This is a genomic window from Kineococcus esterisolvens (assembly GCF_050871405.1).
Taxonomy (GTDB): Bacteria; Actinomycetota; Actinomycetes; order Actinomycetales; family Kineococcaceae; genus Kineococcus.
In genome coordinates this window covers 1-57,671 of the sequence record NZ_JBJLRI010000008.1, presented here as the reverse complement: position 1 = coordinate 57,671, position 57,671 = coordinate 1, and the positions used below count along the sequence as shown (strand labels likewise).

Annotated in this window: 50 protein-coding genes, 2 pseudogenes and 1 riboswitch (1 of these 53 running past the window's edge); of the genes and pseudogenes, 15 read left to right on the top strand and 37 right to left on the bottom strand. The window is 75.9% G+C overall.

Features of this window, described 5'->3' with window-relative positions; genetic code table 11:
• Positions 1-217 carry the start of a CDP-glycerol glycerophosphotransferase family protein gene (locus tag ACRYR8_RS04980; RefSeq protein ID WP_432482973.1) on the bottom strand. It extends 872 nt beyond the left edge of the window, so the window shows 217 of its 1,089 coding nt (coding positions 1-217); it begins with the start codon at positions 215-217; its stop codon lies beyond the left edge, outside the window.
• Positions 218-398: 181 nt separating this feature from the next.
• On the bottom strand, positions 399-1,613 hold the full coding sequence (locus tag ACRYR8_RS04975; RefSeq protein ID WP_432482972.1) for an NADP-dependent isocitrate dehydrogenase: 1,215 nt from the start codon (positions 1,611-1,613) through the stop codon (positions 399-401).
• 143 nt (positions 1,614-1,756) lie between these two features.
• Here ACRYR8_RS04975 and ACRYR8_RS04970 point away from each other — a divergent pair, with 143 nt between their 5' ends.
• Genes ACRYR8_RS04970 through ACRYR8_RS04955 form a run of 4 tightly spaced genes read left to right on the top strand, consistent with a single transcriptional unit; the run spans position 1,757 to position 8,602 of the window.
• On the top strand, positions 1,757-3,403 hold the full coding sequence (locus ACRYR8_RS04970) for an acyl-CoA carboxylase subunit beta (protein WP_432482971.1): 1,647 nt from the start codon (positions 1,757-1,759) through the stop codon (positions 3,401-3,403).
• Positions 3,400-3,672 (top strand): acyl-CoA carboxylase subunit epsilon, encoded by a 273-nt coding sequence (locus ACRYR8_RS04965; protein ID WP_432482970.1) that lies wholly within the window; start codon positions 3,400-3,402, stop codon positions 3,670-3,672. Before ACRYR8_RS04970 ends, ACRYR8_RS04965 begins: the two co-directional genes overlap by 4 nt.
• Positions 3,669-4,943 (top strand): metallophosphoesterase family protein, encoded by a 1,275-nt coding sequence (locus ACRYR8_RS04960; RefSeq protein ID WP_432482969.1) that lies wholly within the window; start codon positions 3,669-3,671, stop codon positions 4,941-4,943. The genes ACRYR8_RS04965 and ACRYR8_RS04960 overlap by 4 nt, the downstream gene beginning before the upstream one ends.
• The gene (locus ACRYR8_RS04955) at positions 4,943-8,602 is read left to right on the top strand and encodes an AAA family ATPase (RefSeq protein WP_432482968.1); all 3,660 of its coding nucleotides are present in this window, start codon (positions 4,943-4,945) and stop codon (positions 8,600-8,602) included. The genes ACRYR8_RS04960 and ACRYR8_RS04955 overlap by 1 nt, the downstream gene beginning before the upstream one ends.
• Before the next feature lie 24 nt (positions 8,603-8,626).
• Here the strand turns inward: ACRYR8_RS04955 and ACRYR8_RS04950 are convergent, their stop codons facing one another.
• From ACRYR8_RS04950 to ACRYR8_RS04935, 4 genes and pseudogenes are all read right to left on the bottom strand, one after another.
• Positions 8,627-9,184, bottom strand: a complete 558-nt coding sequence (locus ACRYR8_RS04950) for a Gfo/Idh/MocA family protein (protein ID WP_432482967.1) — start codon at positions 9,182-9,184, stop codon at positions 8,627-8,629.
• A gap of 137 nt (positions 9,185-9,321) precedes the next feature.
• Positions 9,322-9,597 (bottom strand): annotated as a pseudogene (locus ACRYR8_RS04945) (Gfo/Idh/MocA family protein); the annotation flags it as partial.
• Between the two features lie 68 nt (positions 9,598-9,665).
• Positions 9,666-10,664 carry a Gfo/Idh/MocA family protein gene (locus ACRYR8_RS04940; protein WP_432482966.1) on the bottom strand — a complete coding sequence of 333 codons (999 nt, stop codon included), beginning with the start codon at positions 10,662-10,664 and terminating at the stop codon, positions 9,666-9,668.
• The gene (locus tag ACRYR8_RS04935; RefSeq protein ID WP_432482965.1) at positions 10,661-11,851 is read right to left on the bottom strand and encodes a phytanoyl-CoA dioxygenase family protein; all 1,191 of its coding nucleotides are present in this window, start codon (positions 11,849-11,851) and stop codon (positions 10,661-10,663) included. The genes ACRYR8_RS04940 and ACRYR8_RS04935 overlap by 4 nt, the downstream gene beginning before the upstream one ends.
• Positions 11,852-11,983: 132 nt before the next feature.
• Here ACRYR8_RS04935 and ACRYR8_RS04930 point away from each other — a divergent pair, with 132 nt between their 5' ends.
• Positions 11,984-13,012, top strand: coding sequence for a LacI family DNA-binding transcriptional regulator (locus ACRYR8_RS04930; RefSeq protein WP_432482964.1), 1,029 nt, complete (start codon positions 11,984-11,986; stop codon positions 13,010-13,012).
• A 21-nt stretch (positions 13,013-13,033) separates the two neighbouring features.
• Here the strand turns inward: ACRYR8_RS04930 and idi are convergent, their stop codons facing one another.
• The 10 genes from idi to sucC all read right to left on the bottom strand — a co-directional run bounded on the left by idi (position 13,034) and on the right by sucC (position 22,158).
• Complete coding sequence (idi, locus tag ACRYR8_RS04925) at positions 13,034-13,591, bottom strand: isopentenyl-diphosphate Delta-isomerase (RefSeq protein WP_432482963.1); 558 nt, start codon at positions 13,589-13,591, stop codon at positions 13,034-13,036.
• Positions 13,592-13,655: 64 nt separating this feature from the next.
• Complete coding sequence (sfnG, locus tag ACRYR8_RS04920) at positions 13,656-14,795, bottom strand: dimethylsulfone monooxygenase SfnG (RefSeq protein WP_432482962.1); 1,140 nt, start codon at positions 14,793-14,795, stop codon at positions 13,656-13,658.
• Positions 14,796-14,806: 11 nt separating this feature from the next.
• Positions 14,807-14,905: riboswitch (SAM riboswitch) on the bottom strand.
• Positions 14,906-14,981: 76 nt separating this feature from the next.
• Positions 14,982-15,296: an AzlD domain-containing protein gene (locus ACRYR8_RS04915; RefSeq protein ID WP_432482961.1), complete on the bottom strand. Its 315-nt coding sequence runs from the start codon at positions 15,294-15,296 to the stop codon at positions 14,982-14,984.
• Complete coding sequence (locus ACRYR8_RS04910) at positions 15,293-16,000, bottom strand: AzlC family ABC transporter permease (protein WP_432482960.1); 708 nt, start codon at positions 15,998-16,000, stop codon at positions 15,293-15,295. Before ACRYR8_RS04910 ends, ACRYR8_RS04915 begins: the two co-directional genes overlap by 4 nt.
• Positions 16,001-16,032: 32 nt before the next feature.
• On the bottom strand, positions 16,033-16,317 hold the full coding sequence (locus tag ACRYR8_RS04905) for a DUF3017 domain-containing protein (RefSeq protein ID WP_432482959.1): 285 nt from the start codon (positions 16,315-16,317) through the stop codon (positions 16,033-16,035).
• Positions 16,318-16,359: 42 nt separating this feature from the next.
• Positions 16,360-17,937 (bottom strand): bifunctional phosphoribosylaminoimidazolecarboxamide formyltransferase/IMP cyclohydrolase, encoded by a 1,578-nt coding sequence (gene purH / locus ACRYR8_RS04900; RefSeq protein WP_432482958.1) that lies wholly within the window; start codon positions 17,935-17,937, stop codon positions 16,360-16,362.
• A 41-nt stretch (positions 17,938-17,978) separates the two neighbouring features.
• Positions 17,979-18,554 carry a phosphoribosylglycinamide formyltransferase gene (gene purN, locus ACRYR8_RS04895; RefSeq protein WP_432482957.1) on the bottom strand — a complete coding sequence of 192 codons (576 nt, stop codon included), beginning with the start codon at positions 18,552-18,554 and terminating at the stop codon, positions 17,979-17,981.
• A 74-nt stretch (positions 18,555-18,628) separates the two neighbouring features.
• Entirely contained in the window at positions 18,629-19,951 is a 1,323-nt protein-coding gene (locus ACRYR8_RS04890) for a cell division protein PerM (protein ID WP_432482956.1), read from the bottom strand.
• A gap of 122 nt (positions 19,952-20,073) precedes the next feature.
• Positions 20,074-20,979 carry a succinate--CoA ligase subunit alpha gene (gene sucD / locus ACRYR8_RS04885; RefSeq protein ID WP_432482955.1) on the bottom strand — a complete coding sequence of 302 codons (906 nt, stop codon included), beginning with the start codon at positions 20,977-20,979 and terminating at the stop codon, positions 20,074-20,076.
• Positions 20,980-20,982: 3 nt separating this feature from the next.
• A complete protein-coding gene (gene sucC / locus ACRYR8_RS04880) occupies positions 20,983-22,158 on the bottom strand; it encodes an ADP-forming succinate--CoA ligase subunit beta (RefSeq protein ID WP_432482954.1) in 1,176 nt (391 codons plus the stop codon).
• Between the two features lie 204 nt (positions 22,159-22,362).
• On the opposite strand from sucC, the gene ACRYR8_RS04875 reads away from it, so the two are divergent.
• Positions 22,363-22,983, top strand: a complete 621-nt coding sequence (locus tag ACRYR8_RS04875; protein WP_432482953.1) for an L-threonylcarbamoyladenylate synthase — start codon at positions 22,363-22,365, stop codon at positions 22,981-22,983.
• A 55-nt stretch (positions 22,984-23,038) separates the two neighbouring features.
• Here the strand turns inward: ACRYR8_RS04875 and ACRYR8_RS04870 are convergent, their stop codons facing one another.
• Both ACRYR8_RS04870 and ACRYR8_RS04865 read right to left on the bottom strand, forming a co-directional pair.
• Positions 23,039-23,191 carry an MFS transporter small subunit gene (locus tag ACRYR8_RS04870; RefSeq protein ID WP_432482952.1) on the bottom strand — a complete coding sequence of 51 codons (153 nt, stop codon included), beginning with the start codon at positions 23,189-23,191 and terminating at the stop codon, positions 23,039-23,041.
• The gene (locus tag ACRYR8_RS04865; RefSeq protein WP_432482951.1) at positions 23,188-24,606 is read right to left on the bottom strand and encodes an OFA family MFS transporter; all 1,419 of its coding nucleotides are present in this window, start codon (positions 24,604-24,606) and stop codon (positions 23,188-23,190) included. The genes ACRYR8_RS04870 and ACRYR8_RS04865 overlap by 4 nt, the downstream gene beginning before the upstream one ends.
• Positions 24,607-24,844: 238 nt before the next feature.
• Between ACRYR8_RS04865 and ACRYR8_RS04860 the strand changes: the two genes are divergently transcribed.
• Positions 24,845-25,687 carry an SDR family oxidoreductase gene (locus ACRYR8_RS04860; protein ID WP_432482950.1) on the top strand — a complete coding sequence of 281 codons (843 nt, stop codon included), beginning with the start codon at positions 24,845-24,847 and terminating at the stop codon, positions 25,685-25,687.
• 14 nt (positions 25,688-25,701) lie between these two features.
• Entirely contained in the window at positions 25,702-26,700 is a 999-nt protein-coding gene (locus ACRYR8_RS04855; protein WP_432482949.1) for a class I mannose-6-phosphate isomerase, read from the top strand.
• A gap of 15 nt (positions 26,701-26,715) precedes the next feature.
• On the opposite strand, the gene ACRYR8_RS04850 is transcribed toward ACRYR8_RS04855, so the two are convergent.
• Both ACRYR8_RS04850 and ACRYR8_RS04845 read right to left on the bottom strand, forming a co-directional pair.
• Positions 26,716-27,423 carry a response regulator gene (locus ACRYR8_RS04850; protein ID WP_432482948.1) on the bottom strand — a complete coding sequence of 236 codons (708 nt, stop codon included), beginning with the start codon at positions 27,421-27,423 and terminating at the stop codon, positions 26,716-26,718.
• A complete protein-coding gene (locus ACRYR8_RS04845; protein WP_432482947.1) occupies positions 27,411-28,655 on the bottom strand; it encodes a sensor histidine kinase in 1,245 nt (414 codons plus the stop codon). The genes ACRYR8_RS04850 and ACRYR8_RS04845 overlap by 13 nt, the downstream gene beginning before the upstream one ends.
• A 140-nt stretch (positions 28,656-28,795) precedes the next feature.
• On the opposite strand from ACRYR8_RS04845, the gene ACRYR8_RS04840 reads away from it, so the two are divergent.
• On the top strand, positions 28,796-29,707 hold the full coding sequence (locus ACRYR8_RS04840; RefSeq protein WP_432482946.1) for a CPBP family intramembrane glutamic endopeptidase: 912 nt from the start codon (positions 28,796-28,798) through the stop codon (positions 29,705-29,707).
• Between the two features lie 12 nt (positions 29,708-29,719).
• Here the strand turns inward: ACRYR8_RS04840 and ACRYR8_RS04835 are convergent, their stop codons facing one another.
• From ACRYR8_RS04835 to pcrA, 4 genes are all read right to left on the bottom strand, one after another.
• Positions 29,720-31,654 carry a diguanylate cyclase domain-containing protein gene (locus ACRYR8_RS04835; protein WP_432482945.1) on the bottom strand — a complete coding sequence of 645 codons (1,935 nt, stop codon included), beginning with the start codon at positions 31,652-31,654 and terminating at the stop codon, positions 29,720-29,722.
• A 139-nt stretch (positions 31,655-31,793) separates the two neighbouring features.
• Positions 31,794-32,072, bottom strand: a complete 279-nt coding sequence (locus tag ACRYR8_RS04830; protein ID WP_432482944.1) for a hypothetical protein — start codon at positions 32,070-32,072, stop codon at positions 31,794-31,796.
• A gap of 128 nt (positions 32,073-32,200) precedes the next feature.
• Complete coding sequence (locus ACRYR8_RS04825) at positions 32,201-33,586, bottom strand: DUF2252 domain-containing protein (RefSeq protein WP_432482943.1); 1,386 nt, start codon at positions 33,584-33,586, stop codon at positions 32,201-32,203.
• 118 nt (positions 33,587-33,704) lie between these two features.
• A complete protein-coding gene (gene pcrA, locus ACRYR8_RS04820; RefSeq protein WP_432482942.1) occupies positions 33,705-36,059 on the bottom strand; it encodes a DNA helicase PcrA in 2,355 nt (784 codons plus the stop codon).
• Between the two features lie 111 nt (positions 36,060-36,170).
• Here pcrA and ACRYR8_RS04815 point away from each other — a divergent pair, with 111 nt between their 5' ends.
• Positions 36,171-36,755, top strand: coding sequence for a TetR/AcrR family transcriptional regulator (locus tag ACRYR8_RS04815; protein WP_432482941.1), 585 nt, complete (start codon positions 36,171-36,173; stop codon positions 36,753-36,755).
• 20 nt (positions 36,756-36,775) lie between these two features.
• Entirely contained in the window at positions 36,776-38,959 is a 2,184-nt protein-coding gene (locus ACRYR8_RS04810; RefSeq protein ID WP_432482940.1) for an MMPL family transporter, read from the top strand.
• 229 nt (positions 38,960-39,188) lie between these two features.
• On the opposite strand, the gene ACRYR8_RS04805 is transcribed toward ACRYR8_RS04810, so the two are convergent.
• The 4 genes from ACRYR8_RS04805 to ACRYR8_RS04790 all read right to left on the bottom strand — a co-directional run bounded on the left by ACRYR8_RS04805 (position 39,189) and on the right by ACRYR8_RS04790 (position 43,622).
• Positions 39,189-41,261, bottom strand: coding sequence for a bifunctional metallophosphatase/5'-nucleotidase (locus ACRYR8_RS04805; RefSeq protein WP_432482939.1), 2,073 nt, complete (start codon positions 41,259-41,261; stop codon positions 39,189-39,191).
• Between the two features lie 109 nt (positions 41,262-41,370).
• Positions 41,371-42,330 (bottom strand): NUDIX hydrolase, encoded by a 960-nt coding sequence (locus ACRYR8_RS04800; RefSeq protein ID WP_432482938.1) that lies wholly within the window; start codon positions 42,328-42,330, stop codon positions 41,371-41,373.
• A 6-nt stretch (positions 42,331-42,336) separates the two neighbouring features.
• Positions 42,337-42,702: a DUF3817 domain-containing protein gene (locus ACRYR8_RS04795; RefSeq protein WP_432482937.1), complete on the bottom strand. Its 366-nt coding sequence runs from the start codon at positions 42,700-42,702 to the stop codon at positions 42,337-42,339.
• A complete protein-coding gene (locus ACRYR8_RS04790; RefSeq protein ID WP_432482936.1) occupies positions 42,699-43,622 on the bottom strand; it encodes an SURF1 family protein in 924 nt (307 codons plus the stop codon). Before ACRYR8_RS04790 ends, ACRYR8_RS04795 begins: the two co-directional genes overlap by 4 nt.
• 128 nt (positions 43,623-43,750) lie before the next feature.
• On the opposite strand from ACRYR8_RS04790, the gene ACRYR8_RS04785 reads away from it, so the two are divergent.
• Entirely contained in the window at positions 43,751-45,124 is a 1,374-nt protein-coding gene (locus ACRYR8_RS04785; protein ID WP_432482935.1) for an aminotransferase-like domain-containing protein, read from the top strand.
• Positions 45,125-45,139: 15 nt separating this feature from the next.
• Here the strand turns inward: ACRYR8_RS04785 and ACRYR8_RS04780 are convergent, their stop codons facing one another.
• The 6 genes from ACRYR8_RS04780 to guaA all read right to left on the bottom strand — a co-directional run bounded on the left by ACRYR8_RS04780 (position 45,140) and on the right by guaA (position 50,191).
• Positions 45,140-45,640: a GNAT family N-acetyltransferase gene (locus tag ACRYR8_RS04780; protein WP_432482934.1), complete on the bottom strand. Its 501-nt coding sequence runs from the start codon at positions 45,638-45,640 to the stop codon at positions 45,140-45,142.
• A 201-nt stretch (positions 45,641-45,841) separates the two neighbouring features.
• A complete protein-coding gene (locus ACRYR8_RS04775; protein ID WP_432482933.1) occupies positions 45,842-46,105 on the bottom strand; it encodes a hypothetical protein in 264 nt (87 codons plus the stop codon).
• Positions 46,106-46,229: 124 nt separating this feature from the next.
• Complete coding sequence (locus tag ACRYR8_RS04770) at positions 46,230-47,207, bottom strand: bile acid:sodium symporter family protein (protein ID WP_432482932.1); 978 nt, start codon at positions 47,205-47,207, stop codon at positions 46,230-46,232.
• 53 nt (positions 47,208-47,260) lie between these two features.
• Complete coding sequence (locus ACRYR8_RS04765; RefSeq protein WP_432482931.1) at positions 47,261-47,782, bottom strand: FBP domain-containing protein; 522 nt, start codon at positions 47,780-47,782, stop codon at positions 47,261-47,263.
• An 80-nt stretch (positions 47,783-47,862) separates the two neighbouring features.
• The gene (locus ACRYR8_RS04760) at positions 47,863-48,450 is read right to left on the bottom strand and encodes a TetR/AcrR family transcriptional regulator (protein ID WP_432482930.1); all 588 of its coding nucleotides are present in this window, start codon (positions 48,448-48,450) and stop codon (positions 47,863-47,865) included.
• A gap of 163 nt (positions 48,451-48,613) precedes the next feature.
• Entirely contained in the window at positions 48,614-50,191 is a 1,578-nt protein-coding gene (gene guaA, locus ACRYR8_RS04755; RefSeq protein ID WP_432483005.1) for a glutamine-hydrolyzing GMP synthase, read from the bottom strand.
• Positions 50,192-50,388: 197 nt separating this feature from the next.
• Here guaA and ACRYR8_RS04750 point away from each other — a divergent pair, with 197 nt between their 5' ends.
• Positions 50,389-52,890: an alpha-amylase family glycosyl hydrolase gene (locus ACRYR8_RS04750; protein WP_432482929.1), complete on the top strand. Its 2,502-nt coding sequence runs from the start codon at positions 50,389-50,391 to the stop codon at positions 52,888-52,890.
• A gap of 116 nt (positions 52,891-53,006) precedes the next feature.
• Here the strand turns inward: ACRYR8_RS04750 and ACRYR8_RS04745 are convergent, their stop codons facing one another.
• The 3 genes and pseudogenes from ACRYR8_RS04745 to ACRYR8_RS04735 form a co-directional block, all read right to left on the bottom strand.
• Positions 53,007-53,510, bottom strand: coding sequence for an MFS transporter (locus ACRYR8_RS04745; RefSeq protein WP_432483004.1), 504 nt, complete (start codon positions 53,508-53,510; stop codon positions 53,007-53,009).
• A 54-nt stretch (positions 53,511-53,564) separates the two neighbouring features.
• Positions 53,565-54,843: pseudogene (locus ACRYR8_RS04740) on the bottom strand (DDE-type integrase/transposase/recombinase).
• A gap of 42 nt (positions 54,844-54,885) precedes the next feature.
• Positions 54,886-56,136, bottom strand: a complete 1,251-nt coding sequence (locus ACRYR8_RS04735; RefSeq protein ID WP_432483003.1) for a beta-ketoacyl-[acyl-carrier-protein] synthase family protein — start codon at positions 56,134-56,136, stop codon at positions 54,886-54,888.
• 39 nt (positions 56,137-56,175) lie between these two features.
• Here ACRYR8_RS04735 and ACRYR8_RS04730 point away from each other — a divergent pair, with 39 nt between their 5' ends.
• The gene (locus tag ACRYR8_RS04730) at positions 56,176-56,784 is read left to right on the top strand and encodes a TetR/AcrR family transcriptional regulator C-terminal domain-containing protein (protein WP_432482928.1); all 609 of its coding nucleotides are present in this window, start codon (positions 56,176-56,178) and stop codon (positions 56,782-56,784) included.
• 169 nt (positions 56,785-56,953) lie between these two features.
• On the top strand, positions 56,954-57,671 hold a 718-nt coding region (locus ACRYR8_RS04725), incomplete at its 3' end, for an IS30 family transposase (RefSeq protein ID WP_432483002.1).

Below are 57,671 nucleotides of genomic sequence, written 5' to 3'. Positions count from 1 at the left end.
TGTCGGCGATCACGAGGTCCGCCGACTCCAGGGCGGCGGTGGCCTCGGGGGTGCGCAGGGCCGCGGTGGCGGTGCCGGCGGGGAAGGCGGCGGCGTGGCCGGGCCCGGCCAGCCAGACGTGCTCGGCGTCGACGTCGCCGCGGGTCAGCAGTCGCTGGTGCAGGGCCCGCGGGTTGTCGGAGTACCGCCCTCCGAAGCTGTAGTAGACGATCTTCACGGTGTTCCTGTCGTTCGGGCCGGGACGGGCTCGTGATCGGCCCGGCCTCGGCGCAGGCGCCCATGATGCCCGTTCGGACCCCCTGCCGGGCCCGCTCCGGGCACGCCGGGCCCCCGTTCGGGCGCGCCGGAGCCCCCGCGCACGTCGCGCGCGGGGGCTCCGGCGGCGGCTGCCGGGCGGCTCAGGCCAGGCGGGCGCCGAGGTTCTCGTCGAGCGTGGCGAGGAACTCCTCGGTGGTCTGCCACTGCTGGTCCGGGCCGACCAGCAGGGCGAGGTCCTTGGTCATCTTCCCGCTCTCGACGGACTTGATGACGACGTCCTCGAGGGTCTCGGCGAAGCCGGTGACCTCGGGGGTGGAGTCGAGCTTGCCGCGGTGCGCCAGGCCCCGGGTCCACGCGTAGATCGACGCGATGGGGTTGGTCGAGGTGGGCTTGCCCTGCTGGTGCTGGCGGTAGTGGCGGGTCACGGTGCCGTGCGCGGCCTCGGCCTCGACCACGGAGCCGTCCGGGGTGGACAGCACGGAGGTCATCAGGCCCAGGGAGCCGAAGCCCTGCGCGACGGTGTCGGACTGCACGTCGCCGTCGTAGTTCTTGCAGGCCCAGACGTAGCCGCCCTCCCACTTCAGGGACGCGGCGACCATGTCGTCGATGAGGCGGTGCTCGTAGGTGATGCCCGCCTCGGCGAACTTCTCCTTGAACTCGGTCTCGTAGACCTCGGCGAAGATGTCCTTGAAGCGGCCGTCGTAGGCCTTCAGGATCGTGTTCTTCGTGGACAGGTAGACCGGGTACTTCCGCGCCAGGCCGTAGTTCATCGAGGCGCGGGCGAAGTCGTAGATGGAGCTGTCGAGGTTGTACATCGACAGGGACACGCCGGCGCCGGGGGCCTGGAAGACCTCGTGCTCGATCGGCTCGGAGCCGTCCTTCGGGGTGAAGGTCACCGTCAGGGTGCCCTCGCCGGGGAACTTGAAGTCGGTGGCGCGGTACTGGTCGCCGAAGGCGTGGCGGCCGACGATGATCGGCTTGGTCCAGCCCGGGACCAGGCGCGGCACGTTGGAGATGATGATCGGCTCGCGGAAGATGACGCCGCCGAGGATGTTGCGGATGGTGCCGTTGGGCGAGCGCCACATCTTCTTGAGGCCGAACTCCTCCACCCGCGCCTCGTCGGGGGTGATGGTGGCGCACTTCACGCCGACCCCGGCCTTCTGGATGGCGTGGGCGGCGTCGATCGTGACCTGGTCGTCGGTCGCGTCGCGGTTCTCCATGCCGAGGTCGTAGTACTGCAGGTCGACGTCGAGGTAGGGGTGGATCAGCCGGTCCTTGATGAACTGCCAGATGATCCGGGTCATCTCGTCGCCGTCGAGCTCCACGACGGGTCCCTGCACCTTGATCTTGGCCACGTGCTGTCTCCTCCTGACCGTGGGCCGGCCCGCTGCGGGACGGCTTCGTCTCGACGTCAAGCTACCGGGCACCACCCCCCGCAGCGCCAGCGCCCGTCGCGCGGTTCGGGGCGAGGGCCGCCGGGCGCGTACGCTGCCGCCCCGTGACTGGTCTCGACGCGCCCGCGCACGACCCCGCCCCCACGGGCCCGGCCGAGCAGGCTGGTCCCGACCCGCGCAGCACCGCCGGCAAGCTGGCCGAGCTGCACCGCCGCGCCGAGGTGGCGGTGGCCGCCGCGGACGAGCGGGCCGCGGCCAAGCAGCACCCGCGCGGCAAGAAGACCGCCCGCGAGCGCATCGCGGCGCTGGTGGACGAGGGCTCCTTCGTCGAGCTGGGCGGCATGGCGCGCTCGAGCGCCACGGCCTTCGGCATGGCGAGCAAGCACGTCGACGGCGACGGCGTGGTCACCGGCCACGCCACGGTGGACGGCCGCCCGGTGGCCGTGTACGCGCAGGACTTCACCGCCTTCGGCGGCTCCCTGGGCGAGGTGCACGGCGCGAAGATCGCCCACCTGCAGGAGTGGGCGGCCACCACCGGGTGCCCCGTGATCGGCATCAACGACGGCGGCGGCGCCCGCATCCAGGAGGGCGTGGCCTCCCTGGTGCAGTACGCGCGCATCTTCCGCCGCAACGTGCACGCCTCCGGGGTGGTCCCGCAGATCTCGCTGATCGCCGGGCCCTGCGCGGGCGGGGCGGTGTACTCCCCCGCCCTGACCGACTTCACCGTCATGGTCGACGGCACCAGCCACATGTTCGTCACCGGCCCGGACGTCATCCGCACCGTCACCGGCGAGGACGTCGGCTTCGAGGAGCTGGGCGGCGGTCGCACCCACAGCACCCGCTCGGGGGTGGCGCACCACCTGGCCGAGGACGAGGACGAGGCGCTGGGGTACGTGCGCGACCTGCTGTCCTTCCTGCCCAGCAACAACCTGTCCGAGCCGCCGGTGCTGCCGGCGGAGGACGTGCGCGGCCTCGAGCCCGACGAGCTGGACCTGTCGCTGGACGCGATCGTGCCGGACTCGGCCAACCAGCCGTACGACATGGGCGCGGTGATCGCCGCCGTCGTGGACGACGCCGAGTTCCTGCAGGTCCACGAGCTGTTCGCGCCCAACGTGCTGTGCGGCTTCGGCCGGGTGGAGGGCCGCACGGTGGGGATCGTGGCCAACCAGCCCGCGCAGCTGGCCGGGACGCTGGACATCGACGCCTCGGAGAAGGCCGCGCGCTTCGTGCGCACCTGCGACGCGTTCAACGTGCCGGTGCTGACGCTGGTGGACGTGCCCGGCTTCCTGCCCGGCGTGGGCCAGGAGCACGGCGGGATCATCCGCCGCGGCGCGAAGCTGCTGCACGCCTACGCCGAGGCGACCGTGCCGCTGGTGACGGTGATCACCCGCAAGGCCTACGGGGGCGCCTACATCGTCATGGGGTCCAAGGAGATGGGCGCCGACGTGTGCCTGGCCTGGCCGACCGCGCAGATCGCGGTCATGGGCGCGCAGGGCGCGGTGAACATCCTGCACCGCGGCACCCTGAAGCGGACCGCCGAGGACGGCGGCGACGTCGAGGCGCACCGGCAGCAGCTGGTGACCGAGTACGAGGACGAGCTGGCCAACCCGTACGTGGCCGCCGAGCGCGGCTTCATCGACGCCGTCATCGCCCCCTCGGAGACCCGGGTGCACGTCACCCGGGCGCTGCGCGCGCTGGCGACCAAGCGCGCCTCGCTGCCGGCCAAGAAGCACGGGAACATCCCCCTGTGAGCGCGCAGCCGACCGACCCCACCACCGGCCCCACCCCTGCCCGGGCGGCCGTCGGCCTGCTGACGGCGCTGCGCATCGAGCGCGGGCACCCCGAACCGGAGGAGCTGGCGGCCCTGACGGTGGTGCTGACCCGGCTGGCCGCGGCGCCGGCCGCGCCCGCGGCGCCGCAGCCGCTGCCGGCCTCGCGCTGGGCGGACCGCCGGCGCGCGCTGGGGCTGGCCCCGGAGCCCGGTCCGGGCGCCTGGCGGGCCAGCGCCCTGCCGCGGTGAGCCCGGCGGCGGGTGCCCCCGCACCCCGCCCGCCCGGCGCGGTGCGGGTGGTGCACGCCGCCGACGTGCACCTGGACTCCCCGCTGCGGGGGCTGCGGCGCCTCGGCGACGACGCCGTCGCGCAGACCCTGAGGACCGCGACCCGCGGCGCGCTGGAACGGCTGGTCTCGCTGTGCGTGGACAGCGGCGCCGACGCCCTGGTGCTGGCCGGCGACCTCTACGACGGCACCTGGCACGACTACGCCACCGGGCGCTTCTTCACCCGGCAGGTGCAGCGGCTGGACGACGAGGGGGTCCGCGTCTTCCTCGTCTCCGGCAACCACGACGCGGAGAGCCAGATCACGCACTCGCTGACGCTGCCGGGCAACGTGCACCGCTTCTCGGTGGACGGGCCCGAGACCGTCGTGGACGAGCACCTGGGCCTGGCCGTGCACGGGCAGGGCTACCGCACGCGGGCGGTGTCCTCGAACCTGGCCGCCGGCTACCCGGGCAGGGTGGCGGGCGTGGCGAACGTGGGCCTGCTGCACGCGACCGTCGACGGCAGCCAGGGCGAGCACGAGCGGTACGCGCCGTGCTCGGTGGCCGACCTGACGTCGCTGGGCTACGAGTACGTCGCCCTGGGGCACGTGCACGCCCGCGAGGTGCTGGCCACCGGCGCCACGACGATCGCCTACTCGGGCAACCTGCAGGGCCGGCACCCGCGCGAGACGGGCGCCAAGGGCGCCTACCTGGTGGACCTCGTGCCCGGCGAGCCGGCCAGGCCGGCCTTCCACGCCCTGGACGTGGCGCGGTGGGAGTCGCTGGCCGTGGACGTCACCGGCGCCGAGGACGTCGCCGACGTCGTGCACGCCCTGCGCGCGGCGATGGCGGGGGCCCGCGAGCAGGCCGGGGACCGGCCCGTGGTCGTGCGCGCCACCCTGACGGGGCCCACGGCCGCCGCCGCGGACCTCGCCGACGCCGAGCGCCTGCGCGAGGAGGCCGAGCAGGCCGCCGAGGCCGCCGGCGTGGTGCTGGAGAAGGTGGACTCCCGCGCGCGCCCGCCCCGCGCCGGCGGCGCCGACGACCCCGAGCTGCTGGCCGCGGTGGAGCGCGCCGCGCACGCCCTCGCACACGACCCGGCGCTGACCCAGCACGTGCGGGCGGTGCGCAACGAGGTGGGTCGGCGGCTGAAGGAGGCCGACCTGCTGGACCTGGGCGACCCGCGCACGCTGCGAGCGCTGGCCGAGCGCGCCGCGGAGGACCTGCTCACCCGCCTGGCGGGGGGCCGCTGATGCTGCGCGAGGTGCGCCTGGCGCCCTACGGCGCGTTCGAGGCCGCCACGATCGCCCTCGGCCCGGGCCTGACGGTGGTGGTGGGCCCCAACGAGTCCGGCAAGTCCACCCTGCTGGCGGCGGTGGAGGACCTGCTGTTCGGGTTCGAGAAGAGCCCCCGCTACGCGTTCGCGCACGCCCGGGCCCGGCTGCGCGTGCACGCCCGCTGGGACGACGGCAGCGGCCCGCGCGAGCTGGTGCGCTCGGCGCGGGGCCTGCTGGACGGCGACGGGGACGGCGAGCCGGTGGTGCCGCCGTGGGCGCAGGAGGGCTGGGACCGCGCCGCGTGGGCGGGCCGGCTGGGGATGGACCACGAGCGGCTGCGCGCCGGGGGACGGCTGGTCCTGCGCGGAGCCGGCGACCTGGCCGCGCTGGTGTTCAGCGCCCACCACGGCAGCGCGGCGCAGGAGCTGCTGGAGTCGCTGGAGGCCGAGGCGGACCGCCTGTGGCGCCCGCGCGGCAGGTCGGCGCTGAAGGACCGCGCGGCCGCCCTGGACGCGCTGGACGCCGAGCTGGAGCGCACCGCCGTGCGCGCCGGTGCCGTGGAGGCCGCCCGCGCCGGCCTGGACTCGGCCCGCGGGGCGTCGGAGCGGGCGCTGGAGCGCTGGCGGACCGGGCGGGCGGTCCACGAGGCCGCCGAGCGGCGGGTGCGGCTTGCGCCGCGGGTGCGGGCAGCGCTGCGCGAGCGGGACCGGGCCGCCGAGCTGTCGGCGTGGCTGGCCGGTGCCGGCGGGGCCCTGGACGCGGCGGCCGTGGACGCGCACGCCGCCGCCGTCGCCGCCCGCGACGGGTCGGCGGCCGCGCTGGCCGCGCTGGAGCAGCGGGCGCAGCGGCTGAGTGCCGAGCGCGAGCGCTGCACCGTCGAGGACGACGTCCTGGCCGCCGGCGAGGAGCTGGACGCGCTGCTGGACGCGCGCCAGGCTCGCGCGCAGGACGCGGACGAGGCCGCCGGGGCGCGGCACGCGGCCGCCGAGGCGCTGCGGGAGGCCCGCGCGGCGCTGGCCGACCTCGGCCCCGTGCCCGACGGGCCCCTGGAGGAGGTCGTGCCGGCGCTGCTGGCGCTGCTGCGGGTGCCCGCCGACCGCGCCGCCGACCTGTCGGCGCGGGCTGCGGCGTGCGCGCAGGCCGAGGCCGAGCTGGCCCGCGCGGAGGAGGACCTGGCCGCGGCGCGCACCGCCGCGGCCCGGCACGCCGCCGCCGCCGAGGTCGCGGACGACGACGCCGCCCTGCTGCGCGAGCTGGTGGGTGCGGCCGAGCGGGAGGGGTCCGCACCGCGCGCCTGGCGGTCGGCGCTGGCCGAACGGGACGCGCGCACGGCGGCGGCCCGCGCGGCTGCCGTCGCCGCGGGAGCCGTGGACCCGGACGCGGCCGTCCTGCAGCCCCCCGCGCTGGACGCCGCGCTCGTGCACGAGCGCCACGAGGCGCTGGCGACCGCCACCACGGAGCTGGAGCTGGCCGTCGCCGAGCGCGAGCGCTGCGCGCACGCGGCCCGCGCGGCCGCCGCCGAGCTGGCGGAGGCGGCGGGCGGCGCCGGGGGCGCCGGGGAGGAGGAGCTGGTCGCCGCGCGGGCCGCCCGCGACGCCGCCCTGGCACCCGTGCGCGCCGGCCGGGCGCTGGACGCCGGCGCCGCGCAGGCCCTGCTGGCGGCGGTCGCCCGCACCGACGCCGCCGCCGACGCCCTCCTGGAGCACGCCGAGGCCGCCGCCCGGCTGCGCCAGCTGCGTCGCCACGCCGAGCGCGCCGCCGCCGGGGAGGCCGCCGCGGTCGCCGCCGAGGAGGCCGCCCACCGCACCGCCGGGGAGGCCCGCGCCGCCCGGGACGAGCTGTTCACGGCCGCCGGCGTGCGGGTCCCGGCCCAGGACCCCTCGGCCGTGCTGGCCGCGCTGCACCAGCTGGGGACCGAGCGGGCCGCCGCCGCCGCGGCCGCCGAGCGCGCGCGGGAGCTGCGCGGCGACGCCGACGCCCAGCTGGCGCAGCTGGCGGTGGTGCTGGAGCGCTGCGGGCGTGCCGGTGCCGCCGAGGCCGGGCTGGAGCCCGCGCTGGAGGCGGCCCGCGCGGTGCTCGCCGCCGCCACCACCGCCGCCGCGGAGCGGGCCCGCAGCGCCGAGCGCGAGCGTGCCGCGCAGGAGGCCGCCGACCGGTGCGCTCGCCGCGCGGACGAGGCCGGACGGGCCGCGGAGGCGTTCCGCGCGGCCGCGGCCGGCGCCGGGCTGCCGGACGGGCTGGGACCGCAGGGGTGGGCGGCCCGGGCGCGGACCCTGCAGGTGGCGGTGGAGCGCGCGGACGCGGCAGCCGCGGAGCTGGCGCGCGCCGGCGCGCGCGAGGAGCGCGTCGGCGCGTTCGCCGCGGCCGTCGCGGCCGTCGCCGCCCGCCTCGGCGTGACCTGCGGGGCCGGACGGGCGGAGGTGGGCGCGGCGCTGTCGGTGCTGGCGGAGCGGCTGCGCACCAGCCGGGCCGACGAGCGCACCGCCGAGGCCCTGGAGCGGCAGCTGGCCGAGGTGGCCGACGAGCGCACCCGCGAACGGGCGCGCGGCGAGGCCGCGGAGGTGGAGCTGGCCGCGCTGCGCGCGGTGGGCGAGGAGCCGCCCGCGCTGGCGGAGCGCGCCGACCGCAGCGCGCGGCTGCTGGCCGCGCGCGCCGCCGAGCAGGCCGAGCTGGCCGCCCTGGCCGTCGAGGTGGGCGGCCGGGACGCCGTGGCCCGGCTGGTGGAGGAGGTCGGCACCCGCACCGACGCGGACCTGCGCACGGACGCCGAGGAGCTGGCCGCCGCCGCCGAGGCGGCGCACGAGGCGTGGGCGCAGGCGCGCGAGGCGGTCGGCCGCGCCGAGACGGAGCTGGAGCGCCTCGCCAGCGGCGCGGACGCCAACGTGCTGGCGGCGCGGCGCGCGGAGGCGCTGGCGGAGCTGCAGGCCGACACCGAGCGGTACGTGCAGGTGGACCTGCAGCGCACGGTGCTGCGCCGGCAGCTGGAGGAGTTCTCCGCCGCGCGCGCCAACCCGCTGCTGGAGGAGGCCGGGCGGGTGCTGTCGGTCCTGACCGGTGGGCGCTGGACGGGCCTGAGCGCGCTGGACGACGGCGGCAGCCGGCGCCTGGCGGTGCGGCGCAGCGACGGGGAGGTGCTGGAGGGCGCCGAAGGGCTGTCCGAGGGCACCGCCGACCAGGTGTTCCTGGCGCTGCGGCTGGCCGCGATCGCCGCCGAGCACCGCCGGCTCGTCGAGGCCGGGCAGGGACCGCTGCCCGTCGTCCTGGACGACGTGCTGATGACGTTCGACGAGGGCCGCACGGGCGCGGCGCTGGCGGCCCTGGCGGAGCTGGCGCGGGAGGTGCAGGTGGTGCTGCTGACGCACCACGCCGACGTCGCCGAGCGCGCCGCCGCGCTGGCCCCCGGCGCCTCCCCGGGCGACGGCCGCGACGTCACGGTGACGCGGCTGCCCGTCCCCGCGGCGCCGGAGGACCTGGCGGCCGCCCCGGCCCGGGCGGCGAGGCCGGCGCGCGGGGGTGGCGCGGACCCGCAGCTGGTGCGGGCGTGGGCGCGGGCGCAGGGGTGGCAGGTCGCCGACCGCGGCCGGGTCAGCGAGCAGCTGGTGCTGGACTACCTGGCCGCGCACGACCTCTCGTGAGGGCCCGCCCCGTGCTGCGAGGACTCACCCCGTCCCGGCCGCGGCGTGGGAGACCCCGAGCCGGGCACCGGCCTCGTCCAGCGCACGCGCCCCCGCCACGACGTCGGCGGCGGGCCGCAGCGGTGTCGTGGTGCGCCCGGCGCCGATGCAGGCGGCGACCTCGGTGGCCTGGTGGTGCAGTCCGCCGTGGTCGTGGGGCTCGGGGTCCTGCCAGCTGTCCACCACGGTCCCGTCCGCGGCCCGCAGCTCGACGTCGCCGGGGGTGGAGAACCGTCCCGGCAGCACGAGCGTGGCCCGCGTGCCGGCGATCACGGCCGTGCAGGGCGTGACGCTGAACAGGGTGGTGTGCAGGACCGACTGGCGCCCGCCCGCGTGCGCGAGCAGCACCGACGCCTGGCCGTTGACGCCGGTGGGGGCGTCCTCGCCGGAGGCGTGCACCGCGGTGGCCGGGCCGAGCACCCAGGTGGCCAGGGCGGTGAGGTAGCTGCCGAGGTCGAGCAGGGTGCCGCCGGCCAGGCGCGGGCCGAGGATGCGGTGGCCGGGGCCGAAGTGCTCGCCGTGGTCGGCGAGGACGGTGCGCACGTCCCCCAGCAGCCCCCTCCCAGGACCTGCCGAACGACGTCGAACCTCGGCAGGTGGAGCGTCCACACCGCCTCGGCGCAGAACACGCCGCGGGCGGCGGCCGCCCCGGACACCTCCGCCGCCCGGGCGGCGTCCAGGCCGAGGGGCTTCTCCACGAGGACGTGCTTGCCGGCCTCCACCGCCAGCAGCGCCAGGTCGCGGTGGGTGTGGTGCGGGGTGGCGACGTACGCGACGTCCACGGAGGGGTCCTCCAGCAGGGCCCGGTAGGAGCCGTGCGCCCGCTCGACGCCGGCGGCCGCGGCGAACCGCCGCGCCGACTCCCCGCCGCGCGAGCCCACCGCCACGACGCGCTGGTCGCTGGAGGCGGCGAGGGCGGCGGTGAACCGCCGCGCGGTCCACCCGGTGCCCAGCACGCCCCAGCGCAGCGCCGGCACGGCCTCCTCCCGCCGGCGCGGCGCGGGCAGGCGCAGGTCCGCGGCGCTCACCGGGCCACCTCCCCGGGGCGGCCCGAGCGCATGGAGGCGATCGCTGCGGCGGCGACCCGCTGGGCGGCCACCCCGTCGGCGGCCCCCGCCAGGGCCGGGTCCACCGGCCCGCCGCGGGCCGCGTCGACCCACGCCTGCAGCTGCAGGCGGTACGCGTCGGCGAACCTGGGCCGCCAGTCGGCGTCGTGCGCGCGCTGGTGGCGCAGGTCGCGGTCCACCTCCAGCCGGGCCGGCACCGGCAGGGTGGCGGCGCCCCCGGTGCCGACGACCTCGCAGCGCACGTCGTAGCCGTAGCGGGCGGCGAGGAACACCTCGACGGTGGTCAGGGCGCCGTCGGCGGTGCGCAGCAGCAGCACCTGCGGGTCCACGAGCACCGGCTCCCCCGCCGTCGCGGCGGCGGGCGCGTGCCAGGACACCTCCACGACCTCGCTGCCCAGCAGCCACGGCACGACGTCGAGGTCGTGGATCGCCGATCCGGTCACGGAGGACTCCGACGTGGCGCCGGGACCGGGGGCCACGCCGCGGCTGACGTGGTGCACCAGCACGACCCGGCCCAGCTCCCCGGCGCGCAGCGCCCGTGCCAGGGCGGCGTAACCGGGGTCGAAGCGGCGCATGAACCCGACCGCGAACAGCGGCGCACCCGGTGCGGCCGCCGCGGCGGCCACCTCCAGGGCGCCGTCCAGCGTGGGGGCGAGGGGTTTCTCGCACAGCACGGGTTTCCCCGCGGCCAGCGCGGCGGCGGTCAGTTCCGGGTGGGTGGCGTCGGGGGAGGCGACGACGACGGCGTCCACGTCGCCGGCGGTGACGAGTCCGCGCGGGTCGGAGAGCATGCGCGCTCCCCCGGCGCCGGCGGCCGCGGCGGCGGCGCGCGCGGTGTCGGGGTCGGCGACGGCCGTGACCGCGGCGCCGCTGACGAAGCGGTGCAGCGTGCGGGCGTGGTCGGCGCCCATGACCCCGGCACCGGCCACGCCCACCCGCAGGGGGTCCTGCGTCACGCGCGCACCTCACGGCGGCGGGCGGCGTGCTCGCGCAGGCGCGCGACGGCGTCGTCGGTGCCGGCGTCCTCGCGCAGGCAGTCCCACAGCACCTCCGCCTGCGAGGGCGGGTTGATGCGCCCGACCGGCTGGTCGAGGTCCAGGTCGGTGGGGAACGGGTACCCCTCGGCGGAGGCGGCGATCACGTTGTGCAGCAACGCGTCCGGAACTCCCGCGGCACGGCGGGCACGCAGCTGCGGGTACAGCGCCTCGCACACGGCGAGGCGGTCCACGACCTCCAGGGAGCGGCCGAACGCGGAGGAGACCTGCAGCAGGTTCGCCATGCGCTTGACGTCCGCGGAGACGTTGGATCCGGCGCAGTGGAACAGGGCCGGGTTGAAGAACACCGCGTCGCCCTTGTGCAACGGCAGCTGCACGTGGTTCTCGTCGAAGTACGCGCGGAACTCCGGCAGCACCACCGCGAGGTAACCGGGCTCGTACTTCTGCGAGTGCGGCAGGTACATCGTCGGCCCGGACTCCACGGGCATGTCCACGTGCGCCACCGCGCCCTGCAGCGTCATCACCGGCGAGAGGCGGTGCACGTGGGCGGGGAACCGCTCGGCGGTCTGAAGAGGCATGAACCCCAGGTGGTAGTCGCGGTGCGGGGTCTGTGCGGTTCCGCCGGGGTTGACGACGTTGAGGTCGGAGATGACCTGGTACTGCGGCCCCAGCCACGCCACCGAGACGAGGTCCACGACGTCGGTGGCGAAGTAGTCGCAGAACACCTCCGGGTCCCGGCGGGCGAGCTTCTCCAGCGCACCCCACACGCGGTCGTTCGCACCGGGCTTGGCGAAGTGGTCCCCGCCGGTGACGCCGGAGGCGTGCTGGTCGTCGACCATCCGCTGGTACGCGGCGGTGGCGCGGTCGACCACGGACTCCTCGAACGCCCCCGCGAACACCGCGATGCCGGCGCCGTCGGCGAGGACGCGGGCGATCTCGTCCTGCGCCTGGCGGCGGGCGGCCTCGCCGCCGCCGGCGAGGTGGGCGCGCAGCCGCTCGCCGTAGACGGGCACGCCGCGCTCGACGCGGTCGGCCAGGGGCACCTCGGCCGGGTCGGTGCCGGCCTCGACGAGGCGGCGGAAGTCGTCCAGGTCGCAGTCCTCGCGGGTCAGCCAGGTGGAGGGGCGGCGGGTGGTGGGTGCGGTCACGGGGAACCTCCTCGGCTCGGCGGCCGGTGCGGCCGGTGGCCTCTCGCCGGTGAGGGCCACGCCTGCGACGCTACGGCGCGCGCCGGTGCCGCGGGCCTTGCCGGTCCGTCATTTTCCCACCATCCTCGCGCCGTGCCCCGCACCTTCCGCGTCCGCGACATCGCCTGGCAGGCGGGGGTGTCGGAGACCACCGTGGACCGCGTCCTCAACGGCCGCCCGGGGGTGCGCGCCACCACCGTCGACGAGGTGCACCGGGCGATCGCGGACCTGGAGCGGCAGCGCACGCAGGTGCGGCTGACGGGCCGCACGTTCGTCGTGGACGTCGTCGTGGACGCCCCGGAGCGTTTCACCTCCGCGGTGCGAGCGGCGCTGGAGCGCACGCTGCCGGTGCTGCGCCCGGCGGTGCTGCGGTGCCGTTTCGACTTCTCCGACGAGGCACCCGGGGACGAGGTCGCCGAGAGGCTCCTGCGCGCCGCTCGGCGCGGCTCGCACGGCGTGGTGCTCAAGGCCCCCGACCACCCCCGGGTGCGCGGGGCGGTCGACCGGCTGCGTGAGCGCGGCGTGCCGGTCGTCACGCTCGTCACCGACCTGCCGGGCAGCGCACGCGTCGCCTACGTCGGCATCGACAACCGGGCGGCGGGCGCCACCGCGGCGTACCTGGTGGGCCGGTGGGGCGGCCCCGCCGCGGGGACGGTGCTGGTGGCGCGGGGCCGCTCCACGTTCGAGGGGGAGGACGCGCGGTTCGAGGGGTTCCGGCGCACGCTGCGCGAGCACTTCCCGGGCATCGCCGTGCGGGAGGCCGCCGGCGGCCCGCCGCTGGCGGAGGTGGTGCGCGCGGCGCTGCGCGCGGACGCCGCGGTGGACGCCGTCTACTCGATGTACGCCTCGGGGAGCTCCGCGGGCGTGCGACGCGCCTTCGCGGAGGCCGGGCGCACGTGCCGGCTCTTCGTGGGCCACGACCTGCACCCCGAGCACGAGCAGCTCCTGCGCACCGGGGAGCTGGACGTGGTGCTGCACCACGACCTGCCCGGGGACCTGCGCCGGGCGTGCCACGCGCTGCTGCAGGCGCGGGGGGAGCTGCCCGGCGCCCCGCACTCGTGGCCGTCCTCGGTGCAGGTCGTCACGCCGTTCAACCCGCCCCTGCCGCTGCCGGTGGCGTGACGACCACCCCCGGCCGGGCCCTCAGCGCGCGGCGGCCGGCAGCTCGGCCAGCTGCAGCAGCATCCACGGGCTGAACGGGGACGCGTCCTGCTCCACCTCGGCGCGCAGGTCGTCCAGGTGCACCCAGCGCCAGTCCCCCACCTCGGCGGGGTCGGGCGCCAGGTCCGCGGCCAGGGACGCGGTGAACACCGGGCACACCTCGTTCTCCACCGTGCCGTCGGCCATCTCGGCGCGGTAGCGGAACCGCGGCAGGACCGGCGCGACCGCGGTGACCAGGGTGCCCAGCTCGTCGGCGGCGCGGCGGTGCACCGCTGCGACGGGTTCCTCACCGGGACCGGGGTGACCGCAGAAGGAGTTCGTCCACACCCCGGGCCAGGTGCGCTTGACCTCGGCGCGGCGGGTCAGCAGCGTCCGGCCGGAGTCGTCCAGGACCCAGCAGGAGAACGCCAGGTGCAGCGGCGTGGCGCTGTGGTGGACCTGCGCCTTGGGGGCGGTGCCGCAGGGCACGCCGTCCTCGGTGAGCAGGACGACGAGCTCGGTGCTCGCCGCGGTCGCGGGTGCGCAGCTGGGAGCGGTCACCGGGGCACCGTACGCGTCCGGCGGGCGCGGCGCCCGGCAACGTGCCGGGCGCCGCGGTGCAGGCTCAGACCGGCGACGGCGTGCGGGTGCGGGCGGCGGCGACGGCCTCGTCGAGCTCCGCCCCCAGGGAGAGGTCCTCGCCGTCCGCGAGGCGCTGCTCCAGCTCGCGCACCCGGGGCACGACGAGCTCCCCGAACGCCTCCAGCTCCTCCTTGACGTGCAGGAACCCCAGCAGCACCAGGTCCACGCCCACCAGGGAGTACGCCAGGACCCGGCGCGCCACCTCGTCCGGGGTGCCGACCAGGCCGGTGCGGAAGCCGTCGTTGTACTGCACCAGGTCGCGGAACCCGCTGTCCGCCCACATGCCCTTGCGGTCCTTCGTGGCGTTCCCCGCCTCCTGCACCGCGGCGCCGAAGCCCTCGACCTTGGCCCTGTCGGCCTTGTCGATGATCTCCTCCAGCACCGCCACGGCCTGCTCGCGGGTGTCGCGCACCACGGCGAAACCGTTGAGCCCGAAGCGGATCGAGCGTCCGCTGGCGGCGGCCAGCGCGCCGACCTCGCGGACCTGCTCGGCGGCACCGGCGATCGGCTTGCCGTTCATGAAGTACCAGTCGCTGACGCGGCCGGCCATCGCCTGGGCGGCGGTGGAGTTGCCGCCCTGGAAGATCTCCGGCTGCGTCCTCGGCCGCGGGCGGAAGGTGATGTCCCGGGCGGTGAAGAAGTCGCCGCTCTGCGAGTAGCCGTCCTGCGACCACACCCCGCGCAGCAGGCTGATGAACTCCTCGGACTGGCGGTAGCGCTCGTCGTGCTCGTGCCAGGTGACGCCGAGCTGGGTGGCCTCGTCCTTGAACCAGCCGGACACGACGTTCAGGGCGAGGCGGTCACCGGTGAGGTCCTGCGCAGTGGCGGCGAACTTCGCCAGCACGCCGGGGTGCCAGAAGAACGGGTGGACCGCCGCGATCACCTTGAGCCTCTCGGTGGCCAGCAGCAGCGCCAGGGAGAACGAGGTGGACTCGTGCTGGGCGTCGGCGCCGTAGGAGGCGAGGTAGCGCACCTGGGTCAGGGCGTACTCGAAGCCGGCTCGCTCGGCGGCACGGGCGACCTCGACGTTGTAGGCGGGGTCGTGGCTCGTGCGCTGCTCGATCGTGGAGACGACGAGACCGCCGGAGACGTTGGGGACCCAGTAGGCGAACTTCACGGGCATGCTGTTCCGCTCCTCCATCGGTCCTGGCGGTAGCACCTGCGGGACCGGCGTCGGTCCCCGGGTTGCTGCGGCGTCGTCGAGCCAGGTCTCTCGGCCGCTCTGGATGGTCCACAGGAGCGTAACCCGCCGCGCGGGCCCCGCGCCACGCAACCACCCGGGCAGCGCACCGGCGGGCCGGGCGGGCCCTCACCCCCAGCCGGTCAGGGCCCGCACCCCCGCCGCCGAGGCGGCCGCCAGGACGATGACGAGCAGGAACGGCGCCCGCAGCGCCAGGGCGAGGGCGGCGACCGCCAGGCCCGCGGCGCGCGCGTCGAGGACGAGGCGGTCGCCGTCGCCGGCGGTCTGGACCACGACGAGCGCCGCGAGCAGCGCGGCGGGCAGCAGCGCGGCGCCGCGGCGCACCCGCGGGTGCTCCAGCCAGGCGGCGGGGACGAGGTGCCCGGCGAGCTTGAGGGCGTAGGCGACGGCGGAGGCGGCCAGGACCGCGAGCCACGTGCTCACGCGGCCTCCCCCCGCCCGGCCGCGCCGCGCGGGCGGCGCAGGCCCGCGAGCAGGGCCACGGCGGCGGCGGCCACCACGGGGATCCCCACCGGCACGACCGGCACGAGGACGAGCGCGACCAGCCCGGCGGCCAGCGCCACCGCGGCCGCCTCGCCCCGGCGCAGCCGCGGCCACAGCAGGGCCAGGAACGCGGCCGCCGCGGCCGCGTCGAGGCCGTAGCGGCGCGGGTCGCCCAGCGCGTCGCCGAGCAGCGCCCCCACCAGCGTGGTGAGGTTCCAGCCGACGAACACGGTCGCGCCCGTCACCCAGAAGCCGGTGCGCCGTGCGGCCACGGTGGGCTGGGCGACGCCCACCGCCGTCGACTCGTCGATCGTCCAGTGCGCCGCCAGCAGGCGGCGCGCACCGCGCACGTCCAGGAACCCGGCGACCTGCAGCCCGTACAGCGCGTTGCGCACCCCCAGCAGGGAGGAGGCCGCGACGGCGGCCGGCACGCTGCCGCCGCCGCCGAGGACGCCGACGAGGGCGAACTGCGAGCCGCCGCTGAACAGCAGCAGCGAGGTCGCGCACGCCTGCAGCACGCTCAGGCCGTTGGCGACGGCCAGGGCGCCCAGGCTGACGCCGTACAGAGCGGTCGCCACCCCCACCGAGAGCGCCTGCCGGCGGGCGGTGCGGACGGGGTCGGGTGCTGGTCGCTGCGGTGCCACGTCCGGTAGCTGTACCAGGTCGCGCACGGCGCTCAGGACGGCGGCAGCGACCAGGTGAGCGCCAGGCACGTCGCGGCGAGCACGAGCAGCACGGTGGTGTCCACCGCCCGCGAGCGCACCGCGAGCGCCCCGGCGACCCGCACCGGCAGCACCAGCCGCAGGACGGCGGCGACGGCGAGGTCGGCCCCCAGGACGAGGCCGCCGGCGACGGGGCCGGCCACCACCGTCAGCGCCAGCGCCAGCGCCACCCCGACCACGAGGGCACCCAGGACCGCGCCGCCCGGTGGGGGCACGCGCTGCGGGGTCCCGGTCGGCACGGGGTGAACGCTACCGACCGGGACGTCCCGCACCGCCGGGCCTCAGTGCGCGAAGTGGCGCGAGCCGGTGAAGTACATCGTCACGCCCGCGGCGCGCGCGGCCGCGACGACCTCCTCGTCGCGGATGGAACCGCCGGGCTGCACGATCGCGCGCACACCGGCGTCCAGGAGGATCTGCGCGCCGTCGGCGAAGGGGAAGAACGCGTCGGAGGCGGCCACGGCCCCGCGGGCGCGCTCGGCGCCGGCGCGCTCGACGGCCAGCCGGCAGGAGTCCACCCGGTTGACCTGGCCCATGCCGACGCCGACGGAGGCGCCGTCCTTCGCGAGCAGGATCGCGTTGGAGCGCACCGCGCGCACCGCGCGCCAGGCGAACTCCAGGTCCGCCAGGGTGGCCTCGTCGGCGGCCTCGCCGGCGGCGAGGGTCCAGTTCGCCGGGGAGTCGCCCTCGGCGTCGACGCGGTCGAGGTCCTGCACGAGCACCCCGCCGGAGACCGGCCGCCACTCGCGCCCGCTGCGCGCGTACCCCTCGGGCAGCTGCAGCAGGCGGACGTTCTTCTTGCGCTGCAGGGTCTCCAGTGCCCCGGGCTCGAAGCCGGGCGCGACGACGACCTCGGTGAACACGTCGGCGACCTGCGCGGCCATCGCCGCGGTGACGACGCGGTTGGCGGCGATGACGCCGCCGTAGGCGGACACCGGGTCGCAGGCGTGCGCCTTGGCGTGGGCGTCGGCGACGTCGGTGCCGGTGGCGATGCCGCACGGGTTGGCGTGCTTGATGACGGCCACGGCCGGTGCGCTGAAGTCGTGCGCGGCGCGCAGGGCGGCGTCGGCGTCGACGTAGTTGTTGTACGACATGGCCTTGCCGTGCAGCTGCACCGCCTGCGCGATGCCGGGGGCGGCGGCGGGGTCGGCGTAGACGGCGGCGCGCTGGTGCGGGTTCTCCCCGTAGCGCAGCACGGAGGTGCGCTCGAGCGCGACGCCGTCCACGGCGGGCCAGCCCTCGTCGCCCTCGCCGAGGGTCTGCTGCGCGAACCAGCCGGCGACGGCGGTGTCGTAGGAGGCGGTGTGCGCGAACGCCTCCGCGGCCAGGCGGCGGCGCTGGGCCTGCGTGAACCCGCCGGCCGCCAGGGCGTCGAGGACCTCGCCGTAGCGGGCGGGGTCGGTGACGACGGCGACGCTGGGGTGGTTCTTGGCCGCCGCGCGCACCATGGAGGGGCCGCCGATGTCGATCTGCTCGACCACGTCGTCGAACCCGGCGCCGGAGGCGACGGTCTCCCGGAACGGGTAGAGGTTCACCACGACGAGGTCGAAGGGCTCCACGCCCAGCTCGTCGAGCTGTCGCACGTGCTCGGGCAGGCGGCGGTCGGCGAGGATGCCGGCGTGCACCCGCGGGTGCAGCGTCTTGACCCGCCCGTCCAGGCACTCGGGGAACCCCGTCAGCTCCTCCACGGGCGTGACGGGCACGCCGGCGGCGGCGATGCGCGAGGCGGTGGAGCCGGTGGAGACCACGGCCACGCCCGCGGCGTGCAGGCCGGCGGCGAGCTCCTCCAGGCCCGTCTTGTCGTAGACGCTGACCAGTGCGCGCTTGACGCTGCGCCGCTCGGCGGTGGGGTTCTCGGCCATCGGCTCGTGGGGTCCTCTCGGGTGGGCGGTGGCGGGTCGGGTCAGCGGGTGGGCGGTTCGCCGCGGGCCAGGCGGGCCACGACGTCGACGAGCAGGCGGCGCTCGGCGTCCTTGATGCGCTCGTGCAGGCTCGCCTCGTCGTCGTCGTCGAGGACGCGCACGGCCGCCTGGTCGAGGATCGGGCCGGTGTCCACGCCGGCGTCCACGAGGTGCACGGTGCAGCCGGTGACCCTCACGCCGTGCGCGAGGGCGTCGCGCACGCCGTGCGCGCCGGGGAAGGACGGCAGCAGCGCGGGGTGGGTGTTCACCAGCCGGCCGCCGAAGGCGTCCAGCAGCGGGGAACCGACGATGCGCATGAACCCGGCGAGGACCACCAGGTCGGGTTCGTGGGCGGCGACGGCCCGGGCCAGCGCCTCGTCCCAGGCGGCCCGGTCGGGGTGCTCACCGGGCGGGACGGTGAAGGTCGCCGCGCCCGCGGCGCGCGCGCGCTCCAGGGCGGCGGCGGCGGGCTTGTCCGAGCCCACGGCCACGACGGTGAAGGCGTCGTCGCGGGCGTCCAGGAGCGCCTGGAGGGTGGACCCGGAACCGGAGGCGAGGACGACCACGCGTGCAGGCACGTGCGCAGACGATAGCCGTCGCCGCGGTGCGCCCCGGTCCTCCTCCCCCACCGGCGCTCCCGCGGTGGTGCGGGTCAGCTGCCGGCGCCGGGGGGCTCGGCCCCGCCGGCGCCGCCACCGGGCCCCGCGGTCCCGCGGCCGGGCCGGCGGGAGCGGCCGAGCAGGCCGCCGGCGGGGGCGTCCAGGCCGGCGGGCAGGTCCGCCGGGACCCGGGTGCCGCGGCGGGCGACCCACGTGCGCAGCAGCAGGAGCGCGAGGACGCCGCCGGCGGCGACCTCCCCCGCCACGGCCAGCCCCGTCAGCAGCGGGTCCGGGCCGAGCTCGCTCATGCGCCCGGAGCCCAGCGGCCCGGAGACGACCGCGGCGAGCAGCGCCACCGCGGCACCGGCCAGGACCCCGGTCAGGCCGGCGACGGCCAGGCGGTGGCGCAGCCCGGTGGGCTCGCCCGCGCGGGGCCGGCGCAGCGCCGCGGCACCGGCCCCGACCAGCACCGGCAGCACCACGACGAGCCACGTCGCGGTGGGCGTGGGCCCCTGCGGCGGCAGCGCACCGAGCACCGGGACGGCGGGCAGCGTGGCCAGCACGGTGCCGCCCGGGGCGACGGAGGTCGCGGTGCCGACGGCGAAGCCGGGCCCGGCGAGCCAGGCCACCGCCCAGACCGCCAGGCTGGGCAGCAGCAGGGACTGGGCCAGCGCCAGCAGGGTGCCGCCCAGCCACCCCGGGTCCAGGGAGCGGTGCAGCAGGAACACGTCGTCGCGGCCGTGCACCAGCGCCACCGCGACCGTGAGCGCCCCCAGCGCCAGCAGGGCCGCCACGCACGCCGCCGCGGGCCGCAGCGCGGCGGCGACGACGGCCGGGACCCGCTCGGGCAGGGCCGGGCGGTGCGACCGGGCGCCCAGGGCGAAGCCGGCGGCGCCGACCGCCAGGCCGCCGAGCAGGGCGTGCAGCGGCCCGGCGGCCGCGACGCCGCTGCGGGTCACCAGCGCCACCAGCAGGGCCAGCACGCCGTAGCCGCCGGCGAACACCGCGGTCCCGGGCCAGAACGGCACGCCGCGCTCGGCGGCGGCCTGGTCGCGCACCCAGGTCCGCACCGCCCGCACCGCCGAGGCCAGGGCGAGCAGCGTCACGCCCAGCGGGGCGACGGCCAGGGTGCCGCCGATCACGGCCACCGGGGCCCCGTGGCCGAGCAGCCACGCGTCGGCGCCGACGCGGCCCACCGCGGCGAGCGAGGAGGTCGAGCGCACCGCGCCGAGCCAGGCCACCAGGGTCAGCACGGCGATCGGGACGAGCAGGGTCAGCACGGCCCGCACCGAGGCCGTCAGCAGCGGCAGCAGGTCGGCGGGGGTGGTCCTGGGGGGCTGGGGGGCACCGGCGGGGCGGTCGACGAGCGTGGACATCACCCCCATGCTCCCCCGCCGGGGGCCGTGCGGCGGACGACGCGCCCGGGCGGGGACGACGCGGCCCCCGCCGACACCGGTCGGCGGGGGCCGCGATCAGGCGCCGCGGGGCGGCGCGGTCGTCACCGGGACAGGGACTGGAAGATCTCCCGCGCGAGCTTCGCGGTCTCGCTCGGCGTCTTGCCGACCTTGACCCCGGCGGCCTCGAGGGCCTCCTGCTTGGCCTGGGCGGTGCCCGCCGAGCCGGACACGATGGCGCCGGCGTGGCCCATCGTCTTGCCCTCGGGGGCGGTGAACCCGGCGACGTAGCCGACGACGGGCTTGGTGACGTTGGCCTCGATGAACTTCGCCGCGCGCTCCTCGGCGTCGCCGCCGATCTCGCCGATCATCACGATGACGTCGGTCTCCGGGTCGTCCTGGAACGCCTGGAGCGCGTCGATGTGCGTGGTGCCGATGACCGGGTCGCCGCCGATGCCCACGGCCGAGGAGAAGCCGATGTCGCGCAGCTCGTACATCATCTGGTACGTCAGCGTGCCGGACTTGGACACCAGGCCGATGCGGCCGGGCGGGGTGATGTCGGCGGGGATGATGCCGACGTTGGACTTGCCGGGGCTGATGAGGCCGGGGCAGTTCGGGCCGATGAGGCGCGTCTTGCCGCCGGCGGCGGCCAGCGCGTAGAACTCGGCGCTGTCGTGCACCGGCACGCCCTCGGTGATGACGACCACGAGGGGGGTCTCGGCCTCGATGGCCTCCACCGCGGCCGCCTTGGTGAACTTCGCCGGGACGAAGATCACGCTGACGTCGGCGCCGGTGGCCTCGCGGGCCTCGGCCACCGTGCCGAAGACGGGCACCTGCACGGGCGAGCCGTCCGCGCCGGTGAAGTCGACGCTCTGGCCGGCCTTGCCGGGGTTGACGCCGCCGACGACGTTCGTGCCGGAGGTGAGCATCCGCTGGGTGTGCTTGCGCCCCTCGGAGCCGGTCATCCCCTGCACGAGGACCTTGCTGTCGGAGTTCAGGAAGATCGCCACGGATCAGGCCTTTCCGGTGCTCGCGAGTTCGGCGGCCTTGGCGGCCGCGCCGTCCATGGTGTCGACGACGGTCACCAGCGGGTGGTCCGCCTCGGCGAGGATGCGCCGGCCCTCCTCGACGTTGTTGCCGTCCAGGCGCACGACGAGCGGCTTGGTGGCCTCGTCGCCGAGGATGCCGAGCGCGGAGACGATGCCCTTGGCGACCTCGTCGCAGGCGGTGATGCCGCCGAAGACGTTGACGAACACGCTCTTGACCTGCGCGTCGCCCAGGATGACGTCCAGGCCGTTGGCCATGACCTGGGCGGACGCGCCACCGCCGATGTCGAGGAAGTTGGCGGGCTTGACCCCGCCGAACTCCTCACCGGCGTAGGCCACGACGTCCAGGGTGCTCATGACGAGCCCGGCGCCGTTGCCGATGATGCCGACCTCGCCGTCGAGCTTGACGTAGTTGAGGTTCATCTCCTTCGCCTTGGCCTCCAGCGGGTCGGCCGCGGCGGCGTCGACGAGCTCGGCGTGGGCGGGGTGGCGGAAGTCGGCGTTCTCGTCGAGCGTGACCTTCCCGTCCAGGGCGATGATCTGCCCGTCCTCGGTGCGCACCAGCGGGTTGACCTCGACGAGGGTGGCGTCCTCGGCGGCGAACACGCCCCACAGCTTCTGCACGACGTCGGCGACGGCCCCGCGCAGCTCGGGCGCGAAGCCGGCCCGCTCCACGATCTCGGCGGCCTTGGCGGCGTCGATGCCGGTGCGGGCGTCCACGGGCACGCGGGCCAGCGCCTCGGGGCGCTCCACGGCCAGCTGCTCGATCTCCACGCCGCCCTCGACGCTGGCCATGGCCAGGTAGGTGCGGTTGGAGCGGTCCAGGAGCACCGAGAAGTAGAACTCCTCGGCGATCTTCGCGCCCTGGGCGATCATCACCTGGTGCACGGTGTGGCCCTTGATGTCCATGCCGAGGATCTCGCGGGCGCGCTCGGCGGCCTCGGCCGGGGAGTGGGCCAGCTTGACGCCGCCGGCCTTGCCGCGCCCACCGGTCTTCACCTGCGCCTTGACGACCACGGTGCCGCCGCCCATGCTCTCGGCCGCGGCCTGCGCCTCCTCCGGCGTCGTCGCGACCTTGCCGTCCAGGACGGGTACGCCGTGCGCCGCGAACAGGTCGCGCGCCTGGTACTCGAAGAGGTCCACCAGTCTTCCTCGTCTTCGTCGTCGGAAGTTGTCGTGTCGCTGCCGACGACGGCCCCGCACGGGGCCCGCGTCGGCCGGCACCGGGCGTTCAGCACCCTAGTGCTCCCCCGCCGCGCGGTCCCGCCCGCCCGCGATGACGCGGGTCACACCACGCGCGGGGGCGGTGCCCGGGCCCGGCGCGGGCGCCCGTCCTACAGTCGCCGCATGGCCCGCTTCGTCGAGGTGCACCCGCAGGACCCGCAGCCGCGGGCGCTGACGCAGCTGGTGGCGATGCTGCGCGACGACGCGCTCATCGCCTACCCGACGGACTCCTGCTACGCGCTGGGCTGCCGGCTGGACAGCCGCACCGGCGCGGACCGCATCCGCCGCATCCGCCACCTGGACGAGCGGCACCACTTCACCCTGGTGTGCGCGGACTTCGCCCAGCTGGGCCAGTTCGTGCACCTGGACAACCCCGCGTTCCGGGCGGTGAAGGCGGCGACCCCGAACCCGTACACGTTCATCCTGCCGGCGACGAAGGAGGTGCCGCGCCGCTTCGCGCACCCGCGCAAGAAGACGGTGGGCGTGCGCATCCCCGACCACCCGTTCGTGCAGGCGCTGCTGCGCGAGCTGGGTGAGCCGCTGCTGTCCAGCACCCTGCTGCTGCCCGGCCAGGAGGACCCGCCGACCGACGCCTGGTCCCTCAAGGAGGAGCTGGACCACGTCGTGGACGCCGTCGTGGACGCCGGGGAGGTCGGCACGACCCCCACCACCGTCGTGGACCTGTCGGAGGGACCCGCGGAGGTCGTGCGCGAGGGCGCCGGCGACCCCGACCGCTTCCGCTGAGCGCACCGCCCACCCGGGGCCGGGGGCTCCGCAGCACCCCGGCCCCGGGTGGGCGTCAGCCGCCGAACAGGCGCGAGGCGCGCACCAGGGTCTCCACGACCCCGTAGGCCAGGGGCACCCCCACGAGCGCCCAGGCCAGCGCCACGCGCGCGGCCGACCCCTCGCCGGAGCCCCCGCCGCTGCCCGCGCCGCCCGTGCTCGCGCTCACGAGGCGCTCCTCTCCTGCTCGTCCCGGCCGGGCCGGGCGGCGGGGCTCCCCGCGGCCGGTTCGTGGAAGCGCTCGGACACCGGGCGCACCAGCAGGTTCGCGACGAACCCGACGGCCAGCAGCCCCACCATGGTCAGCAGCGCCGGCCGGTAGGCGGCCGCCGTGAGGCTGCCGGGGTCGCCCTGGGCGTCGAGGAACCCGTTGACGATGAGCGGGCCCACCACCCCGGCGGTGGACCACGCGGTGAGCAGCCGCCCGTGGATGGCGCCGACCTGGAACGTGCCGAACAGGTCGCGCAGGTACGCCGGGACGGTGGCGAAGCCGCCGCCGTAGAACGACAGGATGACCGCGGCCAGCAGGACGAACAGCGCGGTGCTGGTCTGCCCGAACAGGGCCAGCAGCAGGTAGGCGACGAGGCCGACCCCCAGGTAGACCATGTAGATCGGCTTGCGCCCGATGACGTCGGAGGTGGACGACCACACGAAGCGGCCGGCCATGTTCGCCATGGACAGCAGGCCGACGAAGCCGCCGGCGGCGGCCACGGCCACGGTGGAGGTGCCGCCGTCACCGCGGAAGAAGTCCTGGATCATCGGCGAGGCCTGCTCCAGGATGCCGATGCCGGCGGTGACGTTGCAGAAGAGCACCACCCACAGCAGCCAGAACTGCGGGGTGCGGATCGCGTTGCGCGCCGAGACGCTGGCGGTCGTCACCAGCGACCTGGAGCGCACCGTCGCCGGGTCGAAGCCGTCCGGGCGCCAGCCGTCGGGGGGCACGCGCACGGTGGCCGCCCCGAAGGACATGAACAGCGCGTACGCGGCGGCGAAGGTGAGGAACAGCATCGCCACCGCGCTGCCGCTGGGCAGGCTCCCCGCGACCGAGGAGTCGTAGTCGGCGTCGTACAGGCCCAGCAACCGCGTCGACAGGGGGCTGGCCACCAGGGCGCCGCCGCCGAAGCCCATGATGGCCATCCCGGTCGCCAGGCCGGGCCGGTCGGGGAACCACTTGATGAGGGTGGACACCGGCGAGATGTAGCCGATGCCCAGGCCGATGCCGCCGATCACGCCGTAGCCCAGGTACAGCAGCCACAGCTGGGACGTGGCGATGCCCAGGGCGCCGACGAGGAAGCCGCTGACCCAGAACAGCGCCGAGGTCGCCATGGCCCTGCGCGGGCCGTTGCGGTCCACCCAGGTGCCGGCCACGGCGGCCGACAGCCCGAGCATGACGATCGCGATGGAGAACACCAGGCCGATCTCGGTGTTGCCCACGCCGAAGTGCTCGACGAGGGCGTTCTTGTAGACGCTGGTCGCGTAGACCTGCCCGATGCACAGGTGCACCGCCAGCGCGGCGGGCGGCACGAGCCAGCGGTTGAAGCCGGGCGGCGCGATGCTGCGCTGCCGGTCGAGGAGGGACACCACGGGCTGCTCCTTCGCAGTGGTCCTGCACGGGCGGCGGTCCTCCACGTGCACTGGCCGCTCACGCTAGGTCCGGTGGCGCGAGGGCGCCATCGACGCGCCGGGCGGCGGAGGTGGGAGCCGGGGACCGGTCGTGCGGTTGGTCAGGCGCGCAGCGGGGTACGCGTCGGGGTGGAGCGGCGTGGACCCCGGCGTCGCGGCAGGTGGCACGAGCTCGCAGCAACGAGGAGGGACCCCCAGGATGTCGCAGCAGCCCGAGCAGTCGCAGGAAGTCCCCGGCACCACCGGTGCGATGGACCCGAAGCCCGACCACGGCGAGGAGAGCTACCGCGGGAACGGCCGCCTGGAGGGCAAGAAGGCCGTGATCACCGGCGGCGACTCCGGCATCGGCCGCGCCGTCGCGATCGCCTACGCCCGCGAGGGCGCCGACGTGCTCATCAGCTACCTGGACGAGGACGAGGACGCCCGCGAGACCGCGAAGTGGGTGGAGCAGGCCGGCCGCAAGGCCGTGCTGGTGCCCGGCGACCTCTCCGAGGCCGCGCACTGCCGGGCGGTCGTCGCCAAGGCGGTGGAGGAGTTCGGCCGGATCGACGTGCTCGTCAGCAACGCCGCGTTCCAGATGAACCGCCCCTCGATCGAGGAGATCCCCGACGAGGAGTGGGACCGCACCATCCACACGAACCTCAGCGCCTTCTTCCACCTGACGAAGGCGGCGCTGCCGCACATGCAGCCCGGCGCGTCGATCATCGGCTCCAGCTCGGTGAACTCCGACACCCCCAGCCCGACGCTGATGGCCTACGCGGCGACGAAGGCCGGCATCGCCAACATGACCGCGTCGATGGCGCAACTGCTCGCCGAGCGCGGCATCCGCGCGAACTCGGTGGCCCCCGGGCCGGTGTGGACGCCGCTCATCCCGGCCACCATGCCGGAGGAGAAGGTGGCGCAGTTCGGCCAGCAGGTCCCGATGGGCCGTCCGGGCCAGCCGGCGGAACTGGCACCGGTGTACGTGATGCTGGCCTCCGACGAAGCCAGCTACGTCTCCGGTGCCCGCATTGCGGTCACCGGCGGCAAGCCGATCCTCTGAGGCAGGCGCGAACCGTGGAGTGGTACCCGCTGCGGCTGAGCACGTCCGTGAAGCAGCACGTGTTCGGCGGTCGCGCGATCGCCGACGTGCTGGGGCGCAGCGGGTTGCCCGACGGCCGCGTCGCCGAGACGTGGGAGGTCAGCGACGTCGACGGCGAGGTGGGCGTCGTCGCCGACGGCCCGCTGGCCGGGACGCCGCTGCGGGACCTGGTGCGCGAGCACCCGGCCGACCTCGTGGGGCCGGGGTGGTCCGGCACCCGGTTCCCGATCCTGACGAAGTTCATCGACGGGGCGGGGGCGCTGCCCGTGCACGTCCACGCCGACGACGCCGACGCCCGCGAGTTCGAGGGGCAGGAGAACGGCAAGACGGAGGCGTGGCACGTGCTGGCCGCCGGGCCCGGCGCCACCGCCCTGGCGGGGGTCCGCCCGGACGTGGGCGCCGAGCGGCTGCGCGAGGCCCTGCTGGCGCAGGAGTTCGACGCCGTGCTGCAACGGATCCCCGTCGCCGCCGGCGACACCGTGTACGTCCCCGGCGGCATGATCCACTCCTTCGGCCCGGACACGCTGATCTACGAGATCGAGCAGACCTCCGACACCCAGCAGCACGCCATGCCGTTCGCGATGGAGGACGGCTCCCCCGTGCCGGAGGAGCAACGGCGCGAGAACGTCGAGGCGCTGCTGCGCGAGACGCACCTGGACGCCCGGCCCACCGTCACGGACGCGACCGTGCCCGCCGACGACGACGGCGTGCGCCGGGCGGTGTGCTGCGAGGGCCCGTACTTCGTGCTGCACCGCTGGCGCTGCGGGCACCCGGTGCGGGTGCGCCGGGAGTTCACCACCGCGCAGGTGCTGACGAACGTCGGGCCGGCGCCGGTCGCCGTGCGCGCCGGGGCCTTCAGCGGGGAACTGGACCGGGCGAGCACGTTCCTGCTGCCGGCTGCGCTCGGCGCCGTCGAGGTGGAGACCGCCGCGCACGGCGAGCTGGACGTGATGTGGGGGCACCTGCCCGGCTGATGCCCGGCGGACGGGTCACACCAGCCCGGCGTCGTGCACGACGACCGCGACCTGCACCCGGTTGTCCACCCCCAGCCGCGCCATGACCCGCGACACGTACGCCTTCACCGTGGCGGTCCGCATCGACAGCCGTGCACCGATCTCGGAGTTCGGCAGCCCCTGCCCGACGGCGACGGCGACGGCGAGCTCCTTCTCGCCCAGCGGCTCCAGCAGCCGGCGGGCGCGCTCGCGCCGCTCACCGCCCGCCCCCGGCGCGGGGGCGGGCGCCGTGGCGCGCCCGATGAGCCGCCGCACCACGTCCGGGGAGAGCACCGGCTCGCCGGCCGCCGCGCGCCGCACCGCGGCGACGACGTCGGCGGGCGGGGTGTCCTTGAGCAGGAAGCCGTCGGCGCCGGCGCGCAGCGCGGTGAGGACCGCCTCGTCGTCGCCGAACGTGGTGAGCACGACGACGCGGGGCCCGGGGTCGGCGCTCCCGCGGGACGCGGTGAGCTCGCGGGTGGCGCTGACGCCGTCGCGTCGGGGCATCCGCACGTCCAGGAGCACCACGTCGGGGCGGGTGACGGCGGCCAGGGAGAGCGCCTCCTCCCCGTCGGCGGCCTCCCCCGCGACGGTGACGTCGTCGAGGCCGCCGAGGACCATCCGCAGCGCCGCGCGCACCAGCGGGTCGTCGTCGACGAGCAGCACCCGCACGGGCCCGCCCGGTGCGGTGCTCACGCCGGCCACGGCAACCGCGCCCGCAGCCGGTAACCACCGCCGGTGCGACCGTGCTCCAGCTCCCCGCCCGCCAGGGCGACCCGCTCGGCCAGCCCCACCAGCCCCAGCCCGGCACCGGGCACGGCCGCACCGGGGGACGGCGCCAGCGCCGCGGCGGCACCGTCGTCGACCACGCTGACCTCCAGGCCGGTCCCGGGCGCGCCGTCCACGAGGACCCGCACCGGGCGGCCGGCGGCGTGCTTGCGGGCGTTGGTCATCCCCTCCTGCACGACGCGGTAGGCGGTGCGGCCGGCGAGCGCCGGCGGGCGGGCGCCGTCGGGTACGCCGAGGTGCAGGTCGACGTCGGCGCCGGCGGCGCGGGCCTCCTCGACGAGGGCGGGCACGTCGTCCAGCGTGGGCTGGGGCCGCCCGGACACCTCCTCGCCGCCGGGCGCGGCGGCGTCGGCGCGCAGCACGCCGAGGATGTCGCGCAGGTCCTCCAGGGCCTCGTGGGTGCCGGCGCGGATCACCCCGGCGGCGCGGGCGACGTCCTCGGCGGGGGCGCCGGGCCGGAACTCCAGCGCGCCGGCGTGCATGCTCACCAGGGACAGGCGGTGGGCCAGGACGTCGTGCATCTCGCGGGCGATGCGGGCCCGCTCGGTGGCTCGGGCCCGCTGCACGCGCAGCTCCTGCTCGGCGCGCGCGGTCTCGGCCTGCTCGCGCAGCGACGCCACCAGCTGGTGGCGGGTGCGCACGTACATGCCCCACCCGGCGACCGGGACGACGAGGGCCAGCAGGAACAGCACCAGCAACCACTGCGGGAACTCCGGGTCCGGCCACAGCAGGCCGTAGACGACACCGACCAGCACCGTCGCGGCACCGAGCGCGGCGACCGCCGGCCAGCGCCGGCGCACCGCGACGCCGAACAGCGCCACCAGGCAGGGGACGGCCGCGAAACCGGACACCACCGAGACGGCCACGAGGACGCCCGCGACGAGCACCGGCGCGCGCCGGCGCGCGTACAGGGCGAGCGTGGCGGGCAGCCCGAGCAGGACGTCAGCCACCAGCGCCGCGTCGCCGCGCACGCGCGGGCCGCTGGCGGGGTCCAGCTCCAGCCCGAGGAAGACCAGGCCGCAGAGCGCGCACACCACGACGAGGACGGTGTCCGCCGCCCAGCGCACCACGCGCCGTCCCCAGCCCCGCGGGGTCCCGGGAACCCCGGGGACCTCGAACGCCACCGCTCCACCGACCGCACCGCTCACGCGCCCAGGCTAGGAGGGGCCGGGTGCCGCGCGGGACCGCCGCACGTCGCCCCCCGGGGGGCCCGCGTCGACTTCGGTCGACGCCGCGACGCGCCGTGCGGCCGACGCGCTGCGCGCCCGGCCGCGCGCAGCCTCGCCCCGTGATCGAGGCACCTCCCGCTCCCCCCACCCCCTACACCGCCGCGCTGCGCGGGCCCCGGCACCGCTGGTGGCGCCCCCTGGTGGGCGCGACCGTCGTGACCGGGGGCCTGCTGGTGCTCGTGCTGCTCACCGGTGTCGGCTACGGGGTCGCCGGGCTCGTCGCGGACCTGGACGGCGCCGCGGCCGACGAGGCGCTGTTCGGCACCTGGTGGGGCCTGCTGCTGTCGAACCTGGCGCTGGCGGCGGGGATCCCGCTGGCGCTGCTGGCGGTGCGCGCCGGGCACGGGCGCGCGGCCGGGACGGTGTCGTCGGTGGCGGGCCGCTGGCGGTGGCGGTGGGCGGTGCGCGTGCTGCCGCCGGTGCTGGCCGTCGCGGTGGTCGCGGCGCTGGCGATGGCGGTGGCGGAGGCCCTGGCGGGCCGCCCGCCGTTCGGCGAGGGCCGCGCCCCCGGCGCGCGGGAGGCGGTCGCGCTGCTGGTGGTGGTGCTGCTGACCACGCCGCTGCAGGCGGCCGGCGAGGAGTACTTCTTCCGCGGCTGGCTGAGCCAGGCCCTGGGCTCGTGGTGCGCGCGGCCGGTGGTGGGCGCGGTGCTCGCCGCGGCGGTCTCGGCGGTGCTGTTCGGCGCCGCGCACGGCCCCCAGGACCCGTGGCTGTTCACCGACCGGCTGGTGTTCGCGCTGGTGGCGTCGTGGCTGGTGCACCGCACCGGCGGCCTGGAGGCGGCCGTGGTGCTGCACGCCGTGAACAACGTGGTGGTGGCGGTCCCGGTGGTGCTCACCGGGGCGCTGTCGCAGGCGCTCACCGGGACCGGTGCGCCGCCGGTGCTGGTCGTCCTCGACGTCGCCGGGGTGCTCGCGGCGGCCGCCGCGGTGGACGCGCGGGCACGCCGCCGGGAGCGTGCGCGGCGCTGAGCGCCGGCCCGCTCAGGGCAGCGCGCCGGCCAGGACGAGGCGGTCGCGGCCGGTGTCCTTCGCCCGGTACAGGGCGCCGTCCGCCGTGCGCAGCAGGTCCTCGGGACCGGCGCCGGCGGCCGTCGCGCTCGTGGCCACCCCCACGCTGACGGACACGGTGGCGCCCGGACCGCAGCCGGGGTGCGGCAGGGCCGCCGCCCGCACGCGCCGCAGCACGCGGGCGGCGACGCGCTCGGCGGCCGCGGAGTCGGCGGCGGGCAGGACGACGGCGAACTCCTCCCCGCCGAAGCGCGCCACCACGTCGTCGCTGCGGCGCACCGCGTCCGCGATGCAGGCGGCCACGGCGCGCAGGCACGCGTCGCCGGCGAGGTGCCCGGCGGTGTCGTTGTACGCCTTGAAGCGGTCCACGTCGCACAGCAGGACGCTCAGCGGCTGCCCGGTGCGCTCGTGCTCGCGCCACGCGCGCCGCAGGGCGTCGTCGAAGGCTGGGCGGTTGCGCACACCGGTGAGCCCGTCGACGAGCAGCGCCTCGGACAGCCGGGCGTTGGCCCGGGTCAGCTCCTCCTGGGCGAGGCGCCGGCTGTGCACCTCCGCCTGCAGCTGCGCGGTGCGCTCGGCGACCAGGCGCTCCAGCTCCGCCGCGTGCGCGCGGGCCCGGCGGGCGCGCTGCAGGGCCTGCAGGGCGGCGGTGAGGTCCTGGTGCAGCGCCTCGGCCGTGTAGCGGTCCAGGCGGTCCTGCTCGTGCAGCAGCAGACCGCGCTCGTGACCGCCGGGCGCCAGGACCTGCACGACGAGGGTGCCGTGGGCGAGCTCCCCGCGCCGCGCGCCCGGCAGCAGCTCCTCCACGGGGTACGAACCGGTGGGGGCACCGGCGGGCGGGGTGCCCGTGCTGTAGACGAGGCGCGCCCGGCCGTCCCGCACGGTCGCCAGGTGCGCGCGGCGCACGGCGACGCGGGGCAGGTACGCGGTCAGCTCCCGCGCGAGGTCGTCCTCACTCACCACGGAGGACAGGCCGTGCTTCAGGCCCAGCAGGTGGTGCGTGACCAGGAGCCCGGAGCGCACGTCCCGCAGCAGCTCCACGGGTACGACGGCACCCGTGCCGGGCGGCCCGGCCGTCGAGGCGCGCACCACCAGCTCGCACCCCGTGCGCACCCGGGCCGGCACGCCCCCGCCGCGCAGCAGGTCCAGCACCAGCCGCGCGGCCAGCTCGCCCTGCTCCGCCAGGTGCGGGTCCACGCTGGTCAGCGGGACCTCGGCGGTGGCCGCGGCGCTGGTGTCGTCGAAGCCGGCGACCACGACGTCCTCCGGCACGCGCCGCCCGCCCGCGGCCAGCGCGTCCAGGACGCCCAGGGCCATCTCGTCGTTCGCGGCGAAGACGGCGTCGACGGCGTCGACGGCGCCCAGCGAGCCCAGGGCCTGCACGGTGCGGCGGTAGGCCGTCTCGCGGTGGAAGTCGGCGCGCACGACCGGCGCCGGGGGCAGTCCGGCCCGGTCGACGGCCGCGGCGAAGGCGGCCTCCCGCTCGAGGGAGTCGGCGGAGTCCGAGGGACCGGCCACCAGCAGCGGGTGGCGCCGGCCGCCGGCGAGCAGGTGGTCCACGGCCAGCGCCGTGCCGGCGGCGTTGTCGCAGCTGACGTCGGGCACGCCGGGCACGTCGCCGCCGAGCGTGACGACGGGCAGCCCGCCGGCCTGCGCGACCAGCCCGGCGACGGCGGAGGTCCCGGTGGCGGGGTCCGCCACGGTGCTGACCACGAGCGCGTCGATGCTCCCCGCGCGGCGCAGCCGCTCCACCCAGGAGCGCGCCTGCGCGGCCGGGCGGGGGTGCACGAGGACCAGCAGCGAGGCCCCGGCCGGGGCGAGGACGGACTCCATGCCCCGGACCACCGGCAGGGCGTAGTCCTCCACCCGGTCGACGACGAGCGCCACCCGCGCACCGCGCGTCCCCACCTCGCCCACCTCCCGGCCCGGCCCCCGTCCCTCGGCGGGCACGGGCTCCGGCCCCCGCCGGGTTGCAGCATCGGCACCACCGGGCCCGCACCTGAGGCGCACGGGGGCGGCGTCACCCGCCCTCCCCTCGCCGGGGGCGTCAGCGCCCGGCGTGCTCGGCCTCGAAACCCCGTTCGGTGCGCCGCACGTGCCAGACCCGCACGTCCTTGCCGCCGGGGCCGCCGGCCTTCTCGTGCACGCGCACCGCCCCGTCCAGGAGGCGGCCGACGCCGACGACCTCGTGCACGTGCGGGCCGTGGGAGACGCGGAAGGTCGTCTCCCCGGTGAAGTCCTCCAGCTCCCGCGGGACCCGGCCCGCGACCTCGTCGACGACGTGGACCCGTCCCGAGACGACCGGTCCAGCACGCAGCTCGCTCATGGTTGAACTCCTGCCGTAGGCGTGGGCCCGAGGTTCCGCGGCCTGACAGCAGCGAGTCTGGGGCACGGGAGCCGCCGGGCGCCAGGGCCCGTGCGCACGCACCCGGGTGCCCGGGCCCGGCAGCGCGCTCAGCGGTGGACGACGTCCACCCGCCGGAACGCGCCGAGCGCGTGGTCGGCGCGGAAGGTCTCGTGGTCGGCGCGGGCGCGCTCAGCGGCCTCCCGGGCGAAGCGGGCGATGTCGTCGACGAACAGCTCCCCCGGGCCGATCGCTGCGGCGATCGCGGGTTCCACGTCGTGGTCGAGGCCGCCACCGTCGTCGGACAGGGCGTGCACGTGGGCGACCACACCGCCGCAGACGCGGGCGTACTGCACCCACTCCGAGCCGGACAGGTCCTCCAGGTCCAGGGAGTTGCGCAGCGGGGAGCGTTCGCGCACGAGCATGCTCAGCCCTTCGTGCTCGACGCTGCCGTAGAAGGCGTCCCCGCGCACCAGCTGAGCCCGCTGGGCGTGCGCCACCCTGTCGCCGTGGCCGGCGGAGTCGAAGCCGGAGGGTGGCACCAGGCCGTCCAGGGAGGAGCGGCGGGCCTGCTTCAGCTCCAGCACCACGTCGTCGGTGCCGTCGCGCGCGGGCCCCTCCAGCAGGACGTAGTAGCGGGTCAGCCCCAGGGAGGCGGTGCCCTGCCCCTTGCGCTCGGCGACGTCCTTGACCCGCATCCCGTCGGCGCGGGCCGGCACCTCGATGCCGCTGCCCGCGACGAACCTGTCGATCACGTCCTGGAACTCCGCGCGGCGGCTGGTGACCGGGACGAGCTTCCTGCTCGCCTTGAACCCGCGCCGCTGCTCGTCGAGGTGGTCGTCGGCCAGCCACTCGGCGCGGCTGACGGACAGGGCGTCGTCGATGAGGTCCCGGATCAGCTCCGGGGAGTTGTCGCGGCGCAGCTCGTGCTCGTCCTCGCCGCCCTCGGTGGCGTAGGAGCCGATCGCCTCGACGTAGCCCTCCACGAACGCCCGGGCGATCCGGTCCTGCTTGCGGCGGCCCTTGCCGCCCAGCTCGTCGGCGGCGAGGACGAACCCCGTGGCGCCGCGCTTGAGGTCCCACGTGAACGGCGCGAAGAAGGCCTCGTCGTGGTCGTCGATGCCGAAGACCGGCACCGCGTCGCGGTTGGGCAGCACGCCGAAGTTGTCGGGGTGCACGTCGCCGGCGGCCAGCACGGTGGGCATCCACGCGTCCTCGCCGGCCATGTCGCGGTAGAACAGCAGGCTGGTGCCGCGGAAGAAGCTGAACAGCGAGCCGGCGAGCTTGTCGAACTTCGCCCGCGCCTCCTCGTCGCCGCGGGCGATGCGGACCTGATGGTCCTCCCGGACGGTCTGGCGCACGTGGGTGCGACGGTCGTCGCCGGTGAGCATCCGCGGCAGGGGGACCAGGTCGCCGCCCGCGCGGGCCCGGGCGAGCCGGCGGAACGGCTCCAGGCGCGAGGCGGGCGGCGGGCGGCGGTCGGGGGCGTCGTCCATGCCGGCGGTACTACCCCCGCGCACCGGGGGGCCATGCGCGCCGTCACGCGACTGCAACGCTGCGGGCCGCCTGCGGCCGGATCGTCACACGGCCGTCACCTCCGGCCGGGGAGGCACCTCACAGCTTCTCCACCGGCGCGTAGCGCAGCAGGAGGCGCTTGGTGCCCTCGCCGCGGAAGTCGACGTGCGCGACGGTCTTGTCGCCCTCGCCCTCCAGCCGCACCACGGTGCCCAGGCCGAAGGTGTCGTGGGTGACGCGGTCGCCGGGGGCCAGGCTGATGACGGGCCGGGTGCCGGCCGAGCGCGTCACCGGCCGCGACGGCGGGCGCGGCGCGGAGGAGGACGCGGCGGACGTCGCGAACGCGGCCTCCCCGCGCCGCCAGTCCAGCAGGTCCGCCGGGACGTCGTCGAGGAAGCGGCTGGCGGGGTACTGCTGGGGCGCACCCCACGCGCTGCGCACCGCCGAGCGCGACAGGTACAGCCGCTCGCGGGCGCGGGTGAGCCCCACGTACGCCAGGCGCCGCTCCTCGGCGAGCTGGTCCGGGTCGCCCAGGGAGCGCTGGTGCGGGAACGTGCCGTCCTCCATGCCGGTGAGGAAGACGACGGGGAACTCCAGGCCCTTGGCGGTGTGCAGGGTCATGAGGGTGACCACGCCGCCGCCGTCCTCCTCCTCGGGGATCTGGTCGGCGTCCGCGACGAGGGAGACGCGCTCGAGGAAGTCCGAGAGGGTGCCGTCGGGGTCGGCGTCGGAGAACTCCTCGGCCACCGCGACGAGCTCGGCGAGGTTCTCCACGCGGGACTCGTCCTGCGGGTCGCCGCTGGCGCGCAGCTCGGCGAGGTAGCCGGTCTGCTCCAGGACCGCCTGCAGCACGGTGGCCGGGGAGGCGCCGGACTCCGCCAGGGTGCGCAGGTCCGCCACCAGCTGGGCGAAGCCCTTCACGGCGTTCAGGGAACGGGCCACCAGGCCCACCGCTTCGTCGGCGCGCTCCAGGGCCTGCCCGAACGGGATGCGCTCGCGCTCGGCGAACACCGCCAGCGTGGCCTCGGCGCGTTCGCCGATGCCGCGCTTGGGGACGTTCAGGACGCGGCGCAGGTTGACCGTGTCGTCGGGGTTGTCCAGCAGTCGCAGGTACGCGACGGCGTCCTTGACCTCGCGGCGCTCGTAGAAGCGGGTGCCGCCGACGACCTTGTAGGGCAGGCCGGTGCGGATGAACACCTCCTCCAGCGCCCGGGACTGCGCGTTGGTGCGGTAGAACACCGCGACGTCGCCGTAGCGCACGCCCGCCTCGTCGTGCAGGCGGTCGACCTCGTCGGCGACGAACTGCGCCTCGCCGTGCTCGTCGTCGGCGACGTAGCCGACGATCTTCTCCCCCGCTCCGGAGGCGGTCCACAGGTTCTTGGCGCGGCGGTCGGTGTTGACCGCGATGACCTGGTTGGCGGCGGTGAGGATCGTCTGGGTGGAGCGGTAGTTCTGCTCCAGCAGCACGGTCTTCGCGTCCGGGTAGTCCTGCTCGAACTCGGTGATGTTGCGGATCGTCGCGCCGCGGAAGGCGTAGATCGACTGGTCGGCGTCGCCGACGACGGTCAGCTCCGCCGGCGGCACCGCCAGCGCGTGCCCGCCGCGGGCGGCGGCCTCGCTGACCGAGCCGCCGACGAGCTCGCGCACCAGCACGTACTGGGCGTGGTTGGTGTCCTGGTACTCGTCGACGAGGACGTGCCGGAAGCGGCGGCGGTAGTGCTCGGCGACGTCGGGGAACGCCTGCAGCAGGTGGACGGTCGACATGATGAGGTCGTCGAAGTCCATCGCGTGCGCCTGGCGCAGCCGCTGCTGGTACGAGCGGTACACCTGCGCGAGCACCTTCTCGGCGGGCGTGGCGGTCTCGGCCGCGGCGCGCTCGGCGTACTCCTCCTCGTCGACGAGCTCGTTCTTGAGGTTGGAGACCATCGCGCTCAGCGCGCGGGGGGCGTGCTTCTTCGGGTCCAGCTCGAGCTCGCGCACGACCATGGTCATCAGGCGCTGGGAGTCGGCGGAGTCGTAGATGGAGAACGACGAGCGCATCCCCAGCGTGGCGGCCTCGCGGCGCAGGATCCGCACGCACGCGGAGTGGAACGTGGAGACCCACATGCTGCGCGCGCCCATCCCCACGACGTCGCCGGCCAGGGCGGCGACGCGCTCGCGCATCTCGGCGGCGGCCTTGTTGGTGAAGGTGATGGCGAGGACCTGGCCCGCCGTGGCGCCGCGCTCGGCGAGCAGGTGGGCGATGCGGTGGGTGAGCACGCGCGTCTTGCCGGAACCGGCGCCGGCGACGATGAGCAGCGGGGAGCCCGCGTGCACGACGGCCTCGCGCTGCTGCGGGTTCAGCCCGGCCAGCAGGTCGGCCGCGCCGGGCCCCCGGCGGGCCGTGGGCGCACCGGCGCGGGCCGCGGGCTCGCCCGGGCCGCCGAGGGGGAGGTCGTCGAACAAGGTGCTCATCGCGCCCCAGGGTAGGCCCGCGCCCCGACACCCGGGCCCGCGCGCGGACCGGGGAGGACCACCGCGGTCCCTGATCGACCGACTTGGTCGTTCCTGGTCTACTCTGGTCCGGTGCCGCGTCCCACCCGCCAGCAGATCGACGAGGAGATCCTCGACGCCGCCGCCGCCCTCTTCGCGCGGCACGGCGTCGAGCACACCTCCGTCCAGCGCGTCGCCGACGCCACCGGCTACTCCAAGACGGGGCTGCTGCACCGCTTCCCCACCAAGGAGGCGCTGGCCGGCGCCGCGCTGGCCATGACCCTCGACCACGTGCGCCGCCTCGCCGGGGGCGTCGCGGCCTCACCGCCCGGCCCCGCCCGCGACCGCGCCGTCGTCGCCGCCCTGGCCGACCTCGCCCTGGCGCGGCCCGGCTTCACGGCCCTGGCCCTGTCCTCCGTCAGCGGCGGGGCGCAGGAGCAGGCCCGCCAGCTCGAGGAGCTGGCGGCGGTGCTCTTCGAGGCGTTCGCCGCACCGCCCGACACCGGCCCGGAGCGCGCGGTGCGCCTGACCACCTGCCTGGGGGGCCTGGCCACCGCCGCGCTCGCCTGCCGCGAGCACCAGCCCGCCCACGTCGTGCGGCCCCTGCTCGTCGCCGCGGCCGTCGGCGCCCTCGGCCACCCCGCCGACGCCCCCACCGACGCCCCCAGCGGCGCCTGAGACCCGAGGAGAACACCCCCATGGCCACCTTCCTGCACCGCCTGGGACTGGGGGCGGTGCGCCACCGCCTGCTCGTCCTGGGCGTCTGGGTGCTCGTCCTGCTCGGCACCGGCGTCGGCGCCGCCACGCTGGCCGGCTCCACCGTGAACACGTTCGAGATCCCCGGCCAGGAGTCCACGACCGCGCTGCGCCTCATCGACGAGCGCTTCGGCGACCGCTCCACCGGCGCGAGCGCCCAGGTGGTCCTGCAGGCGCCCGGCGAGGAGCTCGTCACCGCCCCGGAGAACGCCGCCGCCGTCGCGCAGGTCGTCGCCGAGCTGCAGCAGCTGGACGGCGTGGCGAGCGCCACGAACCCGCTGGACCCGCAGGCGCCCGCGGTCTCCCCCGACCAGCGCGCCGCGTACAGCACCGTCACCTACGGGGTGCAGGCGCCGGAGATCACCGAGGCCCAGCGCGAGGAGCTGCTGGGCGTCCTGGAGGACGCGCGCGCCGCCGGGCTGACCGCCGAGGCGACCGGCGAGGCCACCCAGGCGGTCTCCGAGGTCGGCGGCGCCGCCGAGGCGATCGGCGTCGTGGCGGCCCTGGTGGTGCTGGCCATCACCTACGGCTCGCTGGTGGCCGCCGGGATGAACCTGCTGACGGCACTGGTCGGCGTCGGCACCGGCGTCCTGGGCATCACCGTGCTCACCGGGTTCGTCGACCTGCAGTCGACCACCCCGATCCTGGCCGTCATGCTCGGCCTGGCCGTGGGGATCGACTACGCCCTGTTCATCGTCACGCGGTTCCGGCACGAGCTGCTGGACGGCCGGCCCGTGCCCGAGGCCGCCGCGATCGCCGTGGGCACCGCGGGTTCCGCGGTGCTCACCGCCGGCCTGACCGTCGTCATCGCCCTGGCCGGGCTGTCGGTGGCGGGCATCCCGTTCCTCACCGAGATGGGCCTGGCCGCCGCCGCCACCGTCGTCGTGGCCGTGCTCGTGGCGCTCACGCTGGTGCCCGCGGCGCTCGGGCTGATCGGCACCCGCGCGCTGTCGCGGCGGGCGCGGCGCGCACTGGCGCACGAGGGCGGCCAGCACGTGGCCCTGCCCTCCCCCGACGCCGACGGGCGCGGGTTCTTCAGCGGCTGGGCGCGCACCGTGACCCGGCACCGCTGGCCCAGCCTGCTCGCCGCCGTCGTGGCGCTGGCGGTCGTCGCGCTGCCGGTCTTCTCGCTGCGCACCACGCTGAACCAGCTGCCGCCGGAGGACAGCACCCAGGCGCGCGCCACGCAGCTGCTGTCCGAGCGCTTCGGGGCGGGGGTGACCGGGCCGCTGCTGGTCCTGGTCGACGGTGAGGGCGCCTACGAGCGCGCCCAGGAGGTGCAGTCCGAGGTCGCCGCGCTGCCCGGGGTGGCGCTCGCCGCGCCCGCGCAGCCCAACGCCGCGGGCACCGCCGCCCTGGTCACCGTCATCCCCACCACCGGCCCCGACGACGAGGCCACCCGCGAGCTCGTGGCCGACATCCGCGAGCGCCTGGCCGCGGACGCCGCCGCCGGCACCGCGGCGTACGTCACGGGCAGCACCGCGGTGGGCGTGGACGTCTCACGCACCCTGGACGAGGCGCTGCCGGTGTACCTGGTGCTGGTGGTGGGGCTGGCGCTGCTGCTGCTGGTGCTGGTGTTCCGCTCGCTGCTGGTGCCGCTGGTCGGCGTGCTGGGCTTCCTGCTGACGATCGGCTCCTCCCTGGGCGCGACCGTCGCGGTGTTCCAGTGGGGCTGGCTGAAGGACGTCGTGAACGCCGAGGCCACCGGGCCGCTGCTGAGCCTGGCGCCGATCATCGTGGTCGGCATCCTGTTCGGCCTGGCGATGGACTACCAGGTGTTCCTCGTCTCGCGGATGCACGAGGCCCACGCCCACGGCGCCGACCCGGTGGCGGCGGTACGCACCGGCTTCCGGCAGGCGGCGCCGGTGGTCGTGGCCGCGGCGGCGATCATGTTCGCGGTCTTCGCCGGCTTCGTCCCCGAGGGCGACGCGACGATCAAGCCGATCGCGTTCGCGCTGGCCATCGGCATCCTCGCCGACGCCGTGGTGGTGCGGATGGTCCTGGTGCCGGCGGCGCTGGCGCTGCTGGGGCGCTCGGCGTGGTGGCTGCCGCGCTGGCTGCGCTGGCTGCCGGCGCTGGACGTCGAGGGCGCCGCGCTGGAGCACCGGGCCGGCGCCCGGCCGTGACCCGGCGGGCGTGAGCCGAGGGCGTGACGCAGCTCACGCGGGGGGTCCGGGAATCGCCGGGCCCCCCGCGTGCTTGGACCAGGAGGTCGCCCCGGTACGTGTCCCCGGGCCTCACCACACGCCGCTACGAGCGGCCGCTCGCCGCGAGGCGACCGTCGGGGCGACCACCAGACGCGACGAGGGCCACCCGGGAGATCCCGGGTGGCCCTCGTCGCGTCGCGGGCGGGTCTCAGGCGCCGGGGCGCCGGCGGCGGGAGGTGGCGATCAGGAACCCGCCGATGAACACCAGGCCCGCGCCGGTCGCCACGTACGGGGCGACGTCGGTGCCGGTGTTCGCCAGACGACCGGTCGCAGCGGACGCCGGGCGGCTGCTCGTGGCGCTGGGACGGGTGGTGCGCGCGGGCGCCGCGGGCGCCGAGGACGTCGGCGCGGTGGTGGGGGCCGCCGTCGGCGCGGTGGTGGGCACCGGGGCGGGAGCGGACGCGGTGGGGGCGGGGGTGGTCGGCGCCGGAACGGCTGCGGCCACCGCCGAGCGCGGCTCCTGGTCCGCGGTCAGCGGCTGGTTCTCCGGCAGGCCCAGGTAGGCGGTGAACGCCTCCAGGTCGGTCCTGCCCAGCTCGGTGCGCTCGGTGCCCTCGGCCAGGGTGGTGAAGTTGTCCCCGCCGGAGGCCAGGAAGCTGTTCACCGTCACCCGGTACGTCGCCGCCGGGTCCAGCTCCTGCCCGTCCAGCGTCACCGAGGTGACGTGCTGCCCGGCGGGCGCGGCCGGGTCGTAGGTGAAGAAGAACCCGTCGGAGACGCCGAGGGCCAGGAACGGCCGCGACGAGCCCTCCGGCTGCCACTGCTCCTCCAGCACCTGGCGCACCTGCGCCCCGGTGAGGGTGAGGGTGACCACGGAGTTCGCGAACGGCTGCACCGCGGCGGCCTCGGCGTAGGTGACGACCCCGTCGCCCTCGGAACCGGAGGCGGTGAACTCCAGGTCGTCGCGGACGCCGCCGGGGTTCATCAGCGCGATCTGCGCGCCCGCGCCCCGGGTCTGCTGCAGCTGCGCGTCGGCGATGAGGTTCGCCAGCGGCGACTGCGTGCCGCGGTCGTCCTCGGCGCCGGAGAACGCGCGGGTGACGTCGGCGGTGATGCGGCCGACCGGGCGCGCCCCCTCCTCCGCGGCGAACGCGACGGCCTCCTCCACGATCGCCCGCACCTCGGCGTCGGGGGCGAAACCCTGCACCGGGACGACCTCGTGGGCCTGGGCGACGACCTCGCCGGTGGCGTCGTCGACGTTGAGGACCACGCGGTCCAGGGCCGTGCCGTAGGACTCCGCGGACAGCACCGGGCGGGCCACCTGCTTGCCCTCCACGGGGAACTCGCAGTCGTAGAGCTGGTGCGTGTGCCCGGAGAGGATCGCGTCGATCTCGGCGGAGGCGCCCTGCACGATCTCGCCGAAGCGGCCGGTGGTGCGGACCTCCTCGCAGTCGGTGCCCTCGGACCCCTCGTGGGCGAGCAGCACGACGACGTCCGCCTCGTCGTTGGCGGTGTCGCCGTCGGAGAGCTGCGCGGCGACGCGGTTGGCGGCCTCCACCGGGTCGGTGAACCGCAGCCCGGCGATGCCGTCGGGCGCCACGAGGCTCGGCGTGGCGCTCGTGACGACGCCGACGAAACCGACGCGGACGCCGCCGACGTCGGTGGTGGCGAACGCGGGCATCGCGGGGCTGCCGTCGGCCCTCAGCACGTTCGCGCCCAGGTACGGGAATCCGGCCAGGCCGCTCTCGCCGTCCACGCCGACGCGGTCGGTCAGGTCGGCGTAGCCCTTGTCGAACTCGTGGTTGCCGACGGCGGAGACCGCCACGCCCATCGCGTTCAGCGCCTCGAGGGTGGGTTCGTCCTGCTGGATGAAGGAGGTGAACGTGGAGGCGCCGATGTTGTCGCCGACCGAGACCGCGACGGTGTTCGGCTGCTGCGCGCGCAGCGCGTCCAGCGCCCCGGCGAGCTGCGCGGCGCCGCCGACCGGTGCGCCGTCGTCGGTCTCGTCGGGCGCCTCCAGGCGGCCGTGCAGGTCGTTGAACGCGCCGATCTGGATCTGCGTCTGGCCCTCGGCGGGCACGGGCAGGATTTCGGCGACCTCGCCGGCCGGCGTCGCGGGAGCCGTCTCGACCGGAGCCGCGGTGGGCGGGGCGGTGGCGGTGGGCGGGGCGGTCGCGGCCAGGGCCGCGGGGGCGAGCCCCGCGCACACCAGGCCCAGCGAGCCCGTGAACGCCACGAGGCCGACAGCAGGACCGACGAGTCGAACGAGGGGACGGCTCATGTGCTCGCTTCCGCGCGGAGGGACTGACGCGGGCGGAGTCTGCCAGTGACGGGGGGCCGCCGGGGAGCGTTCGCCGTGTGAACTCCTCGTGTCGCGGCGGACGGCCCGCTCAGCTCCGCCCGGCCTGCCGCTTCGCGGGCTCGCCGTCCCGCTGCCGCAGCGCGATCTGCACGCCGCGGTGCGCCACGCCCACCAGTCCCCACTGCGTCGCGTCCGCCAGCGGGACCCACGAGCCCAGGTCGGTGCTGCCGCCCACGTCCAGCACCTGCGGGTCGCGCACCCGCCGGGCGGTGGCGGTGACCAGCACGCGCACGGCGTGGAAGTCCTCCAGCACCCCGCGCGGGGAGCGGCCGGTGAAGTGCTCGGAACCGATGTCGGCCAGGCCGTCCACGTCGACCTCCATGCCGGTCTCCTCGTGGACCTCCCGCACGGCGGCCGCGAGCGGGTGCTCGCCGTGGTCGACGCCGCCGCCGGGCAGCGTCCAGCGGCCCGGGCTGGGCGTGATGGGCGACAGCCGGGTGAGCAGGATCTCCCCGGCGGGGCTGACGACGACGGCGTAGGCGGCCAGGCGCTGGCGCAGCACGGGGGTCCGGTCGTCGTCGGGCACCTGCAGCCGTTCCAGCTCGGCGGGCTCGACGCGCGCCAGGGCGTCGGCGACGAGGGGGTGGTCGCCGGGGTCGGGCACCCAGCGGGCCGCGCCGGCGCGCTCGCGCAGGGCGTGGTCGGCGACCTGGGCCGACAGGACCACGTGGACGGTGTGCAGGTCGACCCCGCCGGCGTGGCCGGGCACCTCCTCGCCGAGGGCGCGGCGCACGGCGTCGCGGATCTCCAGCGGCGGGCCGGTGCGGGCGGGCGGGGCACCCACGGCCGCGAGCGCCCGGTGGGCACCGGCCGCGGGCGTCTCCCCGTGCGCCAGCACCGCCCACGGCAGCACCCCGCCGGGCGCGTCACCACCACCGCCGGGACCGCTCCGCACGAGCAGCTGCCCGCGCGAGCGCAGCGCGACGTGCACCACGACCCGCTGCAGCGCGGGCCGCTCGCCGGTGGTGCCGGGGCCGTTCGTCGTCACGGCGCCTCAGGCCACCGGCGGGCGGCCGGCCAGCTGCTCGCGCACGGCGCGCTGGTTCTTGCGCTCGGCGTAGAAGGACAGGAACGGCACGGTGCCCGCCAGCGCGGTGAGCAGCATCCGCGACCACGGCCAGCGCACGCGGGTGCCCAGGTCGAAGGTGGTGATGAGCAGCAGCACGTAGAAGAGGCCGTGCACGGGCCCCATGACGCGGGTGATGGAGTCCCCGCGGTGCAGCGCGTACTCCTGCACCATCCCGGCGACGACGACGAGCAGGCCGATGCCGGTGACCCACGCCATGACGCGGTAGCGGGTCAGCGCGGAGCGGATCCTGTCCGCGCTCTGCACGCCGGGGGCTGTGCGGTCGGCGCTCATCGGGTGCTGCTCACGTCTCGTCCTCCCGGACCGTCGGCGGGGTGTGGGGCACGATCCTGCCGGGGCCCGGCGGGCGCGGCGCCCGCGGGGTCCGACGCGGGGTCGGACGCGGGGCCCGATGCGGGGTCCGACGCGGCCTCGAGCGCGGCGGCCCGCCGGTCGTCGCGCAGGTCGCGCAGCGCCCGCCGCCACAGCACGAGCGCGAAGGCGGCGAAGACCCACCACTGCGCGGCGTAGGCGAGGTTGCGCCAGTCCAGGTGCCGGTTCGACTCGCCGGGGTCGGCGGGGGGCACGGCGCGCAGGCCCGTGCCCGACGCCGGTGCCGCGACGGGCTCGGTGGCGGTGACGTAGGCGTTGGCGACGGGGTAGTCCACCCGGTTGACGAGGTCGGCGGCGCTGACCACCGGGACCTGACCGTCCGCCAGCGCGGTCGTGGAGGGGGCGACGTCGGAGTTCTCCGGCGGCTGCAGCACGCCGAGCAGGTCCACGGGCCCGGCCGGCGCGTCCGGGACCGGCGCGCCCTCGGGGACCCAGCCGCGCACGACGGCGACACCGCTGCCGTCCTCCAGCCGCACGACGCCCAGGACCCAGGAGCCCTGCTGCCCGTCCAGCGCGCGGCCGGGCACCAGCAGGTCCACCGCGGGGTCGAAGGTGCCGCGGACCTCCACGCGGCGGCCCACCTCGTCGCGCGAGAGCAGCGCCCGGTCGGAACCGGGTCCGGCGGCGGCGGAGACGACCTGCTGCACGGCCACGACGGGCCGGGTGGCCGGGGGCTCGCTGACGACCACGTTGCCGCGCTGCCACTGCCACCCGCCCAGCACGACGCAGACCGCGGCGGCCAGCCACGCGACGAGGGTGAGCGCGAGCGCCTGGGCGCTCGCGCGGCGCGCCTCGGCGCCGGTCCGGGAGGGCTGGGCCACGTGGAGAGGGTACGTCGCGCAGCGCGGTGACCCGCCGCTACCGCGTCGGGGGTGGCGCGCGATCCGGGCGGACGCCGGTCGCGGAATCCCGGCCCCCCGCGCAGCGGGTAGCGCTACCCTCCGGTTCCATGAACGCAGGTAGCAGCGTCGCGCGCGTCACCGCCACGCTCCGCGAGCGCGCCCGCGCACTGCCCTCGGGGGCCAAGCTGCCCAGCAGCCGGGTCCTGGTGACCGAGCTGGGCGTGGGGCCCGTCACCGTCCAGCGGGCCGTCGACCAGCTCGTCGCCGACGGCACCGTCGTCACGCGCCCGGGGGCGGGCACCTTCGTCGCCCGGCCCACCGCCACCACCGCCGCCGACACCGGCTGGCAGCAGGTCGCCCTCGGCGCCTCCCCCGTGCAGGCCGGCGGGGTCGTCGCCGCCCTCAGCGCCCCGCCGGAGGGCGCGCTGGACATGGCCCGCGGCTACATGGACCTGTCGCTGCAGCCCACCTCCCGGCTGGCCGCGGCCAGCGCCCGCGCCGCGCGGCGCCCCCAGGCCTGGTCGGTGCCGCCGCCGGCGGGCCTGGGCGAGCTGCGCACCTGGTTCGCCCGCCAGCTCGGCGCCGACCGCGAGGACGTCCTGGTCACCCCCGGCGGGCAGGGCGCGCTGTCGTCCGTGCTGCGCGCCCTGGTGCCCGCCGGCAGCCCCGTGCTCGTCGCCGTGCCCGGCTACCCGGGGGTGATCTCGCTGCTGCGCAGCGCCGGCCTGGTGCCCGTGCCCGTGCCCTCGGACGCCGACGGGGTGCGCCCGGACCTGCTGGAGCGGGCGTTCGACACGACGGGCGCGCGCGTGCTGTACGTGCAGCCCACCTACGCCAACCCCGACGGCTCGGTCCTGGCGGAGGAGCGCCGCCGCCCGGTGCTGGAGGCGGCGGCCGCCGCCGGGGCCTTCGTGGTGGAGGACGACTACGCGCGCTGGCTGGGGCACGGCCCCAACCCGCCGCCGTCGCTGCTGCGCGACGACACCGACGGGCGCGTCATCACGGTGAACTCGCTGACGAAGGCCGCGGCGCCCAGCCTGCGCGTCGGGTGCGTCGTGGCGCGCGGGCCGGTGGCGCAGCGCATCGCCGGCCTGCGCGTCGTGGACGACCTGTTCGTGTCCCGGCCGCTGCAGGAGACGGCGCTGGAGCTCATCACGGGCGCCGGCTGGGGCGCGCACCTGCGGGCGCTGGCCGCGGCGCTGTCCGGCCGGGTGGGGGCCCTGTGCGCGGCGCTGGAGCGGGAGCTGCCCGAGTGGTCCTGGACGCGCCCCCGGGGCGGCTTCTCGATGTGGGTCCGGTTGCCGCGCGGGGTGGACGACGTGGAGTTCGCGCAGCGCGCCCTGGCCCGCGGGGTGGCCGTCGGCCCCGGGCGGCACTACGTCGTCTCCGAGCAGGACGCCACGCACCTGCGCCTGTGCGTGGCGGGGCTGCCCACCGCGCACGTGGAGGAGGCGGTGCGGCGGCTGGCCGCGGTGGCCTGAACCGCGGGGCGGGCCTCAGGAGCGGGGCGCGGTGAGCGGCCGGTGCATGACGTGCAGGCCGACGAACCCGTGCTCGGGGTGGTCGAACGCCTCCGGCACGGTGGCCAGCACGCTGAAGCCCAGGGAGCGCCACAGCGCGACGGCGGCGCGGTTGGTCTCCACGACGGCGTTGAACTGCATCGCCCGGTACCCGTCGGCGCGGGCCAGGTCCAGCACGTGCTCGCCCAGCGCCCGGCCGACGCCGCGACCGTGCGCCGCGGGGGCGACCATGAAGCTGGCGGTGGCGACGTGGGAGCCGCGGCCGGGGCGGTTGGGGCCGGTGATCGCCGAGCCGAGCACCTCCTCCCCCTCGACGGCGACCACGGTGCGCCACGGCGGCGGCTGCATCCACAGCGCGCGGGCCTGCTCGGAGGTCAGGCCCTCCGGGTAGGCGTACGTCTCCCCCGCCGCGACGATCTCGGCGAAGAACGGGTGGATGAGCGGCCAGTCGCCCTCGGTGGCCTCGCGGATGAACACCGCTCCAGCCTAGGCACCGGCCCGGGCCCGCCCGTTGCGGGTTCGGCCGCGGGGCGCAGGGCACCGGAGGGGGCCGTCCACCTGCCCGACCGCTTCGACGAGGTCCTCGAGCACCCCCTTCCCGGGCGGCTGCTGCAGGCTCTCCGCGCTCGGGGACCGGTGCGCCGTGCTCGTCGGCGGAACCGTCCCAGAACTCCGGGGTCACGGTGGTTCCTCCGGGTTTCCCTCGGCTCCTCCGGCGAGGAGATCCTGCAGGCGGCCGGCCCGGTCGCGACGCAGCCGTGCGGGGACGGCGACGTGCTCCTGCACGGCGGCGAAGCTCGTGGCGCAGGAGCCCGCGAGGGCGCGGACCGACGCCTCCCGCTGCACGACGCGGGTGACGGTGTCGCGCCCGGCCGGATCGGCCGGGGCGGCGAGGACGAGATCGGCGTCGAACCGGTGCGCAACCACGAGGTCGCACGTCACGCCCGGCTCCCCGACGGCACAAGACCCGGCCGCGGGCTCCTGCGCACAGGCAACCCCGAACCCCGCCCCCGAACCACCGGCACCGGCACCGGGCGGCGACCCGCACGGGCGCCGCGCAGGACCGTCAGGGGCGCGCGAGCGCCATCCGGCCGGCGAGGAACGAGCACACGGTGATCTGCAGCGGGTGGTACAGGACGACCGGCAGCGCGACGAGCCCCACGACGTGCGGGTCGAACAGCACCGTCGCCATCGGCAGCCCGGTCGCCAGCGACTTGTTCGAGCCGCAGAACACCGTCGTCACGCGGTCGGGCCGCGAGGCCCCCCACAGGCGGGGGGCCCACCACGTCGCCGCGAGCACCGCCGCGAGCAGCAGCGCCGCGCAGCCCACGACGACGGCGACCTCGAGGGGGCCGACCTGCTGCCAGACGCCCTGCCGCACGCCGCGGCTGAACGCCGCGTACACCACCGCCACGATGACGCCCCGGTCCAGGGAGGACAACGGCCGCCGGTGCCGGCGGACCCAGCCCCCGACGAACCGGCCGGCCGCCAGCCCCACGAGGAACGGCACGAGCAGCTGCAGGATGATCCGGCCGATCGACCCGGCGTCCGGGCCCGCACCGGTCGAGCCGAGCAGCAGCGCGGCCAGCAGCGGGGTGAACCCGACGCCGGCCAGGTTGGACGCCGTCGCGCTGACCACGGCGCCCGGCACGTTCCCACCTGCCTGGGCCGTGAACACCACGGACGACTGCACGGTCGAGGGCAGCACGGCCAGGAACAGCAGGCCGGCCGCGAGCCCCTCGCCGAGGAACCGGCCGGTGGCCAGCACCAGGAGCACGCCCAGCAGCGGGAACAGCACGTAGGTCGTCAGCGCGACCGAACCCTGCAGCCGCCAGTCGTGCAGGCCGCGCAACGCCTCGGCCGGCGCCATCCGGGCGCCGTGGACGAAGAACAGCAGCCCCACGCCGACCGTGGTGCCCCACGACAGGCCCGTCGCGAACGCGCCACCGGCCGGAAGCAGCGCGGCCACCGCGACCGCGGCGAGGATGGCGAGGACGAACGGCTCGACCCGGCGCAGGACCGGGACGGTGGACCAGCGCAGCACCGCGTCAGGCTACGGCGCCGCCCGCGGCACCCCGCCCGCCCGGTTCCGCGCCGTCAGCCGCCGAGGACGGAGTCCACGAAGGCGCCCGCGCGGCGGGCGAGGTCGGCACGGCGCTCGGCGACGGTGCGGCCCGGGTCGGGGCGCAACGCCGAGGTGCCCTTCTCGACCTCGACGCACCGCGCGCACGCCAGGTCGGCGCAGGCGTACACGCCCACGGTGTCGCCGCGGCGGCCGGCGGCGCCGGCGCGGGGCGCGGCGAACAGCGCGACGTCCCCGGCGGAGCGCGTGGTGCGGCACAGGTCGCACATCGCGGCGGTGCGCGCTCCCCCACTGCTGGGCGCGCGCAGCAGCAGCCCGCGAGCCCCACCTCCCGCGAGGACGAGCAGGCAGCCCCGCTCGGGCGCCCTGGGGTCGCGCCAGCCCACCACGGGCGCGGTGGCGGTGTCCGTCCCGCGCACCCAGGCGGGGACGTTCAGCCGCGACGCCTCCCCCTTGCTGCAGTTGCGCAGGGCGCGCCGCACCACGTCGTCGGTGAGCACCTGCGGCTGCACGTCCACGGTCCGCTCGTTCGGCACGGTTCCTCCTCCGCGGGCCCGCAGCCCGCTCGTCGTCCGGTCGTCCACCCGATCCCGCCGCCCGCCCGGGCACCGCGCCGTCAGGCGCCCGGTGCGTCCTCGCGCGGCCAGGACGCCAGCGCGCGGTCCACGCCCCGCAGCGTGGCCACCCACGACGCCTCGCGGTCGCCCTCGGAGCCGAAACCCCCGGCCGCCTCCAGGGTGACGAAGCCGTGCAGGGCGCTGCGGGAGAAGCGGACGGCGTCGGTCAGCGCCTCGGGCGGCAGGGCGTACCCCTCCAGCAGGCGGTAGCTCAGCTGCACGATCCGCCGGTGCCCCTCGCTCACGGCCGCGACCTCCGGCGGCAGCCGGACCGTCGTGGCGGCGTAGCGGCCGGGGTGCTCGAGCACGTAGCGGCGGAACGCCAGCGCGCACCGGGTCAGCGCCTCGGCGCCGGCGACGCCCGCGATGGCCTCGGCCAGCACCTCGGCGAACTCCGCCGCGGCCTGCACCGAGACGCGCTGGCGCAGGTCGGCGGCGCTGCGCACGTGCGAATACAGGCTCGCGTCGGCGACGCCGAACCGGCGGGCCAGGGCGGAGACGGTGACCTTGTCCAGCCCCACCTCGTCCGCCAGGTCCGCCGCGGCTTCGACGAGCCGCGCCGCGGTGATGCCGGCCCTCGGGGACACCGCCCCTCCTCTCCCTAGAAATCCTAGGAGAAATCCTAGGAGACCTAGGAAGGTGGTGTCCACCCGGTTCCCGCCGCCCCCGGCGGGTGCGAGGCGGACGGACCCGGGGACGACGAGGGCCGGGCACCCCGCGGGGTGCCCGGCCCTGGTCAGCGGCGGGAGCTCACTCCCACTCGATGGTCCCCGGCGGCTTGCTCGTCACGTCCAGCACCACGCGGTTCACCTCGGGCACCTCGTTGGTGATGCGGGTGGAGATGCGGGCCAGCACCTCGTACGGCAGGCGCGTCCAGTCCGCCGTCATGGCGTCCTCGGAACTGACCGGACGCAGCACGACGGGGTGGCCGTAGGTGCGCCCGTCGCCCTGCACGCCGACCGAGCGCACGTCCGCGAGCAGCACCACGGGGCACTGCCAGATCTCGCGGTCCAGGCCGGCGGCCGTCAGCTCCTCGCGGGCGATGGCGTCGGCCGCGCGCAGCACCTCCAGGCGCTGCGGGGTCACCTCCCCGACGATGCGGATGCCCAGGCCGGGCCCCGGGAACGGCTGGCGCCACACCATCGCCTCGGGCAGGCCGAGCTGCTCGCCGACCGCACGGACCTCGTCCTTGAACAGCGCGCGCAGCGGCTCCACCAGCTCGAACGCCATGTCCTCGGGCAGTCCGCCGACGTTGTGGTGGCTCTTGATGGTGGCCGCGCCGGTGCCGCCGCCGGACTCCACGACGTCCGGGTACAGGGTGCCCTGCACGAGGAACCGCACCTCGCCGCTGCCGCCCTCGGCGGCGATGACGTCGCTCGCGGCCCGCTCGAACACGCGGATGAACTCGCGGCCGATCGTCTTGCGCTTCTCCTCCGGGTCGGTGATGCCGGCGAGCGCGTCGGCGAAGCGCTGCGCGGCGTCGACCACGTGCAGCTTCACGCCGGTGGCGGCGACGAAGTCCTGCTCGACCTGCTCGGCCTCCCCGGCGCGCAGGAGGCCGTGGTCGACGAACACGCACGTGAGCTGATCGCCCACGGCGCGCTGCACCAGGGCGGCCGCCACGGCGGAGTCCACACCGCCGGAGAGCCCGCAGATCACCTTGCCATCGCCGACCTGGGCGCGGATGCGCGCGACCTGCTCGTCGATGACGTTGCCGGTCGTCCAGTCCGCCGGCACCCGGGCACCCTCGCGCAGGAAGTTTACCAGCACGTCCTGGCCGTGGGTGGAGTGCTTCACCTCGGGGTGCCACTGCACGCCGTACAGGCGGCGCTCGTCGTCCTCGAACGCCGCGACCGGGGTGTCGTCCGAGGAGGCGACGACACGGAAGCCCTCCGGGGCGCGCGCGACGCTGTCGCCGTGGGACATCCACACCGACTGCTCGGCGGGCTGGTCGCGCAGCAGCGTGGAGGAGGCGGTGTCGGCCAGGCGGGCCACGGTGCCGCCGTACTCGCGCCGGCCGGTGCGCTCGACCTCCCCGCCCAGGGCCTTGGCCATCGCCTGGAACCCGTAGCAGATGCCCAGCACCGGGACGCCCGCCTCGAAGAGGGCGGGGTCGACCTGGGGAGCGTCCTCGGCGTACACGCTGGACGGGCCACCGGAGAGGATCACCGCGGCCGGGTCCTTGGCGAGGATCTCCGCCACCGGCGTCGTGCTCGGCACGATCTCGGAGTAGGCGTCGGCCTCGCGCACGCGCCGGGCGATGAGCTGGGCGTACTGGGCGCCGTAGTCGACGACCAGCACCGGGCGGTGGGCGCGCTCGGCGGCCACCTCGGCGGGCTGCCCGCCGGTCTGCGCGGCGGCCTCGGCGGGGGTGGTCTGGGCGGTCTCGGGCGCGTCCGGCGTCACGGGCCCAGGGTATCCGCCGGGGGACGCGGGGTCGGCCACCTGCGCGGGGCCGCCCCTCGACACCACCCGCGCACGCGCATAGCGTCTGCCCAGCACGCTCTCGACGACGAGGAGGCACCGTGCGACCCTCTCCCGCTGGACGCCGCCGGCTGGCGGCCCTGAGCGCAGCGGCGCTCACCCTGGCCCTGGCCCCCACCTCCACGGCACTGGCGGACCCCCGCGGCCGCCCGCACCACCCGCCCGGGGTGAGCGCCGCCGACCGCGCGCTGGCCGCGTCCTCGCTGCGCGACGACCTCACCCGCGAGCGCTTCTACTTCGTCATGGCCGACCGGTTCGCGAACGGCGACACGGCCAACGACACCGGCGGGTACGGCACCGACCGGCTCGCCAGCGGCTACGACCCCACCCACAAGGGCTTCTACCACGGCGGCGACCTGAAGGGGATCCTCGAACGGCTCGACTACATCGAGCAGCTCGGCACCACCGCGATCTGGCTGACGCCGTCGTTCGAGAACAAGCCGGTGCAGGGCGAGGGCGAGAACACCTCCGCCGGCTACCACGGGTACTGGATCACCGACTTCACGCAGATCGACCCGCACCTGGGCACCAACGAGGAGCTGGAGCAGCTCGTCGACGCCGCGCACGCCCGCGGCATCAAGGTGTTCTTCGACATCATCACCAACCACACCGCCGACGTCATCTCCTACGCCGAGGGCACGCAGCGCTACGTCCCGAAGGCCGACGAGCCCTACCGGGACGCGCAGGGACGGGCGTTCGACGACCGCGAGTTCGCCGGCAGCGAGGAGTTCCCCGCGCTGGACGCACAGACGTCCTTCCCGTACACCCCGGTCATCGCCCCCGGGGAGGAGGACGTGAAGGTCCCCGGCTGGCTGAACGACCCGACGATGTACCACAACCGCGGTGATGCGCTCTTCAACGGCGGGGAGTCGGACCAGTACGGCGACTTCGTCGGCCTGGACGACCTGTTCACCGAGCGCCCCGAGGTCGTCGAGGGCATGGAGGAGATCTACGAGGCCTGGGTGGACTTCGGCATCGACGGGTTCCGCATCGACACCGTCAAGCACGTCGGCACCGGGTTCTGGCAGGAGTTCGCCCCCGCCATCGCCGAGCACGCCGCGGCCCGGGGGAACGAGGACTTCTTCTCCTTCGGCGAGGTGTACGACTCGAACCCGGAGTTCCTGTCCCGGTTCACCACCGAGGCCGGGTTGCAGGCCACGCTGGACTTCGGCTTCCAGGCGCGCGCCCGCACGTTCAGCAGCGGCGGCGACGCCGGCGAACTGCGCGAGTTCTACGCCCAGGACGACTACTACACCGACGCCGACTCCAACGCCTACTCCCTGCCGACGTTCCTGGGCAACCACGACATGGGCCGCATCGGCGCCTTCCTGCGCAACGACGGCGCGAGCGGCGACGAGCTGCTGCGGCGCGACCAGCTGGCGCACGCGCTGATGTACCTCACGCGCGGCCAGCCCGTCGTCTACTACGGCGACGAGCAGGGCTTCACCGGCGACGGCGGTGACCAGGACGCGCGCCAGGACGTGTTCGCCTCGCAGGTCGCGACCTACAACGACGACGACCTCATCGGCACCGACGCCACGACCGCGCAGGAGAACTTCGACACCGCGCACCCGCTGTACCGGTGGATCGCAGGACTGGCGCAGCTGCGCGAGGCGCACCCCGCCCTCGCCGACGGCGCGCAGATCGACCGCTACGCCTCCGAGGGCCCCGGCGTGTACGCGTTCAGCCGCATCGACGAGGGCGAGGACCGCGAGCACCTGGTCGCCGTGAACAACTCCGGGCAGGAGCAGACCGTCACCTTCGACACCTTCGACGAGCGGCGCGTCTTCGAGGGCCTGTGGCCGGCCGGCACCGGGAAGGTGCGCTCCGGCGCCTCCGGTGAGGTCACCGTCACCGTACCGGCGCTGTCCGCGGTCGTCTGGCGCGCGGCCGCACCGCTGAGGAGGTCGAAGGCGGCCGGGACACCGGTGTTCACCACGGGCGGCACCGTCGGCGGGCGCGCCGAGGTCGGCGTCGACGTCCCCGGTGACGACTTCAACCAGGTCACCTTCGCGTACCGCACCGCGGGGACGCGGGAGTGGACGCCGCTGGGCACGGACGACAACGCCCCCTACCGCGTCTTCCACGACGTCACCGACCTGCCCGAGGGCACGCAGCTGGAGTACCGCGCGGTCGTGCAGGACCACTCCGGCAACCTCGCCGCCGCCGGCACCTCCGCGAGCGTCGTGCCCCCGCCGCCAGCGCCCGGGGAACCGCCCGCCGAGCCCGGCGCCCAGCCTGAGGCCGTCGCCGCCGCCGGCTCGTTCAACAGCGAGATCGGCTGCCCGGAGGACTGGCAACCCGGGTGCGAGCAGGCGCAGCTGGCGCTGGACGGGACCACCGGGCTGTGGACCCTGCAGGTGGACCTGCCGGAGGGTTCCTACGAGTACAAGGCGGCGCTGAACGGCGGCTGGGACGAGAACTACGGCGACGGCGGTGCGGCGAACGGGCCGAACATCCCTCTCGTCGTGCCGGTGGGCGGTGCGCGGGTGACGTTCACGTACGACCACGCCACCCACCTGATCACCGCGACGGCGGGCTGATCCGCCGCCGGGTCGCCGCCGGGCTCCGGTGGCGGCCCGGCAGCGGTTCAGCACGGGCGCAGCGGCTCCACCGAGGAGGTCGCAGGCCCCTCCCGCACCCGCGGGCCCGCGCCGCGTCAGACGAGCTCGGCGTGGGAGCGGTCGCGGGGGGCCGCGAAGACCGTGGCACCGGCCTCCTGCTCCGCCTGGCTGCCGACACCGAGGTCGATGCCGGGACGATCGCGCAGCAGGCAGGTCGCGACGACGGCGAGCACGAACGTGGCGGTGAGGTAGACCCCGACCGCCGTGAGGGTCCCGTGCTCCTGCACGAGCGCCTGAGCGATGGTGGGGGCGAAGGCCCCGCCGATGATGGCGCCGAGCGCGTAGGGGATCGCGACGCCCGAGAAGCGCACCGACGCGGGGAAGATCTCGCTGTACCAGGCCGTCTGCGGCCCGTAGGTGAGCCCGAGGCCCACCGAGAACAGGACCAGACCGGCGAAGAGCATCCAGACGCTGCCGCTGGCGACGAGGGCGAACACCGGGAAGACGGTGACCAGCAGCAGCGCGTACCCGGTGAGGTAGGTGCGCTTGCGCCCGATCCGGTCGGCCATCAGCGCGGAGACGTAGGTGAAAACTGCGATGTCTCAAGACATCGGTGACGGTTCTGCATCAGGACATGGGTGACGGTTGGTGTGTCAGGGCTTCGGTGACGTTTCGGAGGTCCTGGGGCGTGGCCCGGGTGGCATGCCGTTCCCGACGTAGGTGGTGCCGGATGTCGGTCGGGTGTGCTGGATGAGGATCTCGCCGTGCGGGTTGGTCACGATGATCTGGTCGCCGTCGGTGATGACCAGGACCTGCGCGAAGGCGTGCTGCCCGCCGACGAGACAGGTGACCTTGTTCAAGGTGAAGGTGCCGGCGCTGGTGAGGGTCTTGATGTGGGTGTCGGCGGGCAGGGTGGAGGCCACCTGCGGTGGCACGGGCTGTGGCCGCCTGGGCGCGGGGCGGGTGAACGTGGGGCGGGCCGGTCGGGGGTGGGGCGCCTCAGTCTTCGGGGTTGCTTCCCAGGCCGTGAGCGGGGTGACCCGTCCGGGTAGCCCTTGGTGGGGGCGCTCGGTGTTGCAGGTGTGGTCGAACTCGTCGACCTGGTCCTGCAGCATCTCGAGCGTCTCGGCGATCGGTTTCCGGTCGAGGTATCGGAACAGGGTCTGGTGGAAGCGTTCTTGCCCTGGGTGGTGGGCTTGTACGGCTTACCCGTGATCGCTTCGACGCCAGGGTGCTCAGGTGTTCCACGAGCCGGCCGGCGTATCCGCGGCGCGACGGGTTGAGCGCGATGCCGTTGTCCGAAAGAAGGCGTTGGGGCACCCCGTGCGCGGCGATGGCCTTGTCCACGACCAGAAGCGCGTCCTGGGCGGTCTCGCCCCAGGCGACGTGGGAGGCGACGGCGTAGCGGGAGTGGTCGTCGATGAGCTGGAAGATCACGCACTTGCGTCCGCCGGTGAGAGCGTACTCGGTCGCGTCCAGCTGCCAGCACGCGTTCGGTGCCGGGTAGACGAACCGGCGGTAGGCCGCACGGGGCTTCTTCTGCGGTTCAACCCTGGCCACACCGGCCTGCCGGAAGATCCGCGCCAACGATGCAGTCGAGGGCACCGGGTCCAGGCCCATCGCACGCATCTTGTCGTGCACGCTGATCGGTCCGTGGTCTAGCCCGGATGACTCCAACGCTGCGCGCACGGCCACAGCCTGCGCTTTGACCTCCTCGCTCACCCGCGATGGGCTCGACCGCGGACGTCGTGAGCGCGGCTCGAGCACCGCCGCCGGCCCCTCGGCCCGGGCTCGCCGACGCAGTTCGTAGAACGACTTGCGCGAGATCCCTTCCTCCGCGCAGAACGTCGTCACCGCCCCGCGGGGAGCATCCGCGGGCCATCGCGAGATCGCAGGACGGACACGAGGATCGATGAGCTCCCGCGTGGCCATCCCAGTTCCCGCGCCTTCCGGGCGGAACGCCGCGACCGTCGCTCAGGCTTGAGCCACGACGAGGGACACGTTCTGGCCGCCGAAACCGAAGGAGTTGCTCAGCACGGCGGGCCGTGACGCGGAGCGGGGCACGGTGACAACGTCGAGCCCGAGTGCGGGGTCGATGGCGGCCGCGGTGAGGTTGCGGGTGGGTGGGGTCGTGGCGTGCTGAACGGCAAGGACCGCGACGAGTGCCTCGATTGCGCCGGCTGCTCCGAAGAGGTGCCCGAGCGCAGCCTTGGGTGCGGTGACTGTGGCGTGGGGGCCGAAGACCTCGTGGATCGCGTGCGCCTCGGCCGCGTCGCCGACGGCGGTGCCCGTGGCATGCGCGTTGACGTGGTCGACGTCATGAGGCGACAGTCGGGCCTGGGCGAGCGCCTTGCGCATGGCCGAGACCTGCCCGGTGCCGTCGGGGTCGGGGGCGGTGATGTGGTGGGCGTCGGCCGCGATCCCGAACCCGGCAAGCGTGGCGTGGATGTGGGCGCCGCGGGCGCGGGCGTGCTGGGCGCTTTCCAGGACCATGAGTGCGGCGCCCTCGGCGAGCACGAACCCCGACCGGTCGGCGGCGAACGGCCGGGATGCCGAGGCGGGATCGTCGTTGTGATGCGTCAGCGCTCGCGCCTGCAGGAACCCGGCGACTGTGACCGGGGTGATGGCCGCCTCGGTCCCGCCGGCGATGACGACGTCCGCCTCGCCGGCGCGGATCAGTCGCGCAGCGTGCGCGATCGCCTCGGCACCCGACGAGCACGCCGAGACCGGGGTGTAGGACCCGGCGCGCGCGTCGTACTCGATGCTCAACTGCGCCGCCGCGGCGTTCGGCATGAGCATCGGTACGGTGCGCGGCGAGACCCGGCGCACCCCGTCGGTGCGGAGCGTGTCGTGCTGGGTCAGGAGGGTCTGGACGCCGCCGATCGCGCTCCCGACCGCAACCGCGAGACGATCTGGATCCACCTCCGGGCGTCCGGCATCCGCCCACGCCTCGGCCGCTGCGACCAGCGCGGCCTGCTGGGAGCGGTCCATCCGCCGAGCCTGGATCGGCGAGACCAGGTCGGCCGGGTCCGCGGCCATCACCCCGGCGACCAGCGGCCGCAGGCCCGCACCCTCGAATGCGGGCAACGCGTGCACCGCGATCCCGGACTCGCCGGCCAGTAGGCCCGCCCACGTCGAGGCCACGTCCGCGCCCAGCGGCGTGATCGCTCCGATCCCGGTCACCACGACGTCTCGCTCCACCACTCCACCCCTCTTGTATGACATACAACGAACAACGCCAGTTGTATCACATACAATCTGGTGGTGATTCAAGGACGGGGAGCGCCTCAGACGGGCCCGTCGCGGGAGCGCGGGCGGGCGACCAAGCACCGCATCCTCGAAGCGACCATGCGGTTGTGCATCAAGCAGCACCAGACCGACGCGAGCGTCGCGCAGATCGCGCGCGAGGCCGAAGTGTTCCCAAACCAGGTCACCTATCACTTCGGGTCCAAGGACTCTCTGCTGGTGCAAGCCGCGTTCCTCGGCCTGCTCCACGACGCCCGCCGTGTCGAGCGGGTCGGTCGCCGCTCCCGGGACCCCGAGGCGTTCCGCCGCAACATCGCGCGCACGGTCCTTGCGATGCCGTCACTGCCGGCCGTGACCCGAGCGCTCGCCTCGGCGATCGCACAGCCCCACCTCGCCGACCTTGTGGACTCCCGGCTCCAGGTCCTGTTCCGCCAGTCCGAACGCTTCCTCGCCCAGACGCTCCAGGCCCACGACTGGCGCACGACGCGCCCTGTCGCCGTCGAGGTCAGGACGTTCTGGAGCGCCGCACTCGGCGCCGTCCTCCTCGTGCGCGCCGGAACCCACGGGGACCCGACGGAACTTGACCTCGCCGGCACCCTGACGGTCCAGAAGGCGCTCACCCCCTGAGCGAGCGGCGCACCCGATTGGAGCTGCGCCCGCGACACGCGAATCCATCGCGCCCTGCCGCCGAACTGTCACCACGGCGGTCTCAAGGGGTCAGCGCAACACTTCCTCGATCGGGTGATTCGGGGAGGTTGTCGTGCCGCGTGGGGACTTCGAGAAGCTGACACCGTTGATGATCGAGGCGGTCTGGAACAAGCTGCGATCAGGCATGGCAGTCAAGCCGGCTTCACGGGTCCTGGGCTTGTGCCCGGGCACCGTGCGCGCCTACCTGGAACGCTGCGGAGGCATCCGCCCGCACCCGCGCAGCCGCGGCCGGGGACGACTCAGCCTGGCCGAACGCGAGGAGATCTCCCGCGGCCTGGCCGAGGGCTGCTCGCTGCGCCAGATCGCCCGCCGGCTTCAGCGGGCGCCATCCACCATCGGCCGAGAGGTCACCGCGGGCGGCGGACGGCGCCGTTACCGGGCGCTCAAGGCCGACGATCGGGCCTGGGCTCGGGCGGCTCGCCCCAAGCCGTGGAAGCTGGTGAGCCATCCGCAGTTGTGTCGGCTGGTCGCCGACAAGCTGCTGCGCCGCTGGTCACCGCAGCAGATCGCCGGCTGGTTGAAAGCCACCTTCCCCGACGATGAGGACATGCAGGTCAGCCACGAGAGCATCTACCGCACGCTCTTCGTCCAGCCGCGAGGAGCGTTGCGCCGCGAGCTGACCATCTACTTGCGCACCGGCCGCGCGCTGCGGCGGCCCAAGGGCGTGCGTCTGCCCGATGGGCGCGGGGCACGGCCAGGCACCTTGCACATCTCTGCACGTCCCGCCGAGGCGAGCGACCGCGCTGTTCCTGGTCACTGGGAAGGTGATCTGGTCTTCGGCAAGGGCATGAGCCCGGTCGCCACGC

Excerpts from the sequence above, each read along its gene's own strand:
- ACRYR8_RS04955 (WP_432482968.1), top strand. The coding sequence starts at position 4,943 with ATGCTGCGCGAGGTGCGCCTGGCGCCCTACGGCGCGTTCGAGGCCGCC.
- sfnG (WP_432482962.1), bottom strand. The coding sequence starts at position 14,795 with ATGCCCGTGAAGTTCGCCTACTGGGTCCCCAACGTCTCCGGCGGTCTC.
- purH (WP_432482958.1), bottom strand. The coding sequence starts at position 17,937 with ATGGCCGAGAACCCCACCGCCGAGCGGCGCAGCGTCAAGCGCGCACTG.
- ACRYR8_RS04890 (WP_432482956.1), bottom strand. The coding sequence starts at position 19,951 with ATGTCCACGCTCGTCGACCGCCCCGCCGGTGCCCCCCAGCCCCCCAGG.
- ACRYR8_RS04875 (WP_432482953.1), top strand. The coding sequence starts at position 22,363 with ATGGCCCGCTTCGTCGAGGTGCACCCGCAGGACCCGCAGCCGCGGGCG.
- ACRYR8_RS04860 (WP_432482950.1), top strand. The coding sequence starts at position 24,845 with ATGTCGCAGCAGCCCGAGCAGTCGCAGGAAGTCCCCGGCACCACCGGT.
- ACRYR8_RS04830 (WP_432482944.1), bottom strand. The coding sequence starts at position 32,072 with ATGAGCGAGCTGCGTGCTGGACCGGTCGTCTCGGGACGGGTCCACGTC.
- ACRYR8_RS04825 (WP_432482943.1), bottom strand. The coding sequence starts at position 33,586 with ATGGACGACGCCCCCGACCGCCGCCCGCCGCCCGCCTCGCGCCTGGAG.
- pcrA (WP_432482942.1), bottom strand. The coding sequence starts at position 36,059 with ATGAGCACCTTGTTCGACGACCTCCCCCTCGGCGGCCCGGGCGAGCCC.
- ACRYR8_RS04810 (WP_432482940.1), top strand. The coding sequence starts at position 36,776 with ATGGCCACCTTCCTGCACCGCCTGGGACTGGGGGCGGTGCGCCACCGC.
- ACRYR8_RS04805 (WP_432482939.1), bottom strand. The coding sequence starts at position 41,261 with ATGAGCCGTCCCCTCGTTCGACTCGTCGGTCCTGCTGTCGGCCTCGTG.
- ACRYR8_RS04795 (WP_432482937.1), bottom strand. The coding sequence starts at position 42,702 with ATGAGCGCCGACCGCACAGCCCCCGGCGTGCAGAGCGCGGACAGGATC.
- ACRYR8_RS04785 (WP_432482935.1), top strand. The coding sequence starts at position 43,751 with ATGAACGCAGGTAGCAGCGTCGCGCGCGTCACCGCCACGCTCCGCGAG.
- ACRYR8_RS04735 (WP_432483003.1), bottom strand. The coding sequence starts at position 56,136 with ATGTCATACAAGAGGGGTGGAGTGGTGGAGCGAGACGTCGTGGTGACC.